The organism is Methylobacterium sp. 285MFTsu5.1, from assembly GCF_000383455.1.
In the GTDB taxonomy this organism is placed as follows: Bacteria; Pseudomonadota; Alphaproteobacteria; order Rhizobiales; family Beijerinckiaceae; genus Methylobacterium.
The window spans coordinates 1-55157 of sequence record NZ_KB911274.1 but is presented as its reverse complement, the minus strand read 5'-3'; the positions used below and the strand labels follow the sequence as shown (position 1 = coordinate 55157).

Annotated in this window: 57 protein-coding genes and 1 pseudogene (1 of these 58 running past the window's edge); 29 read left to right on the top strand and 29 right to left on the bottom strand. The window is 71.6% G+C overall.

The window, feature by feature from the left end:
* From H288_RS0110455 to H288_RS0110430, 6 genes are all read left to right on the top strand, one after another.
* Nucleotides 1–341 carry the final stretch of a UdgX family uracil-DNA binding protein gene (locus H288_RS0110455; RefSeq protein WP_026604828.1) on the top strand. The gene continues 1141 nt to the left of window position 1, outside the view, so only the last 341 of its 1482 coding nucleotides appear in the window; its start codon lies beyond the left edge, outside the window; the stop codon is at nt 339–341.
* A gap of 60 nt (nt 342–401) precedes the next feature.
* Entirely contained in the window at nt 402–698 is a 297-nt protein-coding gene (locus tag H288_RS0110450) for a nucleotidyltransferase (protein ID WP_020092532.1), read from the top strand.
* Nucleotides 679–1038 carry a HepT-like ribonuclease domain-containing protein gene (locus tag H288_RS0110445; RefSeq protein WP_026604827.1) on the top strand — a complete coding sequence of 120 codons (360 nt, stop codon included), beginning with the start codon at nt 679–681 and terminating at the stop codon, nt 1036–1038. Before H288_RS0110450 ends, H288_RS0110445 begins: the two co-directional genes overlap by 20 nt.
* Nucleotides 1039–1060: 22 nt before the next feature.
* Complete coding sequence (gene polA, locus H288_RS0110440) at nt 1061–4219, top strand: DNA polymerase I (protein WP_020092530.1); 3159 nt, start codon at nt 1061–1063, stop codon at nt 4217–4219.
* A gap of 220 nt (nt 4220–4439) precedes the next feature.
* Nucleotides 4440–6527, top strand: a complete 2088-nt coding sequence (locus tag H288_RS0110435; protein WP_020092529.1) for a PAS domain-containing sensor histidine kinase — start codon at nt 4440–4442, stop codon at nt 6525–6527.
* 55 nt (nt 6528–6582) lie between these two features.
* Nucleotides 6583–7554 (top strand): NADPH:quinone oxidoreductase family protein, encoded by a 972-nt coding sequence (locus H288_RS0110430; RefSeq protein WP_020092528.1) that lies wholly within the window; start codon nt 6583–6585, stop codon nt 7552–7554.
* A gap of 71 nt (nt 7555–7625) precedes the next feature.
* Here the strand turns inward: H288_RS0110430 and H288_RS35915 are convergent, their stop codons facing one another.
* Entirely contained in the window at nt 7626–7892 is a 267-nt protein-coding gene (locus H288_RS35915; protein ID WP_244435138.1) for a hypothetical protein, read from the bottom strand.
* Between H288_RS35915 and H288_RS0110425 the strand changes: the two genes are divergently transcribed.
* Nucleotides 7774–9426 carry a methyl-accepting chemotaxis protein gene (locus H288_RS0110425; RefSeq protein WP_245274491.1) on the top strand — a complete coding sequence of 551 codons (1653 nt, stop codon included), beginning with the start codon at nt 7774–7776 and terminating at the stop codon, nt 9424–9426. The two genes, H288_RS35915 and H288_RS0110425, sit on opposite strands and share 119 nt — an antisense overlap.
* A 54-nt stretch (nt 9427–9480) precedes the next feature.
* Here H288_RS0110425 and H288_RS0110420 read toward each other — a convergent pair whose 3' ends face one another.
* From H288_RS0110420 to H288_RS0110390, 7 genes are all read right to left on the bottom strand, one after another.
* Complete coding sequence (locus H288_RS0110420) at nt 9481–10494, bottom strand: adenosine kinase (protein WP_020092526.1); 1014 nt, start codon at nt 10492–10494, stop codon at nt 9481–9483.
* A 52-nt stretch (nt 10495–10546) separates the two neighbouring features.
* On the bottom strand, nt 10547–11122 hold the full coding sequence (locus H288_RS0110415) for a Uma2 family endonuclease (RefSeq protein ID WP_026604825.1): 576 nt from the start codon (nt 11120–11122) through the stop codon (nt 10547–10549).
* A gap of 52 nt (nt 11123–11174) precedes the next feature.
* Nucleotides 11175–12584: an MFS transporter gene (locus H288_RS0110410; RefSeq protein ID WP_020092524.1), complete on the bottom strand. Its 1410-nt coding sequence runs from the start codon at nt 12582–12584 to the stop codon at nt 11175–11177.
* A gap of 101 nt (nt 12585–12685) precedes the next feature.
* Nucleotides 12686–13615: a glutaminase gene (locus tag H288_RS0110405; protein ID WP_020092523.1), complete on the bottom strand. Its 930-nt coding sequence runs from the start codon at nt 13613–13615 to the stop codon at nt 12686–12688.
* Between the two features lie 308 nt (nt 13616–13923).
* Entirely contained in the window at nt 13924–15693 is a 1770-nt protein-coding gene (locus tag H288_RS0110400) for an ABC transporter ATP-binding protein (protein WP_026604824.1), read from the bottom strand.
* A 204-nt stretch (nt 15694–15897) separates the two neighbouring features.
* Nucleotides 15898–17274, bottom strand: a complete 1377-nt coding sequence (locus H288_RS0110395) for an MFS transporter (RefSeq protein WP_020092521.1) — start codon at nt 17272–17274, stop codon at nt 15898–15900.
* Nucleotides 17271–18092 (bottom strand): PRC-barrel domain-containing protein, encoded by an 822-nt coding sequence (locus H288_RS0110390; RefSeq protein WP_020092520.1) that lies wholly within the window; start codon nt 18090–18092, stop codon nt 17271–17273. The genes H288_RS0110395 and H288_RS0110390 overlap by 4 nt, the downstream gene beginning before the upstream one ends.
* A gap of 339 nt (nt 18093–18431) precedes the next feature.
* Here H288_RS0110390 and H288_RS0110385 point away from each other — a divergent pair, with 339 nt between their 5' ends.
* The gene (locus H288_RS0110385) at nt 18432–18839 is read left to right on the top strand and encodes a hypothetical protein (RefSeq protein ID WP_026604823.1); all 408 of its coding nucleotides are present in this window, start codon (nt 18432–18434) and stop codon (nt 18837–18839) included.
* Nucleotides 18840–18945: 106 nt separating this feature from the next.
* Here H288_RS0110385 and H288_RS32260 read toward each other — a convergent pair.
* The 3 genes and pseudogenes from H288_RS32260 to H288_RS36250 all read right to left on the bottom strand — a co-directional run.
* Nucleotides 18946–19299, bottom strand: a pseudogene (locus H288_RS32260) (PRC-barrel domain-containing protein); the annotation flags it as partial.
* 118 nt (nt 19300–19417) lie between these two features.
* Complete coding sequence (locus H288_RS0110375) at nt 19418–19903, bottom strand: DUF2721 domain-containing protein (protein WP_042669689.1); 486 nt, start codon at nt 19901–19903, stop codon at nt 19418–19420.
* A 49-nt stretch (nt 19904–19952) separates the two neighbouring features.
* Nucleotides 19953–20075: a hypothetical protein gene (locus H288_RS36250; RefSeq protein ID WP_020092516.1), complete on the bottom strand. Its 123-nt coding sequence runs from the start codon at nt 20073–20075 to the stop codon at nt 19953–19955.
* Between the two features lie 243 nt (nt 20076–20318).
* Here H288_RS36250 and H288_RS0110365 point away from each other — a divergent pair, with 243 nt between their 5' ends.
* Complete coding sequence (locus tag H288_RS0110365; RefSeq protein ID WP_012320460.1) at nt 20319–20678, top strand: SWIB/MDM2 domain-containing protein; 360 nt, start codon at nt 20319–20321, stop codon at nt 20676–20678.
* A gap of 342 nt (nt 20679–21020) precedes the next feature.
* Here the strand turns inward: H288_RS0110365 and H288_RS0110360 are convergent, their stop codons facing one another.
* From H288_RS0110360 to H288_RS0110340, 5 genes are all read right to left on the bottom strand, one after another.
* On the bottom strand, nt 21021–21818 hold the full coding sequence (locus H288_RS0110360; protein ID WP_020092515.1) for an SDR family NAD(P)-dependent oxidoreductase: 798 nt from the start codon (nt 21816–21818) through the stop codon (nt 21021–21023).
* Between the two features lie 68 nt (nt 21819–21886).
* Nucleotides 21887–23314 (bottom strand): MFS transporter, encoded by a 1428-nt coding sequence (locus tag H288_RS0110355; RefSeq protein WP_020092514.1) that lies wholly within the window; start codon nt 23312–23314, stop codon nt 21887–21889.
* A gap of 221 nt (nt 23315–23535) precedes the next feature.
* Nucleotides 23536–24882 carry a hybrid sensor histidine kinase/response regulator gene (locus H288_RS0110350; RefSeq protein WP_020092513.1) on the bottom strand — a complete coding sequence of 449 codons (1347 nt, stop codon included), beginning with the start codon at nt 24880–24882 and terminating at the stop codon, nt 23536–23538.
* Nucleotides 24879–26099: an FIST N-terminal domain-containing protein gene (locus H288_RS0110345; RefSeq protein ID WP_026604820.1), complete on the bottom strand. Its 1221-nt coding sequence runs from the start codon at nt 26097–26099 to the stop codon at nt 24879–24881. Before H288_RS0110345 ends, H288_RS0110350 begins: the two co-directional genes overlap by 4 nt.
* A 140-nt stretch (nt 26100–26239) precedes the next feature.
* The gene (locus H288_RS0110340; protein WP_026604819.1) at nt 26240–26809 is read right to left on the bottom strand and encodes a c-type cytochrome, methanol metabolism-related; all 570 of its coding nucleotides are present in this window, start codon (nt 26807–26809) and stop codon (nt 26240–26242) included.
* Nucleotides 26810–27059: 250 nt separating this feature from the next.
* Between H288_RS0110340 and H288_RS0110335 the strand changes: the two genes are divergently transcribed.
* A complete protein-coding gene (locus H288_RS0110335; protein WP_020092510.1) occupies nt 27060–27734 on the top strand; it encodes a transglutaminase-like cysteine peptidase in 675 nt (224 codons plus the stop codon).
* 103 nt (nt 27735–27837) lie between these two features.
* Nucleotides 27838–28164, top strand: coding sequence for a hypothetical protein (locus H288_RS0110330; protein ID WP_020092509.1), 327 nt, complete (start codon nt 27838–27840; stop codon nt 28162–28164).
* Between the two features lie 93 nt (nt 28165–28257).
* Here the strand turns inward: H288_RS0110330 and H288_RS0110325 are convergent, their stop codons facing one another.
* The 4 genes from H288_RS0110325 to H288_RS0110310 all read right to left on the bottom strand — a co-directional run bounded on the left by H288_RS0110325 (nt 28258) and on the right by H288_RS0110310 (nt 31031).
* Nucleotides 28258–28668 carry a low molecular weight phosphatase family protein gene (locus H288_RS0110325; protein WP_234083060.1) on the bottom strand — a complete coding sequence of 137 codons (411 nt, stop codon included), beginning with the start codon at nt 28666–28668 and terminating at the stop codon, nt 28258–28260.
* A 106-nt stretch (nt 28669–28774) separates the two neighbouring features.
* Complete coding sequence (locus H288_RS0110320; RefSeq protein WP_020092507.1) at nt 28775–29257, bottom strand: UPF0262 family protein; 483 nt, start codon at nt 29255–29257, stop codon at nt 28775–28777.
* Between the two features lie 10 nt (nt 29258–29267).
* Nucleotides 29268–30563: a histidinol dehydrogenase gene (gene hisD / locus H288_RS0110315; RefSeq protein WP_020092506.1), complete on the bottom strand. Its 1296-nt coding sequence runs from the start codon at nt 30561–30563 to the stop codon at nt 29268–29270.
* A gap of 21 nt (nt 30564–30584) precedes the next feature.
* Complete coding sequence (locus H288_RS0110310) at nt 30585–31031, bottom strand: DUF2948 family protein (RefSeq protein WP_020092505.1); 447 nt, start codon at nt 31029–31031, stop codon at nt 30585–30587.
* Nucleotides 31032–31219: 188 nt separating this feature from the next.
* On the opposite strand from H288_RS0110310, the gene H288_RS0110305 reads away from it, so the two are divergent.
* The gene (locus tag H288_RS0110305) at nt 31220–31612 is read left to right on the top strand and encodes a hypothetical protein (RefSeq protein ID WP_020092504.1); all 393 of its coding nucleotides are present in this window, start codon (nt 31220–31222) and stop codon (nt 31610–31612) included.
* A gap of 48 nt (nt 31613–31660) precedes the next feature.
* On the opposite strand, the gene murA is transcribed toward H288_RS0110305, so the two are convergent.
* Together murA and H288_RS35910 are read right to left on the bottom strand one after the other, a co-directional pair.
* Entirely contained in the window at nt 31661–32950 is a 1290-nt protein-coding gene (gene murA / locus H288_RS0110300) for a UDP-N-acetylglucosamine 1-carboxyvinyltransferase (RefSeq protein ID WP_020092503.1), read from the bottom strand.
* Nucleotides 32951–33036: 86 nt separating this feature from the next.
* Complete coding sequence (locus H288_RS35910) at nt 33037–33216, bottom strand: hypothetical protein (RefSeq protein ID WP_081636463.1); 180 nt, start codon at nt 33214–33216, stop codon at nt 33037–33039.
* A gap of 320 nt (nt 33217–33536) precedes the next feature.
* On the opposite strand from H288_RS35910, the gene hemA reads away from it, so the two are divergent.
* From hemA to H288_RS0110260, 8 genes are all read left to right on the top strand, one after another.
* A complete protein-coding gene (gene hemA, locus H288_RS0110295; RefSeq protein ID WP_020092502.1) occupies nt 33537–34832 on the top strand; it encodes a 5-aminolevulinate synthase in 1296 nt (431 codons plus the stop codon).
* 280 nt (nt 34833–35112) lie between these two features.
* A complete protein-coding gene (locus tag H288_RS0110290) occupies nt 35113–35910 on the top strand; it encodes an inositol monophosphatase family protein (RefSeq protein ID WP_026604817.1) in 798 nt (265 codons plus the stop codon).
* Between the two features lie 70 nt (nt 35911–35980).
* Nucleotides 35981–36526, top strand: a complete 546-nt coding sequence (locus H288_RS0110285; RefSeq protein ID WP_012320444.1) for an adenine phosphoribosyltransferase — start codon at nt 35981–35983, stop codon at nt 36524–36526.
* Nucleotides 36527–36694: 168 nt separating this feature from the next.
* Nucleotides 36695–36829, top strand: a complete 135-nt coding sequence (gene rpmH / locus H288_RS0110280) for a 50S ribosomal protein L34 (protein ID WP_007558110.1) — start codon at nt 36695–36697, stop codon at nt 36827–36829.
* Nucleotides 36830–36908: 79 nt separating this feature from the next.
* Nucleotides 36909–37529: a ribonuclease P protein component gene (rnpA, locus tag H288_RS0110275; RefSeq protein ID WP_020092500.1), complete on the top strand. Its 621-nt coding sequence runs from the start codon at nt 36909–36911 to the stop codon at nt 37527–37529.
* Nucleotides 37519–39369, top strand: a complete 1851-nt coding sequence (yidC, locus tag H288_RS0110270) for a membrane protein insertase YidC (protein ID WP_020092499.1) — start codon at nt 37519–37521, stop codon at nt 39367–39369. Before rnpA ends, yidC begins: the two co-directional genes overlap by 11 nt.
* Nucleotides 39370–39382: 13 nt before the next feature.
* Nucleotides 39383–40036 (top strand): ribosome biogenesis GTP-binding protein YihA/YsxC, encoded by a 654-nt coding sequence (gene yihA, locus H288_RS0110265; RefSeq protein WP_020092498.1) that lies wholly within the window; start codon nt 39383–39385, stop codon nt 40034–40036.
* Nucleotides 40033–40416: a DUF423 domain-containing protein gene (locus H288_RS0110260; protein ID WP_020092497.1), complete on the top strand. Its 384-nt coding sequence runs from the start codon at nt 40033–40035 to the stop codon at nt 40414–40416. Before yihA ends, H288_RS0110260 begins: the two co-directional genes overlap by 4 nt.
* A gap of 132 nt (nt 40417–40548) precedes the next feature.
* Here H288_RS0110260 and H288_RS0110255 read toward each other — a convergent pair whose 3' ends face one another.
* Nucleotides 40549–41223, bottom strand: a complete 675-nt coding sequence (locus tag H288_RS0110255; protein ID WP_020092496.1) for a metallophosphoesterase family protein — start codon at nt 41221–41223, stop codon at nt 40549–40551.
* 53 nt (nt 41224–41276) lie between these two features.
* Nucleotides 41277–42440 carry a mandelate racemase/muconate lactonizing enzyme family protein gene (locus H288_RS0110250; RefSeq protein WP_020092495.1) on the bottom strand — a complete coding sequence of 388 codons (1164 nt, stop codon included), beginning with the start codon at nt 42438–42440 and terminating at the stop codon, nt 41277–41279.
* Nucleotides 42441–42559: 119 nt separating this feature from the next.
* On the opposite strand from H288_RS0110250, the gene H288_RS0110245 reads away from it, so the two are divergent.
* Nucleotides 42560–43474, top strand: a complete 915-nt coding sequence (locus tag H288_RS0110245) for a LysR family transcriptional regulator (protein WP_020092494.1) — start codon at nt 42560–42562, stop codon at nt 43472–43474.
* Here the strand turns inward: H288_RS0110245 and H288_RS0110240 are convergent.
* The gene (locus H288_RS0110240) at nt 43450–44097 is read right to left on the bottom strand and encodes an RraA family protein (RefSeq protein ID WP_020092493.1); all 648 of its coding nucleotides are present in this window, start codon (nt 44095–44097) and stop codon (nt 43450–43452) included. The two genes, H288_RS0110245 and H288_RS0110240, sit on opposite strands and share 25 nt — an antisense overlap.
* Nucleotides 44098–44210: 113 nt before the next feature.
* On the bottom strand, nt 44211–44705 hold the full coding sequence (locus H288_RS0110235; protein WP_020092492.1) for a pilus assembly protein N-terminal domain-containing protein: 495 nt from the start codon (nt 44703–44705) through the stop codon (nt 44211–44213).
* A gap of 298 nt (nt 44706–45003) precedes the next feature.
* Between H288_RS0110235 and H288_RS0110230 the strand changes: the two genes are divergently transcribed.
* From H288_RS0110230 to H288_RS0110220, 3 genes are all read left to right on the top strand, one after another.
* Nucleotides 45004–45168, top strand: coding sequence for a Flp family type IVb pilin (locus H288_RS0110230; RefSeq protein ID WP_012320434.1), 165 nt, complete (start codon nt 45004–45006; stop codon nt 45166–45168).
* 207 nt (nt 45169–45375) lie between these two features.
* Nucleotides 45376–45927: a prepilin peptidase gene (locus tag H288_RS0110225; protein ID WP_042669679.1), complete on the top strand. Its 552-nt coding sequence runs from the start codon at nt 45376–45378 to the stop codon at nt 45925–45927.
* A gap of 66 nt (nt 45928–45993) precedes the next feature.
* Nucleotides 45994–46728 carry a SprT family zinc-dependent metalloprotease gene (locus tag H288_RS0110220; protein ID WP_020092490.1) on the top strand — a complete coding sequence of 245 codons (735 nt, stop codon included), beginning with the start codon at nt 45994–45996 and terminating at the stop codon, nt 46726–46728.
* A 29-nt stretch (nt 46729–46757) separates the two neighbouring features.
* Here the strand turns inward: H288_RS0110220 and H288_RS0110215 are convergent, their stop codons facing one another.
* Complete coding sequence (locus tag H288_RS0110215) at nt 46758–47132, bottom strand: hypothetical protein (RefSeq protein WP_020092489.1); 375 nt, start codon at nt 47130–47132, stop codon at nt 46758–46760.
* Between the two features lie 186 nt (nt 47133–47318).
* Between H288_RS0110215 and H288_RS0110210 the strand changes: the two genes are divergently transcribed.
* The 4 genes from H288_RS0110210 to H288_RS0110195 all read left to right on the top strand — a co-directional run bounded on the left by H288_RS0110210 (nt 47319) and on the right by H288_RS0110195 (nt 52219).
* Complete coding sequence (locus H288_RS0110210; RefSeq protein WP_026604816.1) at nt 47319–47852, top strand: invasion associated locus B family protein; 534 nt, start codon at nt 47319–47321, stop codon at nt 47850–47852.
* A 23-nt stretch (nt 47853–47875) separates the two neighbouring features.
* Nucleotides 47876–48553, top strand: a complete 678-nt coding sequence (locus H288_RS0110205) for a hypothetical protein (RefSeq protein WP_026604815.1) — start codon at nt 47876–47878, stop codon at nt 48551–48553.
* Between the two features lie 127 nt (nt 48554–48680).
* Nucleotides 48681–50588 (top strand): glycosyltransferase family 2 protein, encoded by a 1908-nt coding sequence (locus tag H288_RS0110200; RefSeq protein ID WP_103984989.1) that lies wholly within the window; start codon nt 48681–48683, stop codon nt 50586–50588.
* On the top strand, nt 50585–52219 hold the full coding sequence (locus tag H288_RS0110195; protein ID WP_020092485.1) for a glycosyltransferase: 1635 nt from the start codon (nt 50585–50587) through the stop codon (nt 52217–52219). The genes H288_RS0110200 and H288_RS0110195 overlap by 4 nt, the downstream gene beginning before the upstream one ends.
* Before the next feature lie 6 nt (nt 52220–52225).
* On the opposite strand, the gene purC is transcribed toward H288_RS0110195, so the two are convergent.
* Complete coding sequence (gene purC, locus H288_RS0110190; RefSeq protein WP_010684691.1) at nt 52226–53020, bottom strand: phosphoribosylaminoimidazolesuccinocarboxamide synthase; 795 nt, start codon at nt 53018–53020, stop codon at nt 52226–52228.
* A gap of 241 nt (nt 53021–53261) precedes the next feature.
* Entirely contained in the window at nt 53262–53942 is a 681-nt protein-coding gene (gene nth, locus H288_RS0110185; protein ID WP_042669674.1) for an endonuclease III, read from the bottom strand.
* A gap of 227 nt (nt 53943–54169) precedes the next feature.
* On the opposite strand from nth, the gene H288_RS0110180 reads away from it, so the two are divergent.
* Nucleotides 54170–54691 carry a DUF2244 domain-containing protein gene (locus H288_RS0110180; protein ID WP_020092482.1) on the top strand — a complete coding sequence of 174 codons (522 nt, stop codon included), beginning with the start codon at nt 54170–54172 and terminating at the stop codon, nt 54689–54691.
* Nucleotides 54692–55157: the final 466 nt, after the last annotated feature.

Sequence of the window (55157 nt, the reverse complement as noted above, 5' to 3'; positions counted from 1 at the left end):
TCGAGGAGCGCGGCAAGCGCCGCATCCACCAGAAGCCGACAGCCGGCGAGGTCAGCCATTACCGGTGGTGGCTCGACCGGGAGCTCGAATTCGTCGGCCCGAAGCTCGTCGTGGCGCTCGGCGCGACCGCCGTGCTGGCGCTGACCGGCAAGGCGATCCCGATCACCCGGGCGCGCGGCCCGTTCCGCTTCGACCGGCACGACAACCGATTCCAGGGCTTCATCACGGTCCACCCGTCCTACCTGCTCCGGTTGCCGGACGAGGCGAAGGCGGAGGCCTACGCGGCCTTCGTGGACGACCTGCGCCGGGTGGAGGCGCTCGGGCGCGAGTTGGCGGCCTGATCCTCCTCTGCCGCGCTTCTGCTATGCTGGCGGCCGCCGATTCCCTCCGGTCCCGCCGCCATGGACAAGCTCGCCGCCCTCGATATCCTGCGCGCCAACGAGGCGGAACTGCGCCGCCGCGGCGTTCTCCACGCGGCTCTGTTCGGTTCGGTCGCCCGGGGGGAGGCGCGGGCCGACAGCGATCTCGACGTGATGATCGAGATCGATGTGTCCGTCGTGGGCGGTCTCTTCGGCTATGTCGGCCTGTGCCACTTCATCGATGATCTCTTTCCGATCCGGGTCGACGTGGCGGATCGGGCGGCCCTGAAGGATCGGGTTCGCACGCACGCGGAGCGCGATGCCATTTCCGCCTTCTGAACGCGAGCGGGCCGCCTGCGCCGACATGATCGCCAACGCGGAGCGCGTTGCCCGCTTCGTGGCGGGATTCACGCTCGAGACGTTCGAGGCAGACGAACGCACCCACTTCGCGGTCGTGCGCTGCCTGGAGATCATCTCGGAGGCGAGCCGCCGATTGAGCGCCGAGACGAGAGCCCGATATCCCGCCGTGCCGTGGCGTCAGATCGCGGATGCGGGGAACTTTTATCGCCACAGCTATCATCGGGTGACGCTGGACATCGTCTGGCTCACCGTCCACCACGAGTTGCCCGTCCTCGTCGCGGCCTGCCGCGCCGAGCTGGACCGCGCGCCCGACTCCTGATCGCCCCGAGCCGCCTGAGCCCATGACCGACTCGAAGCCCGACTCGAGCCCCGAGACCAAGCCCGTCGGACCCGGCGATCAGGTGATCCTGGTCGACGGCTCGTCCTTCATCTTCCGGGCCTATTTCCAGTCGATCAACCAGGACCAGAAGTACAATTCGCGCCCCTCCGACGGGCTGCCCACCGGCGCCGTGCGGCTGTTCTGCACCAAGATCGCGCAGTTCCTGCAGGACGGCGCCGCCGGCACCATGCCGAGCCATCTCGGGATCGTCTTCGACAAGTCGGAGGGCTCGTTCCGCAAGGAGATGTTCCCCGACTACAAGGGCCACCGCCCGGACGCGCCCGACGACCTGAAGCGCCAGATGCCGCTGATGCGCGACGCGGTGCGCGCCTTCGGCCTGCACGCGGTGGAGCTGGAGCGCTACGAGGCCGACGATCTCATCGCCACTTACACCCGCCAGGCCGAGGCGCGGGGCGCGGGCGTCATCATCGTCTCGTCCGACAAGGACCTGATGCAGCTCGTCGGGCCGCAGGTGCGGTTCTACGATTTCGAGTCGGGTGCCAAGGGCAAGCCCGGCTACCGACCCGAGCGCAACCTCGACGTCGAGGCGATCGTCGCCAAGTGGGAGGGCCTGCAGCCGAACCAGATCGGCGACGCGCTGGCGCTCATCGGCGACACCTCCGACAACGTGCCGGGCGTGCCCGGCATCGGCCTGAAGACGGCCGCGGCGCTGATCAAGGAGTTCGGCAGCCTCGAGGCCCTGCTGGAGCGGGCGGGCGAGATCAAGCAGCCCAAGCGGCGGGAGACGCTGCTCGCCAACGTCGATCAGGCCAAGCTGTCGCGCAGGCTCGTGGCGCTGATGGAGGACGTGCCCGTCCCGGTGCCGCTGGACGACCTCTGCGTGCCCCAGCCCAATCCCGAGAAGCTGGTCGGCTTCCTGAAGGCGATGGAGTTCAACACGCTGACGCGCCGCATCGCCCAGATGCTGCACGTCGATCCCGAGGCGGTGAAGCCCGATCCGCGCCTCCTGCCGGGCGCCCGGCCGCACGGCTACGGCAACGCCGCCGGGGGCAGCGACGCGGTGCCGTTCTTCGGCGATTCCGTGCCGCCGGATCCCGAGACCGCGGCCGCCGGGGCCGAGCGACCGCCGGGCGCCGCCCCGCCGGAGGGCGGCGAGATCGATCCCTTCGCCGACCTCGACCTGCCGGACGCGCCCGCCAAGCCCCGGGCGCCCGTCGAGGCGACACCCGGCAACGTGGTGGCGGCACGGGCCGCGGAATCCGTGGCGCCGTTCGACACCGCCGCCTACGAGACGGTCTCGTCGCTGGAGCAGCTCGACGCCTGGATCGCCGAGGCCGAGGAGGCCGGCGTGATCGCGGTCGACACCGAGACCGACTCGCTCGATGCCCACAGGGCCGGCCTCGTCGGCGTCTCGCTGGCGGTCGCCACCGGCCGGGCCTGCTACATCCCGCTGGCCCACGTCCAGGCCGCCAAGGTGCAGGCGGACGCCACCGACCTGTTCGGCGAGGGCGCCGCGCCCTCCGACGTGGTCGAGCCGGTGCCGGGCCAGATCCCCCCGAAGGAGGCCGTCGCCCGGCTGAAGCCGCTCCTCGAGCACCCCGGCGTCCTGAAGGTCGGCCAGAACCTCAAATACGACTGGGTGGTGCTCGCCCGCTACGGCATCGAGGTCGCGCCGTTCGACGACACGATGCTGATCTCGTACGTGCTCGACGCCGGCAAGGGCGGCCACGGCATGGACGAGCTGGCCCGCCGGCATCTCGGCCACCAGCCGATCACCTTCTCGGACGTGGCCGGCACCGGCCGCAACAAGGTGACGTTCGACCGCGTCGCCATCGACAAGGCCACCGCCTACGCGGCCGAGGACGCCGACGTGACCCTGCGCCTGTGGCGGATGATGAAGCCGCGCCTCGTGGCCGAGCACCGGGTCGCCGTCTACGAGACCCTGGAGCGGCCCCTGCTGCCGGTGATCGCCCGGATGGAGCAGCGCGGCATCCGCGTCGACCGGGAGATGCTGAGCCGCCTGTCCGGGGATTTCTCGCAGATCCTCGTCCGCCTGGAGGAGGAGATCCAGGAGGATGCCGGGGAGAAATTCTCGGTCGGCTCGCCGAAGCAGATCGGCGACATCCTGTTCGGGAAGATGGGTCTGCCGGGGGCCAAGAAGACGCCGTCGGGCCAGTGGGCCACGCCCGCGACCCTGCTGGAGGAGCTGGCCCAGGCGGGCCACGAGCTGCCCAAGAAGATCCTGGAGTGGCGGCAGCTCTCGAAGCTGAAATCCACCTACACGGACGCGCTCCAGGCCCATGCCGACCGCGAGACGGCGCGGGTCCACACCTCGTTCTCGCTGGCGGCGACCACCACGGGCCGGCTGTCCTCCTCCGAGCCGAACCTGCAGAACATCCCGATCCGCACCGAGGAGGGTCGCCGGATCCGCCGCGCCTTCGTGGCGGCGCCCGGCAACCGGCTGATCTCGGCCGACTACTCGCAGATCGAGCTGCGGCTGCTGGCCCACATGGCCGACATCCCGGAGCTCCGGAAAGCGTTCGAGGACGGGATCGACATCCACGCGGCGACCGCCTCGGCGATGTTCGGCGTGCCGCTCAAGGCGATGACGCCCGACCTGCGGCGCCGGGCGAAGACCATCAACTTCGGCATCATCTACGGCATCTCGGCCTTCGGCCTCGCCGACCGGCTCGGCATCGGCCGCGAGGAGGCCTCGGCGTTCATCAAGCAGTATTTCGAGCAGTTCCCGGGCATCCGGGACTACATCGAGACCACCAAGAAGAGCTGCCGCGACAAGGGCTACGTCACCACCCTGTTCGGCCGCGTGTGCCACTACCCGCAGATCCGCTCCAACAACCCCTCCGAGCGCGCCAGCGTCGAGCGGCAAGCGATCAACGCGCCGATCCAGGGCTCGGCCGCCGACATCATCCGGCGGGCCATGACGCGGATGGAGGCGGCCCTCGCCGCGAAGAAGCTCAGGGCGCGCATGCTGCTGCAGGTGCACGACGAGCTGGTGTTCGAGGCGGCCGAGGACGAGGTGGAGCGGACGATCCCGATCATCCGCGGCGTCATGGAGGAGGCGCCGGCGCCGGCCCTGACCCTGAAGGTGCCGCTGGTGGTCGAGGCCAACGCGGCGGGCAACTGGCAGGAGGCGCATTGACGGGTCGGACCGAGGCTCAGCCGGCCGTCTTCGCGAGCGGAGCGAGGCGATCCCGTCGGCGCCGCGCTTGCCGACGTCCCGTAGCCCTGGGTCGCTTCGCTCCGCTCGCGAGGACGGCGGCGCGCTGAGACGACGTCGTCGAACCGCGACCGGGCAGCTTGGAGATGCCGCCGAAGACGGTCATACGCCGTACGCCCATGACCTGCATTGCTCAGAGCCCGTGACCGACCCCTTCCCCTTCCTCTCCGGCGGCGGCGAGGCCGCGCGGATGATCCGCGCGCGCGACTGGTCGGGTCATCCCCTGGGGCTTCCGGAGACGTGGCCGGCGGAGTTCCGTGCGGCCCTGTCGCTCGTCCTCAACTCGCCGGAATCGATGATCCTGGCCTGGGGGCCCGACCTCCACTTCTTCTTCAACGACACCTACTTCCCGCTGCTCGGTCCGCGGCTGCCCTGGGCGATGGGCGAGCGGTTCGACGTGGTCTGGGCCGATGCCTGGGATCAGGCCAAACCGATCATCGACGCCGCCATGGCGGGCCGTCCGGAGCGCTTCGTCGATCTGCCGTGGCAGCTCGACACCGACCGCGGCGCCCGGGAGACGTGGTGGACCTTCTCGTACTCGCGGGTTCTCGACGCCGAGGGCCGGGTCGCCGGCCTGTTCATCCTCACCAACGAGACCACCGGCCGGGTCCTGGCGGACGCCGCCCTCAAGGAGAGCCAGGGCCGGCTGGAGGCCGCCCTGGCCGAGTTGCGCCAACTCAACGCCACGCTGGCGCAGCAGGTCGAGGAGCGCACGGCCGACCGCAACGCCCTGTGGACGCTCTCGTCCGACATGATGCTGCGCTGCCTGTTCGACGGGACGATCACCGCGGTGAACCCAGCGTGGACCGAGGTGCTGGGCTGGCGCCCGGACGAGCTGATCGGAACGAAGCTCATCGCCTTCGTCCACCCGGACGATCTCGACCGCACCGTCGAGGGCGCGCGCCAGCTCTCCGCGGGGTCGAGCCTCGCGCGCTTCGACAACCGCTACCGCCACCGGGACGGCGGCTATCGCTGGATCAGCTGGGCGGCCCGGCCCGGGGAGGGCGTCATCAACGCCGTCGGCCGCGACTTCACCGCGGAGCGCGAGCGCGCCGACGCCCTGGCCGCCGCCGAGGAGGCCCTGCGCCAGTCGCAGAAGATGGAGGCGGTCGGCCAGCTGACCGGCGGCATCGCCCACGACTTCAACAACCTGCTCGCCGGCATCTCCGGCTCGCTGGAGCTGATCCAGACCCGGCTCGGCCAGGGCCGCGTCATGGACGTCGACCGCTACATCAACGCCGCGCAGGGGGCCTCGAAACGGGCCGCGGCGCTGACCCACCGGCTGCTCGCCTTCTCGCGTCGCCAGACCCTCGACCCGAAGCCCACCGACGTGAACCGGCTGGTGGCCGGCATGGAGGAGCTGATCCGCCGCACCGTGGGCCCCGCCGTGGTGGTCGAGGTCGTGGCGCCGCCCGGCCTCTGGCCGGCCCTGGTCGACCCGCCGCAGCTCGAGAACGCGCTCCTCAACCTGTGCATCAACGCCCGGGACGCGATGCCGGAGGGCGGGCGCATCACGATCGAGACCGCCAATGCGTGGCTCGACGAGCGCGCCGCCCGGCGCCACGACATGCCGCCGGGCCAGTACCTGTCGCTGTGCGTCACCGACACCGGCAGCGGTATGGCGCCGGAGATCGTCGGCAAGGTGTTCGAGCCGTTCTTCACCACGAAGCCCCTGGGGCAGGGCACCGGCCTCGGCCTGTCGATGATCTACGGCTTCGCGCAGCAATCCGGCGGCCAGGTGCGGATCCACTCGGAGGTCGGCAGGGGCACGACGGTCTGCCTGTACCTGCCCCGCCACCGCGGCGCGGTCGCCGAGGAGGACGCGCACGCCGCCGTCGGCGCGCCGCCGCGGGCCGCGCCGGGCGAGACCGTGCTGGTGGTCGACGACGAGCCGACCGTCCGCATGCTGGTCACCGAGGTGCTGGAGGATCTCGGCTACACGGCGATCGAGGCCGCCGACAGCGCGGCCGGCCTCAAAGTGCTGCAATCCGACGTGCGCATCGACCTGCTGGTGTCCGACATCGGATTGCCGGGGGGCATGAACGGGCGCCAGATGGCCGAGGCCGGGCGGCTCACGCGGCCGGGCCTCAAGGTCCTGTTCGTCACCGGCTACGCCGAGAGCGCGGTCTTCGGCAACGGGCCCCTCGAGGCCGGGATGCAGGTCATCACCAAGCCGTTCGTGGTGGAGGTGCTGGGCGCCCGCATCCGCGAGATGATCGGAACGGCTTGACCGCACCGTCGGTTCGGGCCTGATCGGCCGGGAAACGCCGGGGAGGAGGGACGCCATGCGGGCGCTGCTGTGCACGAGGCTCGACGGGCCGGAGCATCTGGAGATCGTCGAGCGGCCCGACCCGGTGCCGGGCCCCGGGCAGGCGCTGGTGCGGATGCGGCTGGCGGCCCTGAACTTCTTCGACACGCTGATCACCGCCGGGCGCTACCAGGTGAAGCCGACCCTGCCGTTCTCGCCGGGCGGCGAGGGGGTCGGCGTGGTCGAGGCGCTGGGCGAGGGCGCCGCGGGCGTGTCCGTGGGCGAGCGGGTGATCGTCCATGCCGGGCACGGCTGCTGCGCGGAGCTGATCGCCCTCGACGCCGCCCGGCTCACGCCGGTGCCGGACGCCGTGCCGGACGAGCAGGCGGCCGGGCTGACCATCACCTACGGCACCTCGCTGCACGCCCTGGCGAACCGCGCGCGCCTGCGGCCCGGCGAGTGGCTGGCGGTCCTCGGCGCCTCCGGGGGCGTCGGCCTCGCCGCCGTCGAGCTCGGCCGGCTGATGGGCGCCCGGGTGATCGCCTGCGCCTCCTCGGAGGAGAAGCTATCGGTCGCCCGCGCCCACGGCGCCGAGGCGGGCGTGGTCTACGACCCGGCGACGCTCAAGGACGAGCTGCGCCGGATCTCGGGCGGCGGGATCGACGTGGTCTACGACGCGGTCGGCGACGCCTACGCGGAGCCGGCCCTGCGGGCGCTCGGCTGGCGCGGGCGCTTCCTCGTGATCGGCTTCGCCGCCGGCGCCATCCCGCGGCTGCCGCTGAACCTGATGCTCCTCAAGGAACTCGACGTGCAGGGCGTCCACTGGGGCGCCTTCCTGGACCGAGAGCCGGAGGCGCACCGGGCCGATCAGCGCCGGCTCCTCGACTGGGTCGCCGCGGGCAGGCTCACCGCGCAGGTCCACGGCGTCTACCCGCTGGCGGAGTACCCGGAGGCCTTCGGCCTCCTGACCCGCCGCGCGGCGGTGGGCAAGGTGCTGCTGCGGCCCTGACCCGGGGCGCGGCCGCCCGCCTCAGCCCGGATCGGCGCGCGACCCGCAGCGCGGCGTCGGCGGGCGACGCGCTATGCGTTCCGCGCCGATCTGCGGCGCAGATCGCTGCCGCAGTAGAGGTTGCGGAAAAATCTGTCTTTCATCTTCATGCATCCCGACGCGACGTTGTCGTTCTCTGTGGTGCCCGAGATGAGACTGCGAAGAAGTATCGTATCGAAGCTGATACTGCCCTCGATCGTCGGATTTCTGCTTTTCCTGGCAAGCTCGGCCGTCGGCTTGATGCAGATACAGGCCATCAACGCCGCCGCCGTGGAGACCCGCGACGTCTGGGTGCGCAAGGACAACGATCTCCATACGATTCGATTCCTGATGCTGCGGTACCACACGACGACGATCCGCAAGGTGGTCGCCGTCGACGACGGTGAGAACCGGGGCCTCGATGCCGAGTTCGTCGAGATGGATCGGTCCATCCCCGAGGCCTTCCAGAGCTACCGCGCGCGCGCGACGACGCCCCGGGAGCGCGCGCTCTGGGACGCGTTCGAGGGGCGGTGGAAGGTCTATCGCGTCGCCCAGGAGGCGATCCTCGCGCCGCTCAGGCGCGGCGACCGGAACGCGGCCCGCGACGCCATCGCGCCCGCCCGCCCGCCGCTCGTGGCCGCCTTCGATGCCCTGGCGGATCTCGCCCAGGTCACCGCCGAGGGCACGAACGTCTCGGTCCAGCGCTCCGAGGACGCGTTCCGGACGGCGTGGTCCGTCACCGTCGCGCTCGCGGTCATCGGGTTGCTCCTGACCGGCGCGGCGGTCTGGTGGGTCTGGCACCGGGTCGCCCGCCCGATCCGGTCCCTGGCCGGAACCATGGGCCGGCTCGCGGCCGACGACCTCGACGCGGCCGTCGGCGGTTCCGAGCGCGGGGACGAGATCGGCGTCATGGCGGCGTCCGTCCAGGTCTTCAAGGACGGCCTGATCCGGGCGCGCACGCTCGAACACGACGCCGCACAGGCCCGCGCCACGGCCGAGGCGGAGCGGCGGAGCGGCATGCACCGGATCGCCGACGCCTTCGAGGGCACGGTCGGCGGCATCATCGGCACGGTCTCGACCGCCGTCGCCGCGCTGCAGGACACGGCCTCGGCCATGAACGAGGCGGCCGCCGACACCGCCGATCGCTCCATCCGGGTGGCGAGCGCGGCCGAACGCGCCGCCAGCACCGTCAGCGTCGCGGCGGCGGCGGCCGAGGAACTCGGCGCCTCCGTCCAGGAGATCGGCCGCCAGGTCGCGGGTTCGACGGAACTGACACAGTCGGCGGTCGCGGACGCCGCAGCGACCGCTCACTTGGTTCAGGATCTGAACGGGGCGGCGATCCAGATCGGTCATGTCGTGACCCTGATCTCGACCATCGCCGAGCAGACGAATCTCCTCGCGCTGAACGCCACGATCGAGGCGGCGCGGGCCGGCGCGGCGGGCCGCGGCTTCGCCGTCGTGGCCGCGGAGGTCAAGGAACTGGCCGGTCAGACCGCGCGGGCAACCGACGAGATCGGCGGCCACGTCGCCCGGATCCAGTCTTCCACCGGCGACGCCGTCACGGCGATCGGACGCATCGGCGGTCGGGTTCAGGAACTCAGCGCGGTGGCGACGCGGATCGCCAGCGCCGTGGAGCAGCAGGGCGCCGCGACGCAGGAGATCGTCCGCAACGTCTCCCAGGCCGCCCAGGGGGCAGCGGACGTCACCAGCACCATCACGGGCGTCGCCGACGCGGCGAAGGGGACCGGAGCGGCGGCCGATCAGGTTCTCACGGCAGCCTCGGAGCTGTCGAACCGGTCCGGCCACCTCAGGGACGAGGTGACGCGCTTCCTCGCGACCGTCCGCGCGGCCTGAGCGCGCGGGATCGGCGCAAACGCGGACCTCCGGCCGCGCGCCCGGCGCGCCGGCTCAGAGGAGCCCGCGCGCCTTGGCCAGGCCGACCAGGTCCGCCTGCGGGCGGGCGCCGATATGCTGGATGACCTCGGCGGCCGCGAGCGTGCCCAGGCGGGCGCTGGCAACGTTGTCGAGCCCGCGGGCGTGCCCGGCCAGGAAGCCGGCCGCGAACAGGTCGCCCGCGCCGGTCGTGTCGACCACAGTCTGGACCGGGCTCGCCTCGACGGCCCGGACCTCGCCGCCCTGAACCACCAGGGCGCCGTCGGCCGAGCGCGTGACGAGGCCGAGCAGGTGCCGGCCGCGGGCGTTGCGCTCATCGCGCAGGGCCGCCACGGCGGCCTCGGGATCGTCGGTCTCGTAGAGGCTCTGCAGCTCGGCCATGTTGGCGAACAGGATGTCGATGCTGCCGTCCCGCACGAGGCCGAGGAACTCGTCGCGGTAGCGGCCCACGCAGAACGCGTCCGAGAGGGTCAGCGCGACGGCGTTGCCCGCCTGATGGGCGAGCTGAGCGGCCTTGCGGAACGCATCCTTGGCGGCCGGCGGATCCCACAGGTAGCCCTCGAGATAGACGACGCGGGCCGAGCTCACGAGCGCCTTGTCGACGTCGTCGGGCGACAGGCCCTGGCAGGCGCCGAGATACGTGTTCATCGTGCGCTCGCCGTCCGGCGTCACGAGCACGAAGCACCGGGCGGTGGCCGGCCCCTCGGCGGCGGCCGGGACGGCGAAGTCGACGCCGGTCGCCTTGAGGTCGTGGCTGAACAGGCCGCCGAGCTCGTCGTTCCGGACCTTGCCGACGAAGCCGGTCTTGGCCCCGAGGAGCGCCGCGCCGACCGCGGTGTTGGCGCCCGAGCCGCCCGACACGATCGTCGCCGGTCCCATCGCCTGGAACAGCGCCTCGGCCCGCGGCTCGTCGATGAGCTGCATCGCGCCCTTGGTGACGCCCTGCGCCGACAGGAAGGCGTCGTCCGTGCGGGCGATCACGTCGACGATCGCGTTGCCGAGCACGAGGAGATCGAGGGGTGCAGTCATCCGGGCGTCCTGATTCGCGTTCGCGCCGCTGTGGCATCCGCCTCGGATCGGATCAAGCGCCGTCGTCGGCGGGCGCGAGGTCGGCGAACAGCTCGGGCACGGGCAGGCGCAGGCCGGGGGGCGTCAAATCCAGCGTCTCCCGGGTCGCGATGCGGGTCTCGATCAGGCCGCCCTGCGCGCGGCGGTGATGGATGACGAGACGCTTCACCGGATCCACGATCAGATAGTGGATGACGCTCTCCAGACCGAAGTAGCGGGTCAATTTCAGGCCCGAGTCCACCGCGCGTGTGCCCGGCGACTGAACCTCGACGACGATGACGGGATCCGGCACTTCGATGGCATCGAGATCCATCCGGGGCCCACAATAGACCAATGCATCCGGTTCGAATGTCGTCGTGCTGTCGATGCGGACCGTCATGCCGTCGGGCATCATGTGGCAGACGACACCGGAGGCTCTGATCGCGCGATTCAGGGCTGTCTGTGCTGCGAACTTGACCAACGCATGTCCGGCCCGCTCCGGTGACATCGCGAACACCTCGCCATCGACCAGCTCGAATCGCCCCGGCTGCCCCTCGGCCCAGGCGAGAAACTCGTCGACCGTCATCCGGGATCTCGGCTGAGCGACCATGCCCGAGGTTAGCACGGATTCGGCTTGCCGGGAGCTGTGCTCCTCACGGGCCTCACCCCGCGATCTTCTCCAGCGCGACGTCCCGCGTCCGGGGACCCAGCAGCCCGACGAGCAGGCCCGCGGCCAGCATCGCCGCCGAGATGAACAGGAACACGCCCGGCGTCCCGGCCTCCCGCAGCACGAACGCGATGACGAAGCCGGTGAAGATCGCCGAGAAGCGGCTCCAGGAATAGACGAAGCCGACCGCCCGGGCCCGGATGCCCGTGGGGAACAGCTCGGCCTGATAGGCGTGGAAGCTGTACGACATCACGTTCGAGGCCAGCGTCAGGCCGATGCCGAGCGCCACGATGACGGTGACGTCCCGCGTCTGCGCGAAGGCCAGGCCGCAAGCGATGTAGAGGAGGGCGGCGGCCACGATGACGTGCTTGCGCTCGAACCGGTCGGCGATGGCGAGGCCGATCAGGGGCCCGACCGGGGCGGCCAGCGCGATCAGCGCCGTGTAGGCGAGGCTCGACGTCACCGTGATGCCCTGGGCCACCAGGAGGGTCGGCACCCAGTTGGCGAAGCCGTAGAAGCCGACCGTCTGGAAGACGTTGAACCCCGCCATCATCAGGGCGCGGCGCCGGTAGGGCTGGACCCACATGTCGCGGAACGCGCCGCGCGGCTGCACCGGCTCCGGCGCGGCCGGTGCGGGAAGCGCGCCGCCGTGCTCGGCCGCGATCCGCGCCTCCAGCCGCCGCAGGACCGCCTCGGCCTCCGCCAGACGGCCGTGCTCGACGAGCCAGCGCGGGCTCTCCGGCAGGCCCGCTCGCATCCACCAGACCACGATCGCCGCCGAGGCGCCGATCAGCACCACCCAGCGCCACCCGTCGATGCCGAGGGGCGCCGCCGGGATCAGCAGGTAGGACAGGAACGCCACGACCGGCACGGCGGTGAAGCCGATGCCCTGGCACAGGGCGAAGGCCCGGCCCCGGATCGCCTTCGGCACCAGCTCGGACAGGTAGCTGCCGATCGTCACCATCTCCAGGCCGAGGCCGATCCCGGCGATCAGGCGCCAGAGATTGAGGCCGAAGGCGTCGCTCTGGCAGGCCATCACCACGTTGGCGGCGGTGTAGGACAGCAGCGACCACGTGAAGATCGCCCGCCGGCCGAACCGGTCGGCGAGCCAGCCGCAGGCGATGGTGCCGATGAACAGGCCGGTGAAGAGGGCCGCGACGAAGCTCGCGACACCGCTGGCACCGAACAGGCCCGGAGTCGTCGGCGTCAGGATCCCGGCCTTGACGAGGCCCGGCGCGACGTAGCCGGTGAACAGCAGGTCGTAGAGTTCGAAGAAGAAGCCGAGCCCGAGCAGCATCACGAGGCGCCAGACCGTCGGCGTCGCCGGGAGCCGGTCGAGACGGGCCAGGATGGCGCCGGGATCGAGACCCTCATCGGAAGCCTGGACTGCCGTACGCGTCGCCATGCAGGTGAGCCTCGTCTCGGCGCCGCGGCGCCCCGCCGGCGCAGTGCCGCGGAAGCGTGCAGCGCGCAAGGGGGCGCGACGCGGGCCGCGCGGCGGAGCCGTCAGGCGCCGAAGACGGACCAGCCCATGCGCTGCGTCAGCCGCTCCAGGGCGATGCGGCCGAGATGGGAATTGCCCGCCGCGTCGAGGCCGGGCGACCAGACGGCGATGGACGCCTTGCCGGGCGCGATCGCCAGGATGCTGCCGCCGACCCCGCTCTTGCCCGGCAGGCCCACGCGATAGGCGAACTCGCCCGACCCGTCGTAGTGGCCGCAGGTCAGCATGATCGCGTTGATGCGGCGCGCGCGCTCGGCCGAGACCACCGAGTGGCCGGTCGACGGGTTGACGCCGTTATGCGCTAGGAACCGTCCGGCCCGCGCGAGCTGGCGGCAGTTCATCGCGATGGCGCAGTGGTGGAAGTAGACGCCGAGCGTGTAGTCGACCGGATTGTCGAGGACGCCGAACGACTTCATGTAGTTGGCCAGCGCGGTGTTGCGGAAGCCCGTGCGCTTCTCCGAGGCCGCCACCGTCTCGTCGATGGTGATGCTGGAATCCTGGGCCAGGAACTGCATGAAGCGCAGGATCTCGCCCAGCGCCTCGCGGGGCTCGTGGCCCGAGAGGATCACGTCGGTGACCGCGATCGCGCCCGCGTTGATGAAGGGATTGCGCGGCACGCCGCGCTCCCGCTCCAGCTGCACGATGGAATTGAACGGGTTGCCCGAGGGCTCGCGGCCGACGCGCTTCCAGAGGCGGTCGCCGACCATGCCGAGGGCGAGGGTGAGCGTGAACACCTTCGACACGCTCTGGATCGAGAACGGCGTCTCGCTGTCGCCGCCGGTGAAGACCTGCCCCTCGGCGTCGATCACCGCCAGGCCGAACTGGCCGGGATCGACCCGGGCCAGCTCCGGGATGTAGTCCGCGACCGCGCCCCGGTCGGGGCGCTGGGCCATCTCCTCGGAGATCTCCCGGATGACGTGGGCAAGGTCGGGCACGGTCGGGCTCGGGCGTCGCGTTGCGTCGGAACCGGGCCGGTTCGCGACGTCTCAGGCGATGCAAGGTCCGGTCCGGCCGCGGGGTGATCTAGCAGTGCCGGGCGGGCGTGGGAACCGGAGCGGCCGTGCCCGCGCGATGATCAGCCGGCGAGCGCCGGCCGCCGGGCCGTCACTCGATCCGCACCGTCATCGCGAGCGCAGCGAAGCGACCCAGGGATGCGCCACGCTCGGGCATCGCGTGCCTCACTGGATTGCTTCGCTGCACTCGCAAAGACGGCTGCGGTGCGTCCGCTCGGCGAGAAGGATCATCACGCGGCGGCGAGCGCCATCGCCATCGATTCCTTCTTCATCAGCTCCCGGAAGAAGCCGTCGAGATGGGTCAGCTTGTCGGGCGAGCCGTCCTGCGCGATGCGGCCGCCGTCGAGCACGACAATCCGGTCGAAATCCTGCAGCGTCGAGAGACGGTGCGCGATCGCGATGACGGTCCGGCCCTTCATCAGGTTGGCGAGGGCGTGACGGATCGCCTGCTCGGATTCGGCGTCGAGCGCCGAGGTCGCCTCGTCGAGCAGCAGGATCGGCGAGTTCTTCAGGATCGCCCGGGCGATGGCGATGCGCTGGCGCTGGCCGCCCGAGAGCTTCACGCCGCGATCGCCCACGATCGTGTCGAAGCCTTCCGGCAGGGCCTTGATGAAGTCGGTGCAGTGCGCCGCCTCGGCCGCCTGCCAGACCTCCTCGTCGGTCGCCTCGGGCCGGCCGTAGCGGATGTTCTCACGCAGGGAGCGGTGGAACATCGAGACGTCCTGCGGCACGACCGTGATGGCCTCGCGCAGGGATTCCTGCGTGACGCGCTCGATGTTCTGCCCGTTGATGCGGATCGCGCCGCTCTGCACGTCGTAGAAGCGCTGGATCAGCGAGAACAGGGTCGACTTGCCGCCGCCCGACCTGCCCACGAGGCCGACGCGCTGGCCGGGCTCGATGACGAGGTCGAAGTCGGTGAAGACGGGGCGCCCGTCCGGATAGCTGAACGCGACGTGCTCGAACTCGATCTTGGCGCCCTGGCCGCTGAGCGGCTGCGCCTCCGGATGGTCCACGAGGTCGTGGGGCTGGAGCAGGGTGTGCAGCGCCTCGGAGAGGCGGGCGGTGTGCTGGGTCGCGTCGACCAGCGCCACCGCGAGGTCGCGAGTCGCGGCGAGGATGCGGATGCCGAGCGTGCAGACGAGGACCACCTGACCGTTCGTCGCCTGGCCGGCCTCCCACATCTGGATCGCCCAGTAGAGCAGGCCGAACACGGCGAGCACGGTGAGCACCGCGTGCACGATGCGCAGCTTCTCGAGGTAGAGCAGCGAGGAGCGGCGGGCGCGCATCTCGGTGGCGACGGTGCCCTCGAAGCGCTGGCCCTCGCGCTTGAACGCCGAGAAGGCGCGCACGAGCGACATGTTGCCGACGAGGTCGACCATCTCGCCGTCGACGGAGGCGGCCTTGGCGGCGAAGTCGTGGTGCAGCGGCTTGCCGGCCGCGGCCATCTTGAACATCAGCACGACGACGGCGGCGAACACGCCCGCCAGGATGCCCGCCATGGTGAGGTTGACGGTGGCGATGTAGGCGATCGACCCGAAGGCCGCGACCGTCGGCGGCATCACGTTGAACACGAACATGTTCTCGACCGTGAAGATCGCGTTCGAGGTCGCCGTGATCCGCGACGCCAGGGTGCCCGGCTGGCGGTCGGAGAAGAAGGTCGGGGAGTGGCCGGTCAGGTGCCGGAACAGGTCGCGCCGGATGTCGCCCGTGATGCCCACGAAGGTGAAGGCGCCGGTCAGCGCGGCCACGCGCCAGAGCATGTTGTCGGCGGCGATGAAGGCGATCAGGACCGCCAGGGCGCCCCAGATCACGGTGTTGTCGGGGCCGGGACCCTTCGTCAGCGCGTCGACCACGCCCTTCAGGGCGTAGTCGGTGGAGACCGAGAAGCCGACGGCGCCGAGCACCGAGATCAGGATGACCAGGTGCGGCAGCCAGCGGCGCCGGAGATACCGTCCGACGAAGGCGAAGGGCCTGTCGGCGTATCGGTGCAGCTCTTCCATCGCGGTGACCATTCCGTATTCGCGCGGCTTTGGCTTACGGGCTGAGGCGGAGTGCAGCGCGGGCGCAGTCTGACCCGCAGCGGCAACGCGAGAGCGTTGCCATATGTTTCACCGGCTCGCACCTTCGCCGCGCTTTTATCCGCAGAACCTGAACGCCGCTTGAGCGGCTTGGAAACACCCAAGCGAATCCGATGCCGCGCCGGGTCAGGCCGCGCGCTCCGGCTGGCGCGTCTCCGGCATGATCAGCGCCACCAGCATGAAGGCCGCGAAGCCGACGACCGCGAGCCCCAGGAAGGCGCTGTGGCTGCCGAGATGGTCGGCCATGATGCCGGCGAGCGAGGTCGAGAGGGCCGCGCCGATGCCCATGGCGGTCCCGACCGCACCGAGGGCGAGGTTGAAGCGGCCGGTGCCGCGGGTGAGGTCCGACACGATCAGCGGCACCATCACGCCCAGCACCGAGGCCGAGATCCCGTCGAGCACCTGGATGGCGACGAGGCCGTAGGGGTTGGTCGTGTAGGCGAGCAGCAGGCCGCGGACCGGGAGGGCGCCGAAGCCGAACAGCAGCACCGGGTAGCGGCCGAAACGCTCGGCGGCCCGGCCGACCGCCGGGGCGCTCACCGCGAGGACGGCCTGCGGGACCATGATGCAGGCCGCCACGAGCGCGGTCGCGGTCTCGCTCGCCCGCAGGGTCAGGACGCTGCCGACGAGGGGCAGCATCGCGGCGTTGGCGAGGAAGAACAGCACCATGCAGGCCGCGAAGCACAGGAGGCCGCGGTTGGTCAGGAGCGCGCGGATGCCGTCCTGGCCGGACGCGGGCGCCGTCGAGGCCGGCACCGCCTGGGCCGGGGCCGGCTCCTTGAACACGCCCGGATCGATGTCCTGGGCGCGGATGCGCGCCAGCGCGATCACCGTCGGGATCCCGAGGGCGGCGGTGAGGTAGAAGACGGCGCCGTTCGACAGGTAGTAGCCGATGGCGCCCATGCCGGCCGCGCCGAGGGCGTTGCCGAGGGCGGCGAAGCTCGCGTTCCGGCCGAGGCGCTCGCCGGCCCGGGCGCGCCCGACCAGACCGATGCTGATCGCCGCGATGGCCGGCGTCAGCACGCAGCTCGCGGCCGAGTGGAGCGCCATCGCCAGGAGCACGATCAGGAAGCTCGGCCAGACCGCCAGCGCGAAGGCGCTGCCGGCGATCCCGATGACCGCCACGGCGGCGGCGAAGCGCTTCGAGCGCACGACGTCGACGAAGGCGCCCCCCGGCACTTGGCCGAGGAGCGCCACGAGGCTGCCGACCGTGAGGGCGAAGCCGATGTCGGACTGGGTCCACTTGGCCTGCGAGAAGTAGACCGCCAGGAACGGGCCGAACCCGGTCTGCAGGTTCGCGACGAAGAACGCGAAGGCGTCGAGGCCGTAGCGGCTCGCCGACGAGATCGCGCGTTCGCCGTGGACCGCCGAGCCTGCCGGTGCGCGCGCGGCCTCGGCCGCCTGATCCTTCAGGCGGGTCGGACGGGAACGGATGTCCTGCCGGGGCACGTCGCGCTCGCGGGGGGCGGCGGCGGTTCTGACCTTCAACCGGGCCACCGTCACTTATCCGGTGCCTTCTCCGGGGGCGGGGCGGGCGCGGGCGCGGGCACAGGCGCGGCGGGGGTCGGCGGGGTCGCGGCGGCCGGCGCCGCAGCGCCCGAGGCCGCGTTGCCGGGCGCCGGCGCGGCTGGGACCGGGGCCGGGGCCGGGGCCGACTGCGGCGGCGTCGCGGAGCCCGCCGTCGGCGCGGCCGCCTGCTCGCCCTCGGCCGCGGGCGCGGCCGGGCTGGCGGGGCCCAGGACCACGATCGGCTCGCCGGCCTTGTATTCCGGGGAGACGCGGACCTGATTGCGGGTCAGCGCGACCGACAGCTTGCGCTCCTTCCCGCCGTCCGGCGTGAAGCGAAGGGCGCGCCAGTCCACGGCGATCTTGCGGGTTCCCACACCGAGGAAGCCGCCGAAATCGATGATGGCGGCGCGGGGATGGCCCTCCTTGTCGATGATGATGTCGATGACGCGCCCGAGTTCGTCGCCGCCGGCGCTGCGCACGCTGCGGCCGAGCAGGCTCTCGTAATCCTGCGTGTCGAGGACGGTGGCGGGTGTCCCCTGCTGCTGGGCCTGGGCCGCGGAGGGCGGCGCGCCCGCGGCAGCCGGCGGGCTGGCGGGCGGGGCGGCCGGGGTCGCCGCGGGCGGTGGCGTCGGGGTCGGTACCGGGGCCGGCGTCTGGCCCGGGGTCTGGGCCGGCGTCTGGGCCGGCGGTGCGGATGGCGGCGCGGCCGGACTCTGCGGCGCGGCCTGACCGGCAGGACCCTCGCTGCCGCTCACCTGGGCCTGCGCCGCGGCCCCCGACGCCCAGAGGGCGAGCGTCACGGCCGCGATCATCCGGTTGGTTCTGAACACGCTTCGTCCTCTGAGGAAAGGCCGGGCCGCGCCGGCGTGCCGGCGCGTCCACGACCGCATTCGGCCGGTTCCGGGTCCGCCGCCGGCAGGATCCCGCCCGCGGATGGCGTCGTGCCGCAGGACCTGGGCGAAGTTATGGACCGTGGCGGCCTCGCAGCAAGGCTCGGGCCGCGCGGGGCGCCCGCACGGTCCGAGGGGGCGGCGTCATCCCCCGGCGTCCCGCGGCGCTGTCTGGTTTTCGCCGCATCCCCAGCGTAGACAACCGCGCATAAACCCACGCGAGCCGCGGATGGCACCGTGGCCACTGTCGAGGACTACACGATGTCGACCCTCACCACGTCGCGATGCGCGGCAGCGCGCGGCCTCGCGCTCGGTGCCGCCCTGTCCGGTCTCGTGGCCGGCTGTCAGGCGCTCGGCGGAGGCGGAGGCGTGATGCCGGCGACGGAGGTCGGGCTGCCGCCGTCGCTGCGCGGTTCGCTGCCGAACCGCGAGCCGCGCAACGCCGCGGTCGATGCCGACGGTCAGCCTCTCCAGACGGCGCCGACGAGGCAGCTCGCGATTCCCAAGACCGCCGGCGGCGCCACGCGGACGGCCGACAGCGGCGAGCGCCGCATCCGGCGCGAGGATCTCGACGGCGGCAACGCGGCCGTCGGCGGCAGCGGCGGCAGCGGCTCGATGGGCCCGATGCTGTCGCCGGGCGGCAGCGTCGGCCTCGGCGGGAAGTTCTGAGCCGGCACGTCCCGGGGCTCCCTCCGCAGCGAAGCGTCCGCGCGCCGCGACGCGGGGTGATCCGCGCCCGACAGCGCGGGTCGACGAGCCGGGCCTAACCGGCCGCCTGGCTCGGCGCCTCCGCGAGCACGCCGGGCTCGAGATCGACCACGTAGCCGCCGAGTTCGGTGCTGTAGCTCAGCGCCTTCCAGGGCAGCGGGTGGTGGGTCTCGCCGAGCCCGAGGAAGCCCCCGAAGGCCAGAACCGCGTAGGCGACCTGTCCGGAGATCTTGTCCACCATGATATTGTGGATGACGCCGAGGTGGCGGCCGCTGCGGTCGTAGACGGCGGTGCCCTCGACCCTGTTGGACGCGATCAGCCGCGGCGTCTCGTCGATGGCAACGCCTTCGCCGGCGGCGGGGTCGAGCTCCAGCGTGCCGGGCTTTCTCAGGGTGCGCTCGTTGGGCAGGTCCGTCGGCATGATCTCTCCCGGTTCGCGCGCGGGGTCGTGCCCGCGCGGCGGTCCCTCGGCTCACTAAGCGCGCCGGTCGGGACCGGTTCCGCCGGCGGGGCGCGGGGTCCGGACCCGCACCGAGCGCTCAGCGGTCGGGCGGCATGCCGGCGCTCGCCCGCCGCTGGTTGATCCGGTCGCGGACCGAGCGGTTCGCCAGCAGCATCTCGAAGCCGAAGGCCACGAGGGCGCACAGCGTGCACAGGATCGCCGCGCCGAACAGGCCGAACAGCAGGGTCGCGACCGTGCTGTCGCGCAGCGCGCCCACGAACAGCGTCAGCACCGAGCCGCAGGTCGCCACGCCGCCGAGCGCGGCCAGGAACACCGCGGCGTCGAGCGCGAGGGAGCGCCGGTGAAGGCGGTCCAGGCGCTGACCGAGGCGGACGCGCTCGGCGTCGCCGGCCCCCGCCAGCAATCCGGAGACGTGGTCGGCCTGGTCCGCCACGCGCGCGAGGCGGGCCCCGAAGACGTTGAGGAGCGTCGCGATGCCCGACAGCAGGAAGACGGGGCTGAGCGCCACTTGGACGACGTGGGCAGTCCCTTCCAGGCTCGCGAGGGTGATCGGGTCGGTCATGCGGTCGGGCTGATGCACCCGGCGGACCGGCGCGGCAATCCCGGGTCGCTCAGATCAGTCCGCGCCCCGGCGCGGTGCCGGAGGCCGTCGTCTCCGCGCGGATCACCAACCCGAGACCGGTGACCAGTCCGGTGGCGAGCAGGAGCGCGAGCGTGAGGGCCGGGGCGAACATGTCTGTACTTCGCGCGCAGGATTGTTAAGAGCAGGTTTCGCGCCCGGCATCGGACCGAATAATCTTCACCACGGCGTCGATCGGGCGATCCCACAGGGGATTCTCGTGCGTGCCTTGTGGATGAGGGGGCTGCAAAGGCAATTTCCCCTTGGAACGGCGGCGGCACCGCTTAGTTGCTGCTATGCTGGCTCGGCCGTGGGGCGATCATGCCCCGGCCTGCGGCCCGAGAACCGGAGGAAGTTTATGGCCACAAAGACCGAGAAGGCTGCGCCGAAGGCGGCCAAGACCACCAAGACTGCGGAGAAGGCCGCCCCGGCGAAGGCTGCGAAGCCGGCTGCCGCCAAGTCGGCCGGCACCAAGCCCAACGCTCTGCAGCAGCCGCTGAAGCCGTCGGCCGAGCTCGGCGCCATCGTCGGTACCAGCCCGCTGCCCCGCGGCGAGGTGGTCAGCAAGGTTTGGGACTACATCAAGAAGAACAATCTTCAGAACCCGCAGAACAAGCGCGAGATCGTTGCCGACGACAAGCTCAAGAAGGTCTTCGGCAAGGACAAGTGCTCCATGTTCGAGATGAACAAGCATCTCGCCGCCCACCTGAAGGCCTGATCACGACCTAGAGCCAAGTCCGGCGTCTCGTCTGGGCCGACGGCTCTAGGTGCCTCCGCGACGCTCCAGTCGGGCCGGCCGACCGGCCGACATGGCGCGGCGCGCCGCGGGCGAAAGCCCGTTATCCAGAGCCGCCGGTCGCTCCGGCGGGCTCGGGCGATCCGCGGAGCGGGGCGCGTCCACAGGTCCGGATCCACGGGTCTGGATCGCGGGCTTCCTCGCGCGCTCTCGCCGGGCCATCGCGGTGCCGCGTCCGCGGGTTGGTCGACCGGGCCACCACTTCCGAGACCGGCGGGTGATGCCCGGACCGGTCCTGATCCCGGGGTCGGGCCCTGCCTGATCCTAGGCGACGCCCTGCAGGACACCGCCGTCGACCCGCAGAGCTGCGCCGGTGGTGGCGCTCGCGGCCGGGCTGCAGAGATAGGCGACGAGGTTCGCCACCTCCTCCACCCGCGCGAGGCGCCGGATCAGCGAGGAGGGCCGGTGCTCCGCGACGAACTGGCGGCCCATGGCCTCGAGGTCGGCGTCGGCCGCGCCGCCGGCCATCTGCGTCATGAACTCCGCGACGCCCTCCGACAGGGTCGGGCCGGGCAGGACGCTGTTGACCGTCACGCCGCTGCCGGCCACCGTCTGGGCGAGCCCGCGGGAAATCGCGAGCTGCGCGGTCTTGGTCATCCCGTAATGGACCATCTCGGTCGGCGTATTGATCCCGGACTCGCTGGAGATGAAGATCACCCGGCCCCAGCCGCGCTCCGCCATGCCGGGCGTGTAGGCCCGGGACAGGCGCACGCCGCTCATCACGTTGACGTCGAAGAAGCGCTGCCAGTCGGCATCCGGGATCTCGAAGAACGGCTTCGGCTCGAAGATCCCGGTGTTGTTGACCAGGATATCCACGACCGGCAGCCCCTGGACGAGCGCGGACACGCCGTCCGCGGTCGCGACATCCCCCGGTGCCGCGAAGGCGCGGCCGGCCCGCGCCTCGCCCCGCAGCCTCGCCAGCGCGGCCTCGACGCGCTCGGGCGTGCGGCCGTTGATGCCGACCTCGGCGCCGAGATCGAGGAGTTCCTTGGCGATGGCGTAGCCGATGCCGCCGGTCGAGCCGGTGACCAGGGCCTTCCGGCCGGAGAGATCGAGATCCATGGGACGCTCCTGCACGTGACTCGTCGCGTCAACGCGGTCCCGCGCCCGCGGTGGCATACGGGGTCGGTCTAGCCGCTCCGACTCCGCCGCAGGACGCTGGCGCAGCCGCCGATCACCGAGAGCGCCACCGCGCAGGAGAGCGAGATGGTGACGGCCCGCTCGGCCCCGAGCCCGTGCGTCAGGCCGAAGATCACCGCCACCAGGGCCGCGCCGAGCGACTGCCCGGTGAGCCGCGCCGTCGACTGCATCCCGCTCGCCCCGCCGGCCCGCTCGCGCGGCGCCGAGGTGACGATGACCTTGTTGTTGGGCGACTGGAACAGGCCGAAGCCGAGGCCGCACAGGGTGAGCCTCCAGACGATGTCGAGGGTGGCGGGGGCCGCGGGCAGGAGCGTCACGCTGACGAGCCCGGCGGCCATCATGGCCAGCCCGACGCCGCCGAGGATGCCGGGCGGGTAGCGGTCCGCGAGGCGGCCGGAGATCGGCGCCATCGCGGCGACCGCGATCGGCCAGGGGGTGAGCAGGAAGCCGGTCTGGGTGCTGGAGAGGTGCAGCACGTCCTGGAAGTAGAAGGGCAGCGCCACGTAGGAGACCATCTGGGCGCAGAACGAGGCGACGGACGTCGCCATCGACAGGGCGAAGGCGGGGATCCGCAGCAGGTCGACCGGCAGGAGCGGGGCGGGCAGCCGGATCTGGCGCCGGACGAACACCGCGCCGATGACCAGGGCGGCGGCGAGCTCGACGATCGCGACGCTGCGCGCCTCCGGATCGCCGAGACCGTCGATCCCGATGATCAGCAGGCCGAAGGTCAGCGCGTTGAGCACCGCGCTCGCGAGGTCGAAGGGGCGGCCGCTCGCCGGTGTGACCGGCAGGGTCCGGGACGCCACCGCCAGGGCCAGCAGGCCCACGGGGATGTTCACGAGGAACAGCCAGGGCCAGGTCGCCACCGACAGGATCGCCGCCGCCACGGTCGGGCCGGCGGCCGAGGCCACCGCCACCACCAGCGCGACGTTGGCGACCCCCTGGCCGATCATCCGGTGCGGGTAGATGAAGCGCACGAAGCCGATATTCACGCTCATGATCGCCGCGCCACCGAGGCCCTGGACGATGCGGGCCGCGATCAGCATCGGCAGGTTCGGCGCGACCGCGCAGGCGAGCGACGCGGCGACGAACAGCGCGAGCCCCGGCAGGTAGACTTTCCGGAAGCCGAAGATGTCGCCGAGGGCCGCGAACGGCAGGAGGCTCGCCGTGACGGCGACCTGGTAGGCGTTGACCACGAAGATCGCGTCGGCCGGCCGGACCGCGAGGTCCTTGGCCATGACGGGCAGCGCCACGTTGACGATGGCCCCGTCGAGGACCGCCATGGTCATGGCGAGCCCGATCGCCGCCATGGCGAGGACGCGCTCGCGCGGCGGCAGGCCGTCCTGGACGGGCCCCTGCGCGGTGCCCTGAGGATGACCCGGCGGGCTGCCTGTCGGACCGTGCGGGACCTGCGCCATGGGTGCGCGCTCCTGCGGCGTCCCGGCGGGTCCGTGACGTCGATGGCGGGGGGACATCCGGGCACGGGACGCGCCGCGGATGCTACTCCCTGTCGCGCAGGCGGGGAGGCCCGTCGAGGGGTGCCGTGTGTCCTATGTCACGGCGCGGACGGGAGTGTTCGCCGCGGACGCCCGCGGCTCGGATCCGGCGCGAGCCGGCGCGTCGCGGCGCCCGATCGGGCTCAGGCCAGCATGTAGGTCAGCAGGGAGCGGAGCTGGGCCGGCTTGATCGGCTTGTGCACGAGCTCCGCGCCGGCGGCGGTGACGCGCTCCTCGACCGCGCCGGTATGGTCGGCGGTGGTGACGATGACCGGGAGCGGCCCGGTATGCAGCGCCCGGAGATAGGCGGCCACGTCGAGGCCGCAGGCGCCGTCGTCGAGATGGTAGTCGAGCACCAGGATGTCCGGCGCCCCGGCGCCCGCCGCGACGGCGGCCTTCACCCCCGCGAGGTCGCGGAAGGTCGAGACCCTTGCATCCCAGTTCTGGAGCAGGCGCGCGAGGGCGTCGGCCGTGGAGGCGTCGTTCTCCACGACGAGGACGTGGGCTCCCGAGAGCCGGGTCGCCACCGGGGCGGGCGGCGCCGCGGCGGCCGGGACCGCGCTCAGGGGCAGCGTCAGCGACACCCGGGTGCCGTGGCCGACCCGGGAGCGCAGCCGCAGGGGATGATCGAGGGCGAGGGCCATGCGGCGGACAATCGACAGGCCGAGGCCGAGGCCCGGCTCCTCGCCGCTGCTCGGCCGGTCGCCGCCCCGGAAGAACTCGTCGAAGACGAGCTCGCATTCCTCGGCGGCGATGCCGCAGCCCGTGTCGGTCACTTCGATCCGGACGCCGCCGGACCGGCGCCGGGCCGCCAGGACGATCCCGCCGGTGCGGGTGTAGCGGACGGCGTTGGAGACGAGGTTCTGGAGGATCCGCTGCAGGAGCACCACGTCGCTGGTGATGGTCAGGTCCGGGCAGTGCACCGACAGGCGCAGGCCCTTGCGCTGCGCGAAGGGTTCGAAGCTCTCCGCGATCCCCGCCAGCAGGTCGGGCAGGAAGACGGGCTGGACCTGCGGCCGGACAATCCCGGCATCGAGCTTCGAGATGTCGAGCAGCGTCTTGATCAGGTCCTCGATGGTCTGCAGGCCCCGCTCCACCTGTCCGGCGATGGTGCGCGCCTCCGGCGGCACGTCGAGGTCGGCGAGCGCCGAGATCGAGAGGCGGGCGGCGTTGACCGGCTGCAGCAGGTCGTGGCTCGCCGCCGCCAGGAACCGCGTCTTCGAGCGGTTGGCGGTCTCGGCCTCCTCCTTGGCCGCGGCCAGCGCCTCGTTGGAGCGCTCCAGCCGGTGCATCAGCCCGGTCAGCTCCTCGGTGCGGGTGCGGACCCGGCCCTCGAGCATGATCGCCGTCTGGAACAGCGAGTAGGCGCTGCCCCGCTGGTCCATGGAGCGCTCCACATGGGACATCAGCGCGGCGTTGATCCGCTCGAGCTTCTCGATCCGCCGGTGCAGGGACGCGTCGGTCTCGAGGCCGTTCGGGTGCAGGGTCACGACGCGGCCGGGGCGGGGGCCGCGGCCGGCGCGCCCGCGGCGAGGGTCTTGCCGATGGCGATGCCCGTGAAGGTCTGGTTCAGGTGCATCGCCCGGTACTGCTCGCCGAAGGTCTCGAAGCCGACGACGTTGTAGCGGCGGTAGAGGTCGGCGATCCCGTGGCGGACCTGCCGGCTCTCGGCGTCGAGGCGGCGGAGCACGCACTCGAAGCCGATGATGAGGTCGACGCCGCCGAGCACGGCGTCGAGGCGCGCCAGCTCCGCCCGGGTCGAGGCGACGATGTCGCGCGGCTCGGCGAGGGTCAGCACCACGCCCTCATCCACCGCGCAGAAGAAGCTGAGCGAGCCGTCCTCGTTCATCCGCCGGATCGAGCGGCAGAAATACTCGCCGCCGACCTTCACGGCGAGCGGGTAGGCGGCGAAGCTCATCGGCGACAGGCCCTCGGGGTCGAGGCCGATCGCCATCGCGTATTCCCGGGCCGCCGGCTCGGCGTTGAGCTCGTGCACGGTGCGGCGCTCGCCGTCCGAGGCGGTGACCACGAACTTGGTCCGCGTCGGCTCGAAATTGTCGCTCTTGAAGATCTCCACCGAGAAGTCGGTCTCGACGAGCACCAGGACCGCCGCCTTGCGGTGGATCTTCCCGCCGTGGAGCATGACGGCGTCCCGGAAGCGCAGGTCGTCGCCGGCCGAGCCGCCGACGATCGGGATGCCGTCGAGCGCCCAGGCGATCGCCGAGACCACGGTCTCCTCGGCGTTGGCGAGCCCGTCGATCAGCGACAGGGCGAAGCGGTGGCCCGTGCCGGCCGCGTCGACATCGCGGCACCGGTCCAGCGGGTCCAGGGTCCGGCGCAGCGCCCGGACCGCCGAGGCGGTCCGCTCCACGTCGAGGTGGTCGATGGCGTCGAGGACGGTCGAGACGATCCGGAACCGCTCGGCCGGGAACGCGATGACGACGAGCCCGCGGTCGAGGCCGCCGGCCGGGGCGATGCCGCCCGACATCGAGCAGCCGGCCACCGGCACGCCGGGGAACCGGGTCTCCAGGGCACGGGCCAGGATCTCGGCATCGTAATCGGCGGAGAAGAACGCGACGACCTGCGACAGGGCGGTGTCACCGACCGCGAGCGCCACCTCCGCGGCCGCGTCGGCGGCCCCGGCCGCGTCCGTCCAGGCCGTCCAGATGCCGCACAGATGGCGGCGCACTCCCGATCCTTGAGCCACGTTCCACCCCCTGCGACTCCCTCGGCAGGCTTGGCGCCCGCTCTTCAGCGTCTTGGGCGGAGTATGTCGTGCGCAATCGAGCGGTGCAACGGGGCGTGTCGACCCGGTCCGGTTCGCGCGGGAAGCCGGACCGGGAGGGCTCACTTCATGCAGGCATCCTCGGCCTTCTCGAAGGCCGCGGGCTTGGGTTCGTGCTCGGACGGCCGGTTGCGGCCGAGCGCCCCGTCGGAGCGGGCGCGGAGATAGGTGTAAATGTCCGGCAGGTAGCAGGTGACGTTCTTGTTCTCGCCGAAGGCGGGCATCACCAACTCCTGCGAGGCGTTCACGTCTCTCTTGCCGCCCACGACGATGCCGGCGAACTGCGCGTAGTCCATGCCCTTGAGGGCGTCGACCAGCGACGGCGCGTAGGTCGATCCCAGCCCGTCGGGGCCGTGGCAGGCCATGCAGTTCGCGCTGTATCGGACGTAGCCGGACATGGTGTACCAGTCGACCATCTTGCCGCCGTCCGTGACGTGGTAGGTCGGGTTACCGTTCTTGTCGGTGTACTGACCGTCCTGGACCTTGGCCGGCTGCGTCGGCCCCTCGCTCTTCAGGTCGGTCGCGGGCGGGGCGGTGGTCGGAGCCGCGGCGGAGGCCGGCAGCATCCCCAGGGTTCCCGCTGCGAGCCCGGCCAGGACGAGGCCGGCCACTCTGTCTGCAACGCAACGCATACGTCTTCCTCCTGCCGCCCACAGGCTTCTTCTTGGTGGCGCGGTGCCGGGATAACGGCGGATCTCGTCGGAGAACACCTTGAGGCGCCTTCACGTTTTCGCGCACGGCCGGTGAGCGTCACGATGACCGGCCGAGAGTGCGCTTATCCGCGTTGCGCACAGCATTAACCTTTTGTTAATCGGCGGATTGCCGCCGGCCCGCCGGCGTGAGAGCTTTCGTTAACGAGAGCTTAACGGTTGGGTCCCGGCGATGCGGTTCGCGGTTTCCATGATGCAGGGCCTGGTCAAGGGACCCGCCTCGCGTCGGCTCTCCCGGAGCCGCCGGGCGGCCCTGGCTGTCCTCGCCGTCGCGGGGCTCGCCGCCCCGGCCCAGGCGCAGACGCTGGCGAGCCTGCCCACCGAGGCCGGCGCCCGGGTGCAGGGCGATGCCAAGCCGATCGCGGCGTGGGTGACGTTCTGCCAGACCTACGCGGCGGAGTGCGCGCTGGACCGGGGCGAGCCGGCCCGGATCAGCCTGACGCCGGCGACCTGGGCGACGATCGTGTCGGTGAACCGGCGGGTCAACAAGGCGATCGAGCCGATGACCGACCAGGACCACCTGCACGTGGCCGACCGCTGGGACCTGGCCGAGGACGGCATCGGCGACTGCGAGGACTTCCAGCTGCTCAAGCGCCACATGCTGGCCGAGGCCGGCCTGCCGCGGCGGGCGATGCGCATGACCGTGGTGATCGACGAGAAGGGCGAGGGCCACGCCGTGCTGACCCTGATCACCGACCGGGGCGACCTGGTGCTCGACAACAAGACCAGCGCGATCCTGCCTTGGCACAAGACCGGCTACGTGTTCATCAAGCGCGAGAGCCAGGACGCCGTCGCCTGGGTCTCCCTCGGCGGCGTCACCTCCCCGGTCACCACCGCAAACCGGTGAACAAGCCACGCGGCGAGCAGTGGAACCTCGGCCGCATGCGCCGTTCCTTAACGGATCGCTAACCCTGCGGCGCCACTCTGTCGGGTGACGGAGTGCCTTAACGATGCCGCGAGCCCGCCACGTGACGCCGGTCCCGCTTCTGGCGGTCGTCCTCGTCGCCGCCGCCTGCGGCACCGCCCGGGCCGCGAGCGAGACCGAAGCCCGCCACGCCGCGTGGCGCGACTGCGTCAGCCGCAACTTCCGGATCCAGGCCGCACTGACGGACCGGGATCTCGCCGCCGACGCCGCCTTCCGGGCCTGCCGGACCGCCGAGGACGCCTATCTCGCGACCCTCGCGGCCTCGCCGCTGCTCGACGACGAGGATGTCGGGCGCGCCCGGCCGCTCCTCGCCGGCCGGATGCGCGCTTGGCTGGTCGGCAACCGCGGCTGACGTCGGCGATTCCTGGCAGCGGCCATCGGGAAAGGACGTTTCCGCCAAGCGCGTGAGGTCGGCCAGCAAGGCAGCGTCGCGGGGGCCTGCCGCCTATGCCTTCAGGCGCGCCTTGATTCGCCGGGTCAGCCCGTCGCGGACGTCGCGGTAGGCGTCGAGGCGCTGCTCGCGCGAGGCGTCCTGCAGCAGCGTCGGGTCGGGAGTCGGCCAGTACTCGACATCGGCCGCGAGGGTGTGCGTCAGGTCCAGTGCCCGGTGGTGCGCCTCCGGCGCGAGGGTGATGATCAGGTCGAAGTTCAGGCCCTCCCAGTCCTCCAGCTCCTCCACGGTGCGCGGGCGGTGCCGGCTCGCGTCGATGCCGACCTCGTCGAGGGCGGCGACCATGAACGGGTCGGTGGGCTCGCCGGAGCGCACCCCGGCCGACTGCACGTAGGTGGACTTGCCGAAATAGGCGCGCGCGATCGCTTCCGCCGCCACGGAGCGCACGGCGTTGTAGTTGCACATGAACAGGACGGACTGCACCCGCCGCTTCTTCGGGGGCGCGTGGGGAAAAGGCTCGGGAGGAGGCTCGGGAGCGGGCTCAGCCATCGCCGGTCGGCGCGGAGGGCGCCTAACCCTTCCAGTGCAGCGCGAAGATCAGGGTGAACAGGCGGCGCGCCGTGTCGTGGTCGAGGTCGACCTTCCCCTCGAGCCGCTGCTTGAGCGTCTCGGACGCCTCGTTGTGCAGGCCCCGCCGACCCATGTCGATCGCCTCAATCTGCGACGGTGAGGCGGTGCGGATCGCGTTGTAGTAGCTCTCGCAGATCATCTCGTAGTCGCGGATCACCCGCCGGAACGGCGTGAGCGACAGGAGGTGCGTCATCACCGGCTCACCGTCCACCGTGGTGATGGCGAAGGACAGCTTGTTCTCGACGAGTCCGAGCGTGAGCGCGTAGGGGCCCTCCCGCCCGGGGATGGTGAAGGAATTGTCCTCCAGGATGTCGAACAGGGCGATCGCCCGTTCGTGCTCCTGATCCGGATTGCCGCGGGCGATGGACCCCTCGTCCAGGCTCACCTTCGCGAGGCGGTTCGGCCCGCGCTGCTTCTCCGCCATCCCCAAAACCTCACAGGTTCAACCGGATCGCGACGGAGCGGGCATGCCCCTCCAGGCCCTCGGACCGGCCGAGGTTTATCGCTGCCGGGCCGAGCGCCCGCAAGCTCTCCGGCGTGCAGGCGAGGATCGTCGTCCGCTTCATGAAGTCGAGCACGCCCAGCCCGGACGAGAATCGGGCGGAGCGCGCGGTCGGCAGCACGTGGTTGGGGCCGCCGACATAGTCGCCGATCGCCTCCGGCGTGTGCGAGCCCAGGAAGATCGCGCCGGCATTGCGGACCTTGGCGGCGAGCGCCTCCGCGTCCTGCGTCTCGATCTCCAGGTGTTCGGGGGCGAGGCGGTCGACCAGGGGCACGGCCTCGTCGAAGGTGCGGACCCGGATGACGGCGCCGTAATCGCGCCAGCTCGCCCGGGCGATCTCCTGACGGGGCAGGGTGGTGAGGGCGCGCTCGACCGCCGCCTCGACGGCGCCGGCGAGTTCGGCGCTGTCGGTGATCAGGATCGCCTGGGCGGCCACGTCGTGCTCGGCCTGGGCCAGGAGGTCGGCGGCGATCCAGTCGGGGTTGGCGTGGCCGTCCGCCAGGATCAGCACCTCGGAGGGGCCGGCGATCATGTCGATCCCGACCTGGCCGAAGACCCGGCGCTTGGCCGCCGCCACCCAGGCGTTGCCGGGCCCGACGACCTTGGCCACGGGGGCGATCGTGGCGGTCCCGTAGGCGAGGGCCGCGACCGCCTGGGCGCCGCCCACCCGGTAGACCTCGTGGACGCCGGAGAGCTGCGCGGCGGCCAGGACCAGCGGGTTCATCTGGCCGTCCGGGGTGGGCACCACCATCACGAGGCGCGGCACCCCGGCGACGCGCGCCGGCAGCGCGTTCATCAGCACCGAGGAGGGATAGCTCGCGGTGCCGCCCGGGACGTAGAGGCCGACCGATTCCAGCGCGGTCCAGCGCCAGCCGGCCGTGACGCCGAGGGCGTCGGTGGCCCGGTGATCCGCGGGCCGCTGCGCCCGGTGGAAGCTCTCGATCCGCTCGGCGGCGAGGCGCAGGGCCTCCAGCGAGTCCGGCGGGCAGGCCGCGACGGCCGCTTCGATCTCCGCGTCCGTGACCCGCAGCTGCGCGGCGGAGAAATCGGCGCCGAGCCGGTCGAACCGCCGGGTGAAATCGACCAGCGCCTCGTCCCCGCGGGCGACGACGTCGGCGATGATGCCGCGCACCGCCTCGTCCACATCCTCGGCGATCTCGCGCTTCACCGTGAGGAGGCGCGCGAAGGCGGCGGCAAAATTCGGATCGCTGCTGTCGAGCCGGACCATCGGGAAGCCTTCTGTCTCGCGTCAGGCCGCCGAGCCGGCGGCCGTATCGGTGTCGATGTCGTGCCCGGGACGGTTCGCCGATTCCCAGACCGGGCCGAGATCCTTCATCCGGACCTCGATGCACTCGACCTCCAGCCGCAGGGCCGCGCCGCCGGAGAAGACGAGGTCGATGTGCCCGGAGGGCGCGTCCGTCGGCTCGAAGGTGAGGGCGAGCAGGCTCATCGGCGTCGCATCGTCCGGCTTCAGGCCGCGGCTCTTCACGCCCAGCACGCGCTCGATGTGCAGGCCGGCGAGGCGCCGGCGCGGCGGGGCGCTCGGCGTCCAGTCGAAGCGGCGCACCGCCATGAGGAAGCGGTGCTCGCCGGCGAGGAAGGTCAGGTCCTGCGGTCGCAGGATCGCGTCCTGCAGATGGGCCGAGATCACGGTCAGGTCCTCGGTGTCGAGGGCGGCGAGCCTGAGCAGCTCCATGCAGAGGGTCCTCGGGGAATACGGGGCGCGGGTCGGGCGGCGAGGGCCGGTCCGCGGCACGGCGTAGGTAGCGGCGCGGCCCCGTTCGGGCAACGGCTGGTCTGGGGATCGCGATCCCGGCCGGGCACAGGCTCGGGCCAGCGTCGCCGTTTAGACGCGCCGGCGGTCGAGCCGGGGCAGGGTCTCATATGGCGGCACTCACCGAGCGCGCGGTTGTGGCGGTGCTGACCGTCGGGATGCAGGCGGCCGGACCCGCCGTCGCGCAGGTCGGTCCGGACGCACGGCCCTACATCTACGGTCGTCCGGCGCCGGATCGGGATCTCTACGCACCGCCGCCCGGCGGGCGTCCGCCGCCTCCGCCCGCGGATGACGGGTATGGCTGGCGTCCGCCCCCGTTGCCAGTCGACGATGCGTACGACAGGCGCGGCCCGCGCTGGCGCGGCGACTTCGGGCGCCGGTGGGACGACAGCGTCTGCGTGACGGCCCGCGGCACGTGCAGGGTGCGCCCGGGGCCTCCCGACGCGCCCTGCGGCTGCGAGATCCCCGGCTTCGGCTACAGGCGCGGGCAGATCGAGGACTGAGCCTCGGGCGCTGCCGCGCGCCGGCCGGCTCGGACCGAGCGCTGCCGCTCAGGCCCGGACGCGCTCGATCTGCGCGCCGCACCGGCCGAGCTTGGCCTCCAGCGCTTCGAACCCGCGGTCGAGATGGTAGACCCGGTTGATCTGGGTCTCGCCCTCGGCGGCGAGGCCCGCGATCACCAGGGAGACCGAGGCGCGCAGGTCGGTCGCCATCACGGGGGCGCCCTTCAGCCGGTCCACGCCCTCGACGATGGCGAGGTCGCCCTCCAGGCGGATCTTCGCGCCGAGGCGGGCCAGCTCCTGCACGTGCATGAACCGGTTCTCGAAGATGGTCTCGCGGATGTGCGACTGGCCCTTCGCCAGCGTCATCAGCGCCATGAACTGCGCCTGGAGATCCGTGGGAAAGCCCGGGAACGGGTCGGTGGTGACGTCGACCGCCGCGATGCCGGCGCCGTTGCGGCGCACGCGGATCCCGCCCTCGACCTGCGTGATCTCCGCGCCCGTGGTCGTCAGGACGTCGAGGGCCGAGTGGAGCAGGTCGGCCCGGGTATCCTTGAGCACGACGTCGCCGCCGGCCATCGCCACCGCCATGGCGTAGGTGCCGGTCTCGATCCGGTCGGGCAGGACCTCGTGGCGGGCGCCGTTCAGGCGGGCCACGCCCTCGATCTCGATGCGCGGCGTGCCGGCGCCGCGGATCTTGGCGCCCATCTTGTTCAGGCACTCCGCGAGGTCGACCACCTCCGGCTCGCGGGCGGCGTTCTCGATCACCGTGGTCCCGTAGGCCAGGGCGGCGGCCATCAGCGCCACGTGCGTGCCGCCCACGGTCACCTTCGGGAAGGCGAACTCGGCCCCGCGCAGGCCGTTCTTGGTCCTGGCGACGACGTAACCGGCGTCGATCTCGATCTCGGCCCCGAGCTTCTCCAGCGCCATGATCAGCAGGTCCACCGGCCGGGTGCCGATGGCGCAGCCGCCGGGCAGCGAGACCTTGGCCTCGCCGAACCGGGCGAGCAGCGGTGCGATCACCCAGAAGCTCGCCCGCATGGTCGAGACCAGCTCGTAGGGCGCCGTGGTGTCGATGACGTTCGAGGCGGTGAGCCGGATCGTCTGGCCCGTCTCGGTGGTCTGACCGGGGCGCTTGCCCACGACCATGTGGTCCACGCCGTGGTTGCCGAGGATCCGCGTCAGCGCGGCGATGTCGGCGAGCCGCGGCACGTTGATCAGCTCCAGCGTCTCGCCGGTGAGCAGGCTCGCGATCATCAGCGGCAGCGCCGCGTTCTTGGCGCCCGAGATCGGGATCACGCCGTTGAGCGGCGCGCCGCCGGTGATGTGGATGCGGTCCATCGTGTGTCCTCGGGCGGCGCACCCGCGAGGGCGCGCGGCCGGCCGTGCTGATCGCGGGCGCGGCAGCGCCCAGGCTTGGCCGTGCCCTATAGACCGGATTTGTCGGAATCAGGACCGTTTCCGTCCGATTCCCGCGCGCAGGACTGATCCGCGCCGGGAGACGGTCTTCCTTCGGCCCGCCCGCGGCCCTGCGCCTTGCGGCGGCGCAGGTTCTGGCGCAGCGCGGCCTTGAGGCGCTCCGCCCGCTCGTCCCTGGAGTCTGTCACGGCGCGACCCTTGGTCGCCGCAAGGTCGGGGCCGCGCGGTCCACGCCGGACGAGCCATCTGCGGTCGGAGACATGAGCTGTTGCAGGGGGCGGGAGCCAAGTTCGGGTCGGAAGAACGTGCCGGACGCTAGCGGGTTCACGCGGGCCTCTCAACGGATGCAACGCTGCGATGTCGGAACCTTACCTTGAACCAGTTCCAGATCCGCGCGTATCTTGCGGCCCTCACGCGAAGGACTGGACCGAGGCCGGACCTCGATCGCGGGCCTGAGACGCCGCTCACGCGGTGTCGCCCGCGCGGCCGAACACGCGAAGGACGCTCGATGACCGTCACCCGGATGCCCAGCACGATGCTCGCCCAAGCGGGATCGACGCGCGCCGGATCCGGCTACGAGCGCTACTTCCGCGGGGCCCTGGATCAGCTGCACGGGGAACGGCGGTACCGGGTGTTCGCCGACATCGAGCGGATCTCGGGGCGTTTCCCGACCGCCAAGTGGCGCCAGCCGGACGGCAAGACCACCGAGATCACCGTGTGGTGCTCCAACGACTACCTCGGCATGGGCCAGCACAAGGAGGTGGTCGCCGCCATGACCGAGACCGCCGCCCGCTGCGGCGTCGGCGCCGGAGGCACCCGCAACATCGCCGGTAACACCTCGCCGCTGGTCGACCTGGAGCGCGAGCTCGCCGACCTGCACGGCAAGGAGGCCGGCCTCGTCTTCACCTCCGGCTACGTCTCGAACCAGGCCGGCATCTCGACCATCGCCAAGCTGATCCCCGACTGCCTGATCCTGTCGGACGCCTTCAACCACAACTCGATGATCGAGGGCGTGCGCCATTCCGGCTGCGCCAAGACGATCTTCCGCCACAACGACCTCGCCCACCTCGAGGAATTGCTGCGGCAGGCCGGCGACCGGCCCAAGCTGATCGTGTTCGAGTCGGTCTACTCGATGGACGGCGACGTGGCGCCGATCGGCGCGATCTGCGACCTGGCCGAGCGCTACGGCGCGATGACCTACCTCGACGAGGTCCACGCCGTCGGCCTTTACGGCCCGCGCGGTGGCGGCATCGCCGAGCGCGACGGCGTCATGCACCGGGTCGACGTGATCGAGGGGACGCTGGCCAAGGGCTTCGGCTGCGTGGGCGGCTACATCACCGCCTCGGCGGCGATCTGCGACGCGGTGCGCAGCTTCGCGCCGGGCTTCATCTTCACGACGGCGCTGCCGCCGGCAGTGGCGGCGGCGGCGCGGGCTTCGGTGCGCTACCTGAAGCGCTCGAGCGCGGAGCGCGAGGCGCACCAGCGTCAGGCGGCGGCCACGAAGGCGGCGCTGAGCGCGGCGGGGCTTCCGGTCCTGGAGACCGAGACGCACATCGTGCCGGTGATGGTCGGCGATGCCGAGCTGTGCAAGGCGGCGGCGGACCATCTGCTGGAGCACCACGCGATCTACATTCAGCCGATCAATTACCCGACGGTGCCGCGCGGGACCGAGCGGCTGCGGATCACGCCGTCGCCGTTCCACGACGCGGCGCATATCGAGCGCCTCGCCGCGGCGCTGGGCGAGACCTGGCAGGCCCTGGACCTGCCCCGCGCCGGCACCGTCTTCGTCGAGGCCGCGGAGTAGGATCCGCGCCGCCGTCCCGGCCGGGCCGTGTTGCGGGCGCCCGTCTTTGCGAGCGGAGCGAAGCAACCCAGGGATGCCACATCTGCGGCCGGCCTGCTGCCCTGGATTGCTTCGCTCCGCTGGCAAAGACGGGCGCGGCGGTATGCTGAGGCCGGCCTGACCGCGCCGGCTCCGCGCTGAGGCAGCGGCCCGCAGCGCTTCCATGTCCCGTCCCCATCTCGTCTTTTCCGGCGCCGACCTGTAACGACGGCGCCAATCCTCATCCGCGAAAAGTCCGCCTATGATCTCCTCACCCCTCATGACCGTCATGGTCGATGCCGTGCGCAAGGCCGCGCGCGGCCTGCGCCGCGACTACGGCGAGGTCGAGAACCTGCAGGTCTCGCGCAAAGGTCCGGGCGACTTCGTCTCCGCGGCCGACCGCAAGGCCGAGGAGGTGCTGCGCGACGCCCTGATGAAGGCGCGTCCGGGCTACAGCCTCGTGCTCGAGGAGAACGGGATCATCGAGGGGACCGACAAGAGCCACACCTGGCACATCGATCCCCTCGACGGCACGTCGAACTTCCTGCACGGCGTGCCGCATTTCGCGGTCTCGGTCGGTCTCGAGCGCGAGGGCCAGATCGTGGCCGGCGTGATCTTCGACCCGATCAAGGACGAGCTGTTCGTCGCCGAGCGCGGCAAGGGCGCCTATCTCAACAACCGGCGCCTGCGCGTCTCCGGCCGCCAGGACATGGCGGACGCGCTGGTGGGCTACGGCACGCCCTATCTCGGTCGCGGCAGCCACCCGCGCCTCTTGCGCGAGCTCGGCGCCGTGATGGCGGTGGCCGGCGGGACCCGCCGGATGGGCTCGGCGGCCCTCGACATGGCCTACGTGGCCTGCGGCCGCCTCGACGCCTACTGGGAGCGCGACCTCCAGACCTACGACTTCGCCGCCGGCGTGATCCTGGTGCGCGAGGCGGGCGGCTTCGTGACCTCGGCGGACGGCGCGGCCGAGCCGCTGGCGCCCCGGTCGGTGGCCTGCGGCAACGAGGGGCTTCACCGGGACCTCGTCGCCATCCTCAAGAAGGTCCAGGCGGCCTGAGCCGCCACCGACTGGTCAGGCCGTCGGGCTTCTGCTTTAAGCCCGCGGTTCCCCACGGAAGGCCGAACGCATGGAAGCCCGCCGCCACGTCGCGCTGAAGGAATCGGTCCGCTCGATTCCCGATTACCCGAAGCCGGGGATCATCTTCCGCGACATCACCACGCTGCTGAGCGACCCGCGTGCCTTCCGGCGGGCGGTGGACGCCCTGGTGCATCCCTACGCCGGCGGACAGATCCACCAGGTGGCCGGCATCGAGGCCCGGGGCTTCATCCTGGGCGGGGCCATCGCCCACCAGCTCTCCTGCGGCTTCGTGCCGATCCGCAAGAAGGGCAAGCTGCCTCACAAGACTGTCTCGATGGCCTACGCCCTCGAGTACGGGACCGACGAGATCGAGATCCACGTCGACGCCGTACGGCCCGGCGACAAGGTGCTGCTGGTCGACGACCTGATCGCCACCGGCGGCACCGCGATCGCGGCCGTGAACCTGCTCCAGAAGATCGGCGCCGAGATCGTGGCCGCCTGCTTCGTCATCGACCTGCCCGAGATCGGCGGCGCGCAGCGCCTGCGCGACCTGGGCGTCGAGGTGCGCACCCTCATGCAGTTCGAGGGTCATTGAGCCCCGCGAAACGTTGACTTCGCGGGGCCCATCCGCCATAAGCCCGCCACTCGCGACGTGGCGCCCCGCATGGGCGCCCTTCGTGTTTGCAGACAACCAGGACGCGTGAAGGTCGGGTGCAGCAATAGCTGCCCGCGAGCGCGCCTCGACCTTTGAAGGCTCTGAGCCATGAAGAGAACCTACCAGCCGAGCAAGCTCGTCCGTAAGCGCCGTCACGGTTTCCGTGCGCGCATGGCCACCGCCGGCGGCCGCAAGGTCATCGCGCGCCGTCGCGCCCATGGCCGCAAGCGCCTGTCGGCCTGAGGCCTGATCCTCGCCGGCGCGGACGCTCCGACGCATCCGCGCCACGAGGCAAGTGGTATCGGCCGGGATCGAACCATCGATGGCGACGATCGAGCGGCTCAAGAAACGACCCGACTTCCTGGCGGCAGCCGAGGGGCGTCGCTTCCACACCGAGCGTATGACCGCGCAGGGGCGTCTTCGGAACCCCGACGTCTGCCCCGGCCTCCGTCTCGGTTTCACCATCACGAAGCGTGTCGGCCACGCGACGGAGCGCAACCGCATCCGCCGCCGACTCCGCGCTGCCGTGGGGTTGGTCGCGTCCGATCTGCCGAGCGAGCTCGCGGGCCTTCCGGCCGACATCGTGCTGATCGCCCGCCGCCCCGCCCTCGAAGCCTCCTTCGAGGCCCTCGCCGAGGATCTGCGCCGCGCGATTCCCGCGGTGACCCGCGCGGCCGCGCCCCGCGGGGACAGGTCACCCGGTCGATCCGGCGGCCGGCGCTCCAAGCCGGCTCCTGACACGGCCACTTCTCAGTCGTCCTCTCTCCCGCACGAAGCCGGCCGCGCCTCCGCGCAGGCGGCCCCACCCGGCGGTGCCGACATCGGCCCGTCGCAGGGGTGCGACAGAGATCCCCGAATCACAGGCGCGCGCAGGTCCCCCGGGGCCGGCGACGTTCCTGTTGCCACTCCGAACGCGTGCGGCGGTGTCCCTGATGGGCAATGACAAGACGAACATGTTCGTGGCCATCGGCCTGTCGCTGCTGGTGCTGCTCGGGTGGCAGTACTTCGTGGCCGGCCCGCGCATGGAGCAGCAGCGCCAGATCGAGGCGCAGAACAAGGCCGCGCAGCAGCAGCCCCCGGGCGTGACCCCGGACGGCGTGCCCTCGCCGTCCCCGAAGGAGGGTGGCCCGGCGGCCCCCGCGCCCGGCACGCTGCCGACCGCCCAGGGCGGCCCGGTCTCCCGCGAGGCGGCGCTGGCCCGCTCGCCGCGCGTCCGGATCGAGACCCCGGCGCTCTCCGGCTCGATCGCCCTGAAGGGCGGCCGCGTCGACGACGTCTCGCTCAGGAACTACCACGAGACCATCGACCCCAAGAGCCCCGAGATCGTGCTGTTCTCGCCGGCCGGGACCGAGACGCCCTACTACGCCGAGTTCGGCTGGGTCGGCGCCAATGCCGGTCCGCTGCCGACCAACGACACCCTCTGGACCAGCGACGGCAAGACACTGTCGCCCGGCATGCCCGTGACCCTGACCTGGGACAACGGCGCCGGCCTCGTCTTCAAGCGGATCATCGCGGTCGACGACAAGTACATGTTCACGATCCGCGACGAGGTCGAGAACAAGGGCTCGGGCGCCATCACGCTCTACCCGTACAGCCTCGTCTCCCGCTGGGGTAAGCCGCATACCCAGGGCTACTACGTCCTGCACGAGGGCATGATCGGCTATCTCGGCAACGACGGCCTGCAGGAATTCACCTACGACAAGCTCGCCAAGGAGGGCGCCTACGGCGGTGCCAACACCAAGGGCAAGGCCTGGAGCGGCGTGACCGGCGGCTTCGTCGGCATCACCGACAAGTACTGGGCGGCGGCCGCGATCCCCGATCAGGACGCGCCCTATACCGGCGCCTTCACCGACCGGACCGACGGTGCCACCAACGTCTACCAAGCCAGCGTGCGCGGCGATGCCGTGAATCTCGCGGCGGGCGCCTCGGCGACCGCGACGCAGCGGCTGTTCGCCGGCGCCAAGGAAGTCAACGTCATCAACAACTACGAGAAGGACCTCGGCATCAAGCACTTCGATCTGATGATCGATTGGGGCTGGTTCTTCTTCATCACCAAGCCGATGTTCCGGGCGCTAGACTTCTTCTACCACCTGTTCGGCAATTTCGGCGTCTCGATCCTGGTGGTGACCTTCTGCCTGAAGCTGCTGTTCCTGCCGATCGCGAACCGGTCCTACGTCTCCATGGCCAAGATGAAGGCCGTGCAGCCGGAGATGGCCGCCATCCGCGAGCGGTACAAGGACGACCGCATGAAGCAGCAGCAGGCCACGATGGAGCTGTACAAGAAGGAGAAGATCAATCCGGTCGCCGGCTGCTGGCCGGTGCTGATCCAGATTCCGGTCTTCTTCGCGCTCTACAAGGTCCTGTTCATCACCATCGAGATGCGCCACGCGCCGTTCTTCGGCTGGATCCGCGACCTCGCGGCGCCGGATCCGACGAGCATCGTGAACCTGTTCGGCCTGCTGCCGTTCCCGGCACCCGACTTCGTGCACCTGGGCGTCTGGCCGATCATCATGGGCATCACGATGTTCGTGCAGATGAAGATGAATCCCGCGCCGCCGGACCCGGTCCAGGCGCAGATCTTCACATTCATGCCGATCGTGTTCACCTTCATGCTGGGCTCGTTCCCCGCCGGCCTGGTGATTTACTGGGCCTGGAACAACACCCTGTCGGTGATCCAGCAATACGTCATCATGCGCCGCAACGGCGTGAAGGTGGAGCTGTGGGACAACCTCCGCACAACGTTCAAGCGCGGCGGCACCAAGGCGGCCGCCACCAAGAGCTGACGGGCGAGACGCCGTGAGCGAGACCAACGACGACGCGGCCGACCTCCTCGAGGCCGGCCGCCTTCTCTTCGCCGGCCCGGCCGACTTCTACGCGGCCGCCCAGATCCTCGACCGGCTGCCGCCCATGGAGGGCGTCGAGATCGCCTTCGCGGGGCGCTCGAATGTCGGCAAGTCGAGCCTGATCAACGCACTCACCGGGCGCAACACCCTGGCGCGGACCTCGCACACGCCGGGGCGGACGCAGCAGCTCAACTTCTTCCGGATCGGCGAGCGCCTGTCGCTGGTCGACATGCCCGGCTACGGCTACGCCGCCGTCGAGAAGGCCAAGGTCGAGGCGTGGACCCGGCTGATTCACGCCTACCTCAAGGGCCGCGCCAACCTCGCCCGGGTGTTCATGCTGATCGACGCCCGGCACGGCTTCAAGTCGATCGACACCGACGTCCTCGACGGCCTCGACAAGGCCGCGGTGAGCTATCAGGTCGTGCTGACGAAGGGCGATTCCCTCAAGAAGGGCGAGGTCGCGAGCCGCATCGCCGGGATCGAGGCGGGGCTCGCCAAGCGGCCGGCCGCCTACCCGCAGGTGATCCTCACCTCGAGCCGGGACGATTCCGGCGTACCGGATCTGCGGGCGGCCATCGCTAGGCTCCTGGCGGAGCGCGGCGCGTGAGACTCGCGGGTGTCGACCGCGCGCTCGCGGCGCTCGCCGCTCTGGCCGGGCTGCTCGGCGTCGCGCTGAGCGCCGCCGCGGCGCACATCCCCGGGGCGGACTCGCTGAAGACGGCGGCGCAGTTCCTGCTGTTCCACGCCCCCGCCATCCTGGCGCTGGTCGGTCTCGGGGCCGCGGGCCTCGTCCGGGCCGGTCTCGCGCGCGTCGCGGCCGGGCTGCTGGTCGCCGGCCTGATCCTGTTCTGCGGCGACCTCTCGGTGCGCGCATGGCTTCAGCACGCGCTCTTCCCGATGGCGGCGCCCACCGGCGGCTTCGCCCTGATGGGCGGCTGGCTCACCGGGATCCTCTGCGCGCTGGTGCCCGCGCGACGCGGGGTCTGACAGGTCCGGCCGGCGGCCCGCGGGCCAGCGTCTTCGCGAGCGGAGCGAAGCAGTCCACGCGGCGCCGGGCCGCGCGATGCGGCGCTGCCCTGGGTTGCTTCGCTCCGCTCGCAAAGACGGCGCCGTCGCGCCCTATGATGCTCTCACCTGCAGGAACTCCAGGGCCGGCCCCTGCGCGTCCGAGAAGATCCCGGCGGTCAGCGCGCCGCCGTAGACGGCCGCGGTGTCGAGGTTGGTGCGGAACCGGCGCACTTCCGGGCGCCCGCTCCGCTGCGGCGTGTGGCCGTGGACCACGTGCCGTCCGAAATCGTGGTCGCCCTCGAGGAACGGCTCGCGGATCCAGAGGCGATCGTGCGCGTCCGAGCCGAGGGCGTCTGTGCCGGGCCGCAGCCCGGCATGCACGTACCAGTGGGCGCCGTCACCGTGCAGCGTCGGGAGCGCCTCGATCCAGTCGAGGGTGTCCCGGGGCAGGCCGGCAGGATCCCGCGCGCCGAACGAATCGAGCGTCGCCTCGCCGCCGTTGAACATCCAGTGCGCGGCCGCGCTCTCCGTCTGGAGTGCGTCGAGCAGCATCCGCTCGTGATTGCCCATCAGGCAGACGACGCGCTCGGGCTCGGCCCAGTTCAGGCGGCTCACGGTGCGGAGCACCGCGGCGCTGTCCGGGCCGCGGTCGATGTAGTCCCCGAGGAAGACCAGCCGGTGGGGACGGTCGCCCGCATGGTCGGCGATCCGCTCCAGCAGCGCGTCGAGGAGGGCGGCGCAGCCGTGGACGTCGCCGATCGCGTAGGTGAGGGGGCCGGAATCCATGCGCCATCGTCCAACGCGGTGGCGCGTTCCGCAAGGCCGCCCGGGTCGGCGCGCTACGCCGCGAGGGCGCGCATCTCCGCGATGAGGTCCGACTTGCCCTCGAAGCCGATGCCCGGCAGGTCCGGCATGGTGATGTGGCCGTCCTCGACCCGAACCCCGTCGGGGAAGCCGCCGTAGGGCTGGAACAGGTCCGGGTAGCTCTCGTTGCCGCCGAGGCCGAGGCCGGCCGCGATGTTGAGCGACATCTGGTGCCCGCCATGCGGGATGCAGCGGGCGGGCGACCAGCCGAACTCGGCCAGCACGTCGAGGGTGCGCAGGTACTCCACGAGCCCGTACGACAGCGCGCAGTCGAACTGCAGCCAGTCGCGGTCGGGCCGCATGTTGCCGTAGCGCAGGAGATTGCGCGCGTCCTGGTGCGAGAACAGGTTCTCGCCGGTGGCCATCGGCCCGGGATAGTAGGGCGCGAGCGCCGCCTGGAGCGCGTAGTCGAGCGGGTCGCCCGCCTCCTCGTACCAGAACAGCGGGTACTGCCGCAGAATCCGGGCGTACGCGATGGCGGTCTCGAGATCGAAGCGGCCGTTGGCGTCCACCGCGAGACGGCCCCGTCCGTCGATCTCGGCGAGCACGGCCTCGATCCGGCGCCGGTCCTCTTCGAGCGGTGCGCCGCCGATCTTCATCTTCACGACGGTGTAGCCGCGGTCGAGATAGCCGCGCATCTCGGCGCGGAGGGCGGAATCGTCCTTGCCGGGATAGTAGTAGCCGCCGGCCGCGTAGACGAAGACCCGCGGGTCGGCGGCGACGCCCTTCCGCTCGGCGAGCATCCGGAACAGTGGCTTCCCGGCGATCTTCGCCGCCGCGTCCCAGATCGCCATGTCGAGGGTGCCCACAGCCACCGAGCGCTCGCCGTGGCCGCCGGGCTTCTCGTTGCGCATCATCGCGGCCCAGACCCGGTGCGGGTCGAGGTTGTCGCCCGCATCGACGAGGAGGCTGTCCCGGTCGGCCTCCAGGATCCGGTCACGGAAGCGCTCGCGGATCAGGCCGCCCTGACCGTAGCGGCCGTTGGAGTTGAAGCCGTAGCCGACGACCCGCCGGCCGTCGCGGACCACGTCGGTGACCACCGCGACGAGGCTCGTGGTCATCTTCGAGAAGTCGATGTAGGCGTTGCGGATCGGCGATGCGATCGGCTTGGTGACCTCGCGGACGTCGACGATGCGCATGGCTCACTCTCCCCGGTGCGTCCCGGTGCCATAGCGTCGGCGGCCCCCGGTCAGCCAATGCCGTTTCCGGAGCGCGCGATGCGCGGGCGGCATCGGCCCCGTCCTGTCGGAGAGGCGCTATGGATCTGGACTGGGTGCGGGACTTCCTCGCGCTCGCCGAGCACCGGACCTTCTCGCGGGCCGCCGAGGTCCGGCACGTGACGCAGCCGGCCTTCAGCCGACGGATCCGCGCGCTCGAGGCGTGGCTCGGGACGCCGCTGTTCCTGCGGAGCGCGCAAGGGGCGCACCTGACCGCCGCCGGAACGGGCTTCCGCCCGCACGCCGAGGAATTGATGCGGGGCCTGGACCGGGCGTGCCGCGAGGCGCGGGCCGCGGGCGCGCGCGCGGATGCGAGCCTCGCGATCGCGGCCACGCACGCGCTGTCGTTCACGTTCTTTCCCGGCTGGATCCGCCGGCACGCACCCTTCGAGACGCTGGGCGCCCTCAACCTGATCTCGGACAGCATGGCGGCCTGCGAGGCGATCCTGCTGGCCGGCGAGGTGCAACTCCTCCTGTGCCACCACCGCGCGGACCTCCCCACGCCCCTGGACGATGGCCGCTGCGAGTCGGTCCGCGTCGGCGCGGACAGCCTCGTGCCGCTCTGCGCACCGGCGTCCGAAGGGGCGCCGCTCTGGCCCCTGACCGGGGCGGTCCGCTACCTCGCCTACGGCGAGGCCTCGGGGCTCGGCCGGATCCTGGCGGCGAGCGGGGTGGCGGCCGGCCACGAGCCGGCCTTCACGTCGCACTTGGCGGCGACGCTGATGACCATGGCCCAGGAGGGCGACGGTGTCGCGTGGCTCCCGGTGACGCTCGCGGAGGCGGCGATCGCCCGCGGACAGCTCGTGCGGGCAGGCCCGGAGGAGCTGGACGTTCCGGTGGAGATCCGGCTGTTCCGGACGCGCGAGGGCCGAGGCGGCGCGGCCGATGCCCTGTGGCGGCGCCTGCAGGCGCCCGAGGGCGCCCGGCCGGATCAGGCCTTCGCCACCCGGGCGTAGCGGCCGTCGTAGCGACCGGCCCGGATCTGCTCCAGGACCTCCGCCTCGCGGGCCGCCTGCGCCCGCACGGCGTCGAGCAGGGCGGCCGCGTCGCCGGGCGGGAACGACACGACGCCGTCGGCGTCGCCGACCACCACGTCCCCCGGGCTCACCGTCCAGCCGCCGACGCAGACCGGCACGTTGATCGCGCCGGGGCCCGTCTTGAACGGCCCCCGCGGCGTCGCGTCGCGGGCGTAGCAGGGAAAGTCCGCGCCCGCGAACGCCGCCGTGTCGCGCACGGCGCCGTCGATCACGAAGCCGGCCACGCCCCGGCTCTCGGCGATGGCCTTCATGATGTCGCCCACCAGCGCGCGGCTCGTGTCGCCGGCGCCGTCGACCACGATCACGTCGCCGGGGCGGACCTCTTCCAGAGCCTGATGGATGGCCAGGTTGTCGCCGCTCCGGACGCGGACCGTGAAGGCCGTTCCCACGAGCGCCCCGCCGCGATGGAACGGGCGCAGGCCGGCCAGGACCGGCATCCGCGCCAGGCAGTCGCTGATCGTGGCCGTCGAGACATCGCGGAAGGCCGCCAGCACGGCCGGGTCGACGGCGGGCGGCGGCGGATTGCGGGTGATGGCGGACATCGGCCTCGACGTCTCCCTGGCGTCAGCGCCCCCGCGGCATCGCGGCGAATCGGCGAGGGCCGGGGGATCCTGCCCCAGGCCGCGGCCGATGTCGCGATGGAACCCCGGCCCGGTCAGTGATCGGCCGCCGGGACCGTGCCCGCGCCGCCGCCGGTCGCGAGCTTGCGACGGGCATCGGCCTGACCGCTCGTCGCACCGAAGTAGCTGGCCGAGTCGCCGAGCTGCACCGACGGCTGGCAGCCCGGCGTGCACGACAGGGATTCCCGATCGAGACCGCGCTGCACCGTGATCGTCGAGTCCCGCGACGCCTCGACCCGGATGGTCGTCTCCGCGATCATGGCACCGCCGTTGTCGAGGGCGATCAGGTTGGTGGAGCCGAAGCTCTTGCCGGTGAGCACGAGGACGCCGTTCTTCTGCGGCGTCACCTCGGCGATGATCGGGTTCCCGACGATGACCGTCGACGTCTTCTCCGGCAGGCGGAGCACCTTGGCGTTGTCGACGAGAACGGTCACGACGGGCAGGAGATCCGGCTGGCCGGCCGCGGCCGCGGCGCCCGTCAGCAGGACGACGAGGCCGGCGCGGCCCGCGATCGACAGGGTGCGACGCATCGGGGTTCCTCAAGACGGCGGGTGGTCGAAGAGAGCCTACCCGAGGCCCGAGGCTAGCGCGGAACCCGTGAAGGAAGCGCTAAGCAAGACCAAGTCGCGGCACTGTGCCGTATCGGTGAAACCCAACCTTCACCAAACTCGCAGCGAGACAGCCTTTTAGGTCGGTGCCGGATCGATTTAACCGATTTTCAAGGCGTAATCGGCAGTCTGTGCAGGCCGCCGATCGAGACCTGAAAATTCTTCATCGGGCATCGCGCAAGTTTTATCTCGCTCTGTGTTGATCGAAGGATCACCCTCTATGAAGACCCTGTTCACGCGTTTTGCTTCGGACGAGTCCGGCGCCACCGCGATCGAGTACGGCATGATCGCGGCCCTCATCGCCGTGGCCATCATCACTGCCCTGAAGACGGTCGGCACCAGCCTGACCAGCAAGTTCAGCCAGATCTCCGGCAACCTGAACTGATCGAGACCCGTCCGATCTGCGGCAGGTTCGAGACATCCCGCCTCTCCTCGCAATCCGGAGAGAGGCGGGGGTTCCCGGCCTGCCGGGATCGCCGTTGTTCGCGGCGGCGCTCGCCGCCCGGCACATCCGAGGTCCGGACCGGCCGGCACTCCGCCGGGGCTGACCGCATTGTGTGACGCGACAGGCTGCGACGAGATGGGCGCCGAGATGGTCGGTTCAGCGACGGCAAGCCTGGGACTGGCGGGTCTGGGCCCGGCCGGTTTCGGTCTCCTGATCCTGTTTCCCTTCCTGATGGCCTACGCGGCCGCCAGCGACCTGCTCACCATGCTGATCCCGAACCGGATCTCCCTCGCCCTCGTGGCCGGGTTCGCGCTGCTGGCCCTGACGAGCTCGATGAGCTGGACCGAGATCGGCTTCCACTGCGCCGCCGGCGCGGTCGTCCTGCTCGTCACGTTCACGCTGTTCGCCTTCGGCGTCATCGGCGGCGGCGACGCGAAGCTCGCGGCCGCCACCGCCCTGTGGCTCGGCTTCGACGGCCTCGGCGACTACCTCTTGGTGGCCTCGGTGTTCGGAGGTGCCCTGACCCTGGCGATCCTGTTCGCGCGGACGCATCCGCTGCCCGGCCGGATCGCGCGCATGCCGTTCGCCCTGCACCTGCACGACGCCAAGACCGGGATCCCGTACGGGATCGCGCTGGCCGCCGCCGCGCTCCTCGTCCTCCCCGAGACCGACGTCTGGACCCGGGCCCTCGCCAGCTGAGGCCGCCGCGGCGATTCGGAGACGCGGGATCTGGAGCCCCGGGCCCGGCCCAGCTAGAAGTCGCGCATGCCCCTCGCGCTGCTGCGTCGCCCCGATCCCGATCATCTTGAGGTCCAGCACGAGGGGGCCAGCCTCCGCATCGCCCTCCGTCGGCGGCCGACCGCGCGCCGCATCACGCTCCGCGTGTCGGCCGCCACCGGCGAGGCCGTGATCACCCTGCCGAGCCGCACCGCCATCAACACGGCGCAGCGCTTCGCGGCGAGCCACGCGGAGTGGATCGCCGCGCGCCTGGCGCGCGTGCCGACCCGCGTGCTCTTCGAGCTCGGAGCCAGCCTGCCGCTCCGCGGTGAGCCCCACCGGATCAGCCAGCGCGGCACCCGGAGCGGTCCCGTCCGCATCGAGTCCGTCGAGGGGGAGGCGGTGCTGTCGGTGTCGTGCGACGCCGCCCACGTGGCGCGCCGGGTCCGCGACTTCCTGGCCCGCGAGGCCAGGCGCGACCTGACCGAAGCGATCGAGCGCTACGCGGCGCGGCTCGGGCAGCGGCCGGTCCGGGTCACGCTGCGCGATACCCGCAGTCGCTGGGGATCCTGCACGGCCCGCGGCGAGCTGAACTTCTCGTGGCGCCTGATCCTCGCGCCGCCGATGGTGCTCGACTATCTGGTCGCCCACGAGATGGCGCATCTGCGCGAGATGAACCACTCCCCGCGCTTCTGGGCGCTGGTGCAGGCGCTCTGCCCGAACACCGACGCTGCCGAAGCGTGGCTCAAGCGCCACGGCACCGGCCTGCATCGCTACGGCTGAGCCGACCTCAGACCCGCATCAGCCCCGCCTCAGCCCTTGACGCGGAGCACCCGCTGGCGCGCCACGGCATCCGCCGGCCAGCTCGGGCGGGGATCGACCTGCCCGGGGCTGAGGGTGCGCGGCGCGACGCTGTCGCAGATCTCCCGCTGGCGGATGATCACCGGGTTGCCGAACTCGTCCCGGCGGCGGACCAGGCCGCCGTCCCTGCAGTAGCCGGCGATGGCCGCCTGACCGTTGCGGCGGCCGTACGGGTTCGCCGCCACGGGCGGATGCTCGATCACCAGCGTGTCCGAGTGGTTCAGCGAGCGTTCGATGTAGGTGGTCTCTCCGACCGGCAGGGACTGGGCTCCCGCCTGCGCGAGGGTGGCCACCAGGCAGGCGGCCGAGAGAGTGAGCGGGCGCATCACGGCGTCAAAATCCGGCGCTGGAGGAGTGTTCGAACACAATCTAGGCCGCTGAAACCGTTACGGGTAGCGCCGACGCGCAACACCGCGCCCGCATCGCTTGACAGCGCGGGGCGGACCATGGTCGGAACACGCCCGATTGTACGGCTCCCGCCGGTCCTCGGCCGGAGCGTTCCGAAGGGATCGGTGGTGCCGCTTCACGCGAGGCTCGTTCGTTACCGGCGCGCCGCGCTGCCGGTTCTCCTCGCCCTCGTAGCGGCGGCACTGGCGCCCGCCGGGCCTGCCGCGGCTCAGGGCATGGTGCGCAAGACCTTCGACGATTGGCAGCTGCGCTGCGAGACGCCGGCCGGCGCGAAGGCCGAGCAGTGCGCCCTCGTCCAGTATCTCGCCGCCGAGGACAGGCCCAACCTGACCCTCGTGGTCATCGTCCTCAAGACCGCCGACAATCGCGGTTACCTGCTGCGGGTGGTGGCGCCGCTGGGCGTTCTCCTGCCGTCCGGACTCGGCCTGAAGATCGACCAGACGGATATCGGCCGCGCCGGCTTCGTCCGCTGCCTCACCACCGGGTGCGTGGCCGAGGTCGTGATGGATGACGGGCTGATCCGCCAGTTCAAGAACGGCACGCAGGCCACCTTCATCGTGTTCCAGACGCCCGAGGAAGGCGTCGGCATCCCGCTGTCGATGAAGGGCTTCGCGGCCGGGTTCGACAGCCTGAAATGACGGTGCGGTTCGGGAGCCGTGCGATGATCGGACATCGGAACAGGAGCCTCACGCGGTCCCCGGACATGGCCCGGCGCCGGACCGTCGCTCTCCGGCTCGGCGGCTTTGTGCTCGCCGCGTCGCTCGCCGCCCCGGCCCCGGGCCGGGCCGAGGAGGGCAACATCTTCTCCAACCTGTTCAAGTACGGCGGCACGACGGTGCCGCCGTCGCAGCCCGAAGCCCTCGACCCGGCCTATTGCCCGACGGTCGAGGTCGCCGAGGGCGGGGCCGCCTCGCGCGCGCTCGCGGGCGACACGGTGCGCACCCAGTTCTCCCTCGGCCGTCTCGCCCGCGAATGCACGCGGCGTCAGGACGGCTCGATCACCGTCAAGGTGGGCGCCGAGATCAACGTCCTGCTCGGGCCGGCGGGCGCGCCGGGCCGGTTCGATGTGCCGGTGACGTTCCAGATCCGCCACGACGGCAAGACCGTCTCGAGCCGCACCGAGCGGGCCAGCGTGATCGTCGGGCCCGGAGAGGCGCAGGGCTTCGCCACGGTCGTGGCCGACGAGCTGCAGGTTCCGGGCGCCATGACGGCCGATTACGACATCGCGGTGGGTGTCGGGACCGGCAAGGGTGCGGGCGGCAAGCCCGCCGCGAAACCGCGCCGCCGCAAACCGGCTGTCGCCGCGGCGCCACCCGGCGGAGGCGACGCTGCCCAGTGACGCCGCGGCGCGCCTCGGCGATCCGACCCCGCTGATTGCCCGGACCGACCGCGACAGGCTCTGGCTCGGCCGGAAGACCCGGTTCCGGCTGGAATCCACGGACGATCCCGTCTTCGATCGCCGCCTCGTGCTCCCGGACCATCCCGCCGGCTGGATCGTGCTGAGCTATGCCGGCGATCCGACGAATGCGCCCCGGCGCCCGATCCTCCGCGTCCTGCGAGGGCCTGACGAGACGGTCCAGGACTTCCTCCTGCCGGGAGCCGCGCAGGGGCTCGCCCACTGGCTCGGACTGATCCCCTCCGATACCCGGGAGATCCGTCTCTCTGCCGGTGCGGACTTCGCCCTGGAGCGGGTCGGCGCCCGGCGCGAGGTCGAGGTGCTCGTGCAGTGCCTCCTGCGCCGGCCCTGGCGCTGCGTCTCCGCCCTCTACGAGCGCGCCCGCGGCTCGGAACGGCGCTACCGCGACATCCTGCGCGGCGCCTGCGCGGTGACCCCGATGGACCGGTTCCCGGCCTGGGCCGCCGCCCGGACCCGGCCCGCCCGCGTCGCGCCCTCCGCCCTGCGGATCCGCTGCGTCGTTCTCGCGCGAGCCGAGGACGCGGCGCCGCTGTCGGCCACGCGCGACGCGCTGAGCGCGCAGACGCACCGCCCCGAGTCGATCCAGGTCGCGTGGGCGGGGACGCCGCCCGCATCGGTCGACGGGCCGCTGTCGCATCGAACCTGGGATGCGGCTTCCGGCTTCGACGAACTTTCCGGCGAGGCGGACGCCCTGTGCCTGCTGCGCCCCGGTGACGTCCCGGACCCGGAGGCCCTGGCGCTGCTGGCCCAGGCCCTGTCGGGAGCGGACATCGCCTACGGCGACGCGGTCGGCCCCGACGGTCGCCCGCAATTGAAGCCGGACTGGAGCCCGGACCTCGCCCTGGCGACCGGCTATCCCGGGTTTCCCCTGCTCCTGTCGCGGGCGTGGCTGGCCGCGGCCATGGCGCGCCCGGTCGGCCCGATGGCCGCGCTCGCGCCGGCCATCGCGATCGCGGCGATGACCACCGCCGCGCGGGTGGCGCATGTCCCGCGGATCCTCGCCCGCAGCGCCGGAGACGGTCTCGACCCGTCGGCCCGGGCCGCGGCCCTGGACGCGCACCGGTCCGGACAGCCGGTGTTCCGCGCCGGAATCCACGACGGTGCCGTTCGCCTCGCGTGGCCCCTGCCGGATCCGGTGCCGCTGGTGAGCGTCGTCATCCCGTCGCGCGACCGCCTCGACCTGATCACCCGCGTCTGCCGCGGGGTGCTCCACGAGACAGCCTACGCGGCGATCGAGCTGATCATCGTCGACAACGGCTCCACCGATCCAGCGGTGCTCGACCACTACGCGACCCTGCGCGGCGATCCGCGCGTCCGGATCCTCATGGACCCGCAGCCCTTCAACTTCGCCGCGATGGTCAACGCCGGCGTCGCCGCGGCGTCCGGGACGATCGTCGTCCTGCTGAACAACGACGTCGCCGTGCTGGAGCCGAGCTGGCTCGAGGCCATGGTCCGGCAGGCGTACCGACCGGAGGTCGGCGCCGTCGGGGCGAAGCTTCTCTACGGCGACGGCACGCTGCAGCATGCCGGCGTCGTCGTCGGACTCGGCGGCCGGGCCGGCCACATCCTGCGCCGCCGGCCCGGTGACACGCCCGGCCATCTCGGCCAGCTGCGGGTGGCGCACGAGGTCTCGGCGGTGACGGCCGCCTGCCTCGCCGTCGCGCGGGAGAAGTATCTGGCGGTGGGCGGCTTCGACGCCGAGGCATTCCCGGTCGACTTCAACGACGTCGATTTCTGCCTCCGCCTCGGCGCCGCCGGCTGGAAGACGGTCTGGACGCCGGCCGCGACGCTGGCCCATCTCGAATCCGTCAGCCGCGGTCCGTCCGTCGGGGCCAAGCGCGCCCGCTTCGAGCAGGAGGCCGCCCGCTTCTCCGAGCGCTGGCGGGCCGCGATCCGGCACGATCCGTTCTACCACCCCGCCCTGTCGGTCACGACGTTCGGCGAGGACCTGGAATGACGTCGCGGTCGGACGGTGCATCGGACGGCGCGTCGGGCCACGATGCCGCGACCTATCTCGGACCGTCGCGCCGCTCCTGGCGCGCGCTGGTGGGCGCGACGCGCCAGCTCCTCGCGCATCCCCGGGCGGCGGCCGCGATCCTGCGCGCGCGCGTGACGGGTAAGCGCCTGCGCGCCCGGCAGGCGCTCGCCGCCCTGATCGGGATCGACCATCGGCTCGCCCTGCCGCCCGGGATCCTCGACCGCTTCCCCTCCGCGCCGGCCGGTCCAAGAGACGCGATCCGCCTGATCGGCGACGGGGTCCTCGTCGCCGGTGCGCCCGGCCGGATCGCCGCCGCGTTCGCGCGCGAGCCCGACCTGCAGGCGCTGTACGGCGACGCCTTGGTGCAGGAGAGACCCGGCGGCGCGGTGCTGCCGCTTCTGCCGCCGGTCTTCGACGCCGACCGGCTCGCGGCCCTCGATTATCTCGGACCCGTGCTGGCCTGCCGACGCGGCGCCCTCGAGCCCGGCGACGATCCCGGCAGTCCCGCCGAGGCCGCATTCCGCATCGCGGAGCGCTTCGGTCCCGGCGCCATCGGCCACCTGCCGGAGATCCTGTCGGTCCGGCGCGGCGCCTCGACCGCGACGCGGGGCGGCGAAACCGGGCGCGTCCCCCACCACGCGCTGGTGCGCGATCACCTCGACCGGACAGGGCGGGAGGGCGTTGGCGTGGCCGTCGGGCTCGACGGTCTCGTGCAGGTCGAGCATCCCCTGCCGGACGAGCGGCCCTTGGCGAGCCTCATCGTGCCGACCCGCGATCGCCTGGATCTCCTGCGCCCCTGCCTCGAGAGCCTCCGAGGCTGCACCGACTGGCCGTCGACCGAGATCATCGTCTGCGACAACGACAGTCGCGAGCCCGAGACGCTGGCCTACCTGCGGGCGCTGGAGGGGGAGGGGAGGGGGCACGTCGTGCCCTGGCCCGGGCCGTTCAACTTCGCCGCGATGAACAACGCCGCCGCGGCCCGCGCCCGCGGCAGGCTGCTGGTCTTCGTCAACAATGACGTCGAGGCCTTCCGGCCCGACTGGCTGTCCCGCATGGCCCGGGAGGCCCTCCGTCCCGACGTGGGGGCGGTCGGTGCCAAGCTCCTCGACGGCGAGGGCCGGATCCAACACGGCGGCATCGTGCTCGGCACCGGCGGCCTCGTCACCCACGGGCACCGGCACTTTCCCGGCGATGCCCCCGGCTACCTCGGGGCCCTGCGCGTCACCCACACGGTGTCGGCGGTGACCGCCGCGTGCCTGGCCGTCGAGGCGGCGAAGTTCCGCGCGGTCGGCGGCTTCGACGAGGCGGTCTTCGCGGTCGACTTCAACGACGTCGATCTCTGCCTGCGCCTGAACGCGGCCGGCTACCGCACGCTCCTGGTCCCCGGGGCGGTCCTCCATCACCGCGAGGCGGCGAGCCGCCGCTGGACCCGAGAGGCCCGGGCCCGCCACGTGCGCGAGATCGCGGCGCTGAGAACGCGATGGGGGTCGCTGCTGGTGCAGGACCCCCATTATCACCCGGGCTTCGACCCGGAACTCTCGACCCACGCGCGGCTGCGCGCGGGGTTTCCCGAGGCCGGACCGGCGCCCCTGCGCCGGCCGGGCGCCTGACCGGGCCTACTGCACGAGACGCGGGCCGCCGCCCTGGACCTTCTCGTTCTCCGACATGATGCCGAGCCGCTTGGCGACCTCGGTATAGGCCTCGATCAGGCCGCCGAGATCCTTGCGGAACCGGTCCTTGTCGAGCTTGTCGGAGGACTTGATGTCCCACAGCCGGCAGGAATCCGGGGAGATCTCGTCGGCGACCACGATCCGCATCATGTCGCCCTCCCAGAGACGGCCGGTCTCCATCTTGAAGTCGACCAGCCGGATGCCGACGCCGAGGAAGAGACCCGACAGGAAATCGTTGACGCGGATCGCCAGCGCCATGATGTCGTCGATCTCCTGGGGCGTCGCCCAGCCGAAGGCGGTGATGTGCTCCTCGGAGACCATCGGATCGTTCAGCGCGTCGTTCTTGTAGTAGAACTCGATGATCGAGCGCGGCAGCTGCGTGCCTTCCTCCAGGCCGAGGCGCGTCGCCAGCGACCCGGCCGCGACGTTGCGCACCACGACCTCGAGGGGGATGATCTCGACTTCGCGGATCAGCTGCTCGCGCATGTTCAACCGGCGGATGAAGTGCGTCGGCACGCCGATGTCGTTGAGGTGCTGGAAGACGAACTCCGAGATCCGGTTGTTCAGCACACCCTTGCCGTCGATGACCTCGTGCTTCTTCGCGTTGAAGGCCGTCGCGTCATCCTTGAAGTGCTGGATGAGCGTGCCGGGCTCCGGCCCCTCGTAGAGGACCTTCGCCTTGCCCTCGTAGATGCGACGGCGGCGATTCATAGGCGTGTACCGTGGTTTGAGGAAGTCCATGGGCCGAGGCTCCTGATGCGCGACGATGGGGAGGAATCCGCGGCGCGGCGACCGGACGCGAGGTCGGGCCGCCGGACGGCCTCTGCCCGAGGGCCCCGGCGACCGGCCGCCAAACTAGCGGAAGCGGGCTTCCAGCACAACGCGTTAGCCCGCAGGGCGGGATTGCGGAGGCCGGTCGGGACGTGCCCGGGACGACCTCCGCGACCCGTCGCGCGCGCGTCTCGCCGTCGTCGTGCGGTCGTCAATCGATCGTCTTGGACGGGTAGCGGCAGAGGTCGGCGATGAGGCAGCGTGGGCATTCGGGCTTGCGCGCCTTGCAGGTGTAGCGTCCGTGGAGAATCAGCCAGTGATGAGCGTGGAGTCGGTAGGCATCCGGCACGATCGCCTCGAGCCCGGCCTGGACCTTGTCGGTCGTCGCGCCGACGAAGAGCGGGATCCGGTTCGAGACCCTGAAGATGTGGGTGTCGACGGCGATCCGCGGAACCCCGAAGGCGATGTTGAGCACCACGCTCGCGGTCTTGGCACCGACCCCGGGCAGGACCTGCAGGGCCTCCAGGCTCGCCGGGACCGCGCCGCCGTGCGTTTCCACGAGGATGCGCGAGAGGGCGACGACGTTCTTCGCCTTGGTGTTGAACAGCCCGATCGTGCGCACGAAGTCGCGGACCCGGTCCTCGCCGAGCGCCAGCATCTTCTCGGGCGTGTCGGCGACCGCGAAGAGCGGGCCGGTGGCGAGGTTGACGCCGCGGTCGGTCGCCTGGGCCGACAGCACCACGGCGACGAGGAGCGTGAACGGATTGACGTAGTGGAGCTCGCCCTTGGGCTCCGGCTCCGCCGCATGGAAGCGGCGGAAGATCTCGGCGAGGGCCGCCGCGTCAACGGCCTCGGGAGCCGTATCCACCTGCGCGGTGACGGCCGGCTCGATCGGACCCCCGAGCCGCGCGGAGACGGCGCTCTCTGATGCTCCTTTGGACGCCCGCCCGGACGCCTTCTTAGACGCTCCCTCGGCCTTGCTCCCGGACCTGCCCTTGCCCCGCCGCGTCGGGGCTGTCCCGGATACCGTCTCGGCCGGTCCCGCGGCGGCGCGACCGGCGCGATCCGTCACGGGCGGGGGAGTCTTTCTGGCGGGCATCGGCGCGTTATATGGATCGCATGGCGAGCGGCAATCCTTCCGTCCACCCGTACGGGCTCGATCCGGACACGATCGACCGGCCCGTCTTCACCGCGACGATCCGGCCGCACCAGTCGTTGAGCCGGCGCGGCTTCCGGGTGGTCATGACCGGCTGCTGCGCGGTCTCGGTCGCCGTGTCGGTCTGGGCGTGGCGCATGGGCTTCTGGCCCGTGGCCGGCTTCTTCGGCCTCGACATGCTGGCGATCTACGCGGCGCTGAAGGTGAGCTTCCGGCGCGGACGCTCCTTCGAGGAGGTGATGATCTCGCAGATCGAGATCCTGCTCGCCCGGGTCAGCCACCGCGGTGAGCGGCGGGAGTGGCGGTTCAATCCGCTCTGGACCAAGCTCGAGACGGTCGAGGACGACGAGTACGGCCTCCAGCGCCTGACCCTGGTCTCGCGCCGGCAGCAGGCGCTGGTCGCGCGCGACGCCGGGCCGGACGAGCGGGCGCGGGTAGCCCAGGGGCTCAGCGCGGCGCTCGCGCAGGTGAAGAAGGGGTACTGACCGGATCCCGGACCTCTCTGGCCTCCTGAGAGGGCAGGGAGGCGCCGCGGCAGCGATCGCCCGGGCCGTGCGAAAAAACAGCCCGGAGATGGAACAGGGCTGTTGACGGGCAAATTCGAGGGCTCTATACCCCGGCTCATCGGCGCCGGCCGCGGAAGTGGACCGGGCGCTGAGCCATCTTCTGACAAGCGGGCGGGCTGGCCGGCGGGATTGCCGGGCGGTCTTCTGTTTGCCTCTGATGAGCCTCGGGCGACTGAGGCGCTCTTTGACAAGTTGGATTGAGGAAGGGAGACGCGGGCGGCGTTTGTCCTTGCGGCTAGGTCGAGAGATCTAGCGTGAGTAGACTTGTGCCGATCTGTTGTTCTTCTTTCTGAGCTCACCGACGGGTGTTCTGGCGCTGTGAAGCGTCTGGCACTTGGTCGATGTGAGGCTCCGTCTGAGAATACACGTGATCGGCCAGATCAAT

Excerpts from the sequence above, each read along its gene's own strand:
- H288_RS0110420 (WP_020092526.1), bottom strand. The coding sequence starts at position 10,494 with ATGACTGCACCCCTCGATCTCCTCGTGCTCGGCAACGCGATCGTCGAC.
- H288_RS0110400 (WP_026604824.1), bottom strand. The coding sequence starts at position 15,693 with ATGGAAGAGCTGCACCGATACGCCGACAGGCCCTTCGCCTTCGTCGGA.
- H288_RS0110180 (WP_020092482.1), top strand. The coding sequence starts at position 54,170 with ATGGCGAGCGGCAATCCTTCCGTCCACCCGTACGGGCTCGATCCGGAC.
- H288_RS0110450 (WP_020092532.1), top strand. The coding sequence starts at position 402 with ATGGACAAGCTCGCCGCCCTCGATATCCTGCGCGCCAACGAGGCGGAA.
- H288_RS0110220 (WP_020092490.1), top strand. The coding sequence starts at position 45,994 with ATGCCCCTCGCGCTGCTGCGTCGCCCCGATCCCGATCATCTTGAGGTC.
- H288_RS0110285 (WP_012320444.1), top strand. The coding sequence starts at position 35,981 with ATGGAAGCCCGCCGCCACGTCGCGCTGAAGGAATCGGTCCGCTCGATT.
- H288_RS0110360 (WP_020092515.1), bottom strand. The coding sequence starts at position 21,818 with ATGGATCTCGATCTCTCCGGCCGGAAGGCCCTGGTCACCGGCTCGACC.
- H288_RS0110230 (WP_012320434.1), top strand. The coding sequence starts at position 45,004 with ATGAAGACCCTGTTCACGCGTTTTGCTTCGGACGAGTCCGGCGCCACC.
- H288_RS0110355 (WP_020092514.1), bottom strand. The coding sequence starts at position 23,314 with ATGGCGCAGGTCCCGCACGGTCCGACAGGCAGCCCGCCGGGTCATCCT.
- H288_RS0110320 (WP_020092507.1), bottom strand. The coding sequence starts at position 29,257 with ATGGCGGAGAAGCAGCGCGGGCCGAACCGCCTCGCGAAGGTGAGCCTG.
- H288_RS0110255 (WP_020092496.1), bottom strand. The coding sequence starts at position 41,223 with ATGGATTCCGGCCCCCTCACCTACGCGATCGGCGACGTCCACGGCTGC.
- H288_RS0110215 (WP_020092489.1), bottom strand. The coding sequence starts at position 47,132 with ATGCGCCCGCTCACTCTCTCGGCCGCCTGCCTGGTGGCCACCCTCGCG.
- H288_RS0110290 (WP_026604817.1), top strand. The coding sequence starts at position 35,113 with ATGATCTCCTCACCCCTCATGACCGTCATGGTCGATGCCGTGCGCAAG.
- H288_RS0110310 (WP_020092505.1), bottom strand. The coding sequence starts at position 31,031 with ATGGAGCTGCTCAGGCTCGCCGCCCTCGACACCGAGGACCTGACCGTG.
- yidC (WP_020092499.1), top strand. The coding sequence starts at position 37,519 with ATGGGCAATGACAAGACGAACATGTTCGTGGCCATCGGCCTGTCGCTG.
- H288_RS0110390 (WP_020092520.1), bottom strand. The coding sequence starts at position 18,092 with ATGATCGCGGCCGTGACGCTCGCCCTCTGGGCGTCGGGGGCCGCGGCG.
- H288_RS0110245 (WP_020092494.1), top strand. The coding sequence starts at position 42,560 with ATGGATCTGGACTGGGTGCGGGACTTCCTCGCGCTCGCCGAGCACCGG.
- H288_RS0110325 (WP_234083060.1), bottom strand. The coding sequence starts at position 28,668 with ATGTGCAACTACAACGCCGTGCGCTCCGTGGCGGCGGAAGCGATCGCG.
- H288_RS0110445 (WP_026604827.1), top strand. The coding sequence starts at position 679 with ATGCCATTTCCGCCTTCTGAACGCGAGCGGGCCGCCTGCGCCGACATG.
- H288_RS0110305 (WP_020092504.1), top strand. The coding sequence starts at position 31,220 with ATGGCGGCACTCACCGAGCGCGCGGTTGTGGCGGTGCTGACCGTCGGG.
- rnpA (WP_020092500.1), top strand. The coding sequence starts at position 36,909 with ATGGCGACGATCGAGCGGCTCAAGAAACGACCCGACTTCCTGGCGGCA.
- purC (WP_010684691.1), bottom strand. The coding sequence starts at position 53,020 with ATGGACTTCCTCAAACCACGGTACACGCCTATGAATCGCCGCCGTCGC.
- murA (WP_020092503.1), bottom strand. The coding sequence starts at position 32,950 with ATGGACCGCATCCACATCACCGGCGGCGCGCCGCTCAACGGCGTGATC.
- H288_RS0110225 (WP_042669679.1), top strand. The coding sequence starts at position 45,376 with ATGGTCGGTTCAGCGACGGCAAGCCTGGGACTGGCGGGTCTGGGCCCG.
- H288_RS0110205 (WP_026604815.1), top strand. The coding sequence starts at position 47,876 with ATGATCGGACATCGGAACAGGAGCCTCACGCGGTCCCCGGACATGGCC.
- rpmH (WP_007558110.1), top strand. The coding sequence starts at position 36,695 with ATGAAGAGAACCTACCAGCCGAGCAAGCTCGTCCGTAAGCGCCGTCAC.
- hisD (WP_020092506.1), bottom strand. The coding sequence starts at position 30,563 with ATGGTCCGGCTCGACAGCAGCGATCCGAATTTTGCCGCCGCCTTCGCG.
- H288_RS0110430 (WP_020092528.1), top strand. The coding sequence starts at position 6,583 with ATGCGGGCGCTGCTGTGCACGAGGCTCGACGGGCCGGAGCATCTGGAG.
- H288_RS0110235 (WP_020092492.1), bottom strand. The coding sequence starts at position 44,705 with ATGCGTCGCACCCTGTCGATCGCGGGCCGCGCCGGCCTCGTCGTCCTG.
- H288_RS0110385 (WP_026604823.1), top strand. The coding sequence starts at position 18,432 with ATGTCGACCCTCACCACGTCGCGATGCGCGGCAGCGCGCGGCCTCGCG.
- H288_RS0110330 (WP_020092509.1), top strand. The coding sequence starts at position 27,838 with ATGCCGCGAGCCCGCCACGTGACGCCGGTCCCGCTTCTGGCGGTCGTC.
- H288_RS0110195 (WP_020092485.1), top strand. The coding sequence starts at position 50,585 with ATGACGTCGCGGTCGGACGGTGCATCGGACGGCGCGTCGGGCCACGAT.
- H288_RS0110415 (WP_026604825.1), bottom strand. The coding sequence starts at position 11,122 with ATGGTCGCTCAGCCGAGATCCCGGATGACGGTCGACGAGTTTCTCGCC.
- H288_RS0110240 (WP_020092493.1), bottom strand. The coding sequence starts at position 44,097 with ATGTCCGCCATCACCCGCAATCCGCCGCCGCCCGCCGTCGACCCGGCC.
- H288_RS36250 (WP_020092516.1), bottom strand. The coding sequence starts at position 20,075 with ATGTTCGCCCCGGCCCTCACGCTCGCGCTCCTGCTCGCCACCGGACTG.
- H288_RS0110410 (WP_020092524.1), bottom strand. The coding sequence starts at position 12,584 with ATGGCGACGCGTACGGCAGTCCAGGCTTCCGATGAGGGTCTCGATCCC.
- H288_RS0110340 (WP_026604819.1), bottom strand. The coding sequence starts at position 26,809 with ATGCGTTGCGTTGCAGACAGAGTGGCCGGCCTCGTCCTGGCCGGGCTC.
- H288_RS0110375 (WP_042669689.1), bottom strand. The coding sequence starts at position 19,903 with ATGACCGACCCGATCACCCTCGCGAGCCTGGAAGGGACTGCCCACGTC.
- H288_RS0110250 (WP_020092495.1), bottom strand. The coding sequence starts at position 42,440 with ATGCGCATCGTCGACGTCCGCGAGGTCACCAAGCCGATCGCATCGCCG.
- H288_RS0110335 (WP_020092510.1), top strand. The coding sequence starts at position 27,060 with ATGCGGTTCGCGGTTTCCATGATGCAGGGCCTGGTCAAGGGACCCGCC.
- H288_RS0110365 (WP_012320460.1), top strand. The coding sequence starts at position 20,319 with ATGGCCACAAAGACCGAGAAGGCTGCGCCGAAGGCGGCCAAGACCACC.
- polA (WP_020092530.1), top strand. The coding sequence starts at position 1,061 with ATGACCGACTCGAAGCCCGACTCGAGCCCCGAGACCAAGCCCGTCGGA.
- hemA (WP_020092502.1), top strand. The coding sequence starts at position 33,537 with ATGACCGTCACCCGGATGCCCAGCACGATGCTCGCCCAAGCGGGATCG.